Here is a 53,645-nt window from a genome sequence, read left to right on the forward strand (position 1 = left end):
CACAACTGGTTGCTCACCGAGCTGGTCCACCAGCTCGACGGGGCGGCCGCCCAGCCGTGGAGCGGCAGTCCGGGCGCGGCGTCGCCGTCCACGAGCCGGGTCGGCTGAGCCACCTCCCCTGGGGGCCGTGGGCGTCAGCCCCAGCCGAGCTCGTGGAGGCGCCCGTCGTCGAGCCCGAAGTGATGGGCGACCTCGTGGACCACCGTGATGCGCACCTCGTGCTCGAGGTCCTCGACGGTGTCGGCCATGTCGAGCAGCGGCCCGCGGAAGAGCAGGATCCGGTCCGGCAGCATGCCGGCGTGGTTGGCCGGCCGCTCGGTGAGCGCCAGCCCGTCGTAGAGCCCGAGCAGGTCGGGGTCGTCCGCCGGCGCCTCCGGCTCGACGAGGACGACGACGTTGTCCACGAGCCGGGCGAGGTCGTCGGGGAGGCCGTCGAGGGCCCGCTCGACCATGGCGTCGAACGCGGCAGGGTCGAGGTCGATCGGCATGGCGCCAGCCTAGAGCGGCGCCGAAACGGTCCGGCCCGTGCACACGGGCCCTGAAATGACCGGAAGGGTGAGCCTGGTGGCTCACCCTTCCGGTCATGCGTTGGCGACCCCGACGGGACTCGAACCCGCGGCCTCCGCCGTGACAGGGCGGCGCGCTAACCAACTGCGCTACGGGGCCAGGTGTGGTGCTGGTGCTCCTCCGGTCGTGCTGGTGAAGCGGGTGGAACTCTAACCCATGCTCTTCGGCGACACCCAATCGGCGTCGACCCCCAACCGGATCGCACCCCCAACCGGATTCGAACCGGCGCTACCGCCGTGAAAGGGCGGGGTCCTGGGCCGCTAGACGATGGGGGCCAGCTCGTCCGGGACGGACCCGATCGAGCAGCGCCCAGCATAGGGGCAGCGGCCGTGACGCTCCCAACCTGCGTGCTCCGAGAGACAGATCACTGCCCGACCCGTGGACGACTTTTCGCAGACACGCCACGACTTGCCACACGTTTGACTAATCTTGACTCGTGAGCACTGACCGGCAGCTGCGATTCCTCGTGGTCGACGACAACGAGGACATCCGCGACGTCTTTTGCCGCCTGGTCGAGCGGGCCGGTCACGAGGCCGCGACGGCGTACGACGGCCAGGACGCGGTGGAGGTCCTGGAGCGCGAGCGCTTCGACGTCATGCTGCTCGACCTGACCATGCCCAGGATGACCGGTGTCGAGGTGGTGCGCTGGCTGCGCGACCGGCCCGACGTCGCACCCGACCTGCGCATCGTGGTCATCTCCGCCTGGGCCGGTGAGAACCGCGCGGTCCTCCAAGAACTCGGCATCACGACCGTCATGCAGAAGCCGCTGCGCATCCAGCAGCTGACCGACCTGATAGCCGAGACACTGCGCGACCTGGAGTCCTGACCCCGACCCCCCGTCTGCACCTCGGGCACGGACCTCCGCGTCGTCACCCTGCACGCCGCCCGGCGTGTTCCACCCCACCACCCCTGGAGAACACCATGATGAACCGCATCCGCACCGCCATCGAAGCCAAGCGCGCCGCCGAGCAGACCCGGTCCTACTACGTCTGGCGCCCGGGCCCCGGCCGCAAGTGACCTCGGGTCGACGCGCGCAATGATCCACGCGTCGTGACGCAGATGGACAGCGCCGAGTCGGCCGGCGGCCGGCTCGGCGCTGTTCTCTTGTCCCCACGCTCGGGCGTGGTCGCCCTCGGCCCGCACGGGCCGTGGCTGACCACCACCCCCGACCAGGCCCGGCAGGTCCTGACCGACGTGTCCGGATTCGACTTCCCGGGTGACGTGACGCGCAGCGGCGACCTCTCCGCCAGCCGGGGTGAGACGCGCTCGGGACACCTCGTCTTCCCACCGCTACAGCCCGAGGCGGTCGAGCGCGGCCTGGCCGTCTTCACCACCGAGTGGGAAGCGGCGATCTCGACGCACGACCCCACGGTCCAGGGCGAGCCGTACGACGCCATGCTGCTGCTGCGGCGTCCGGTGGCGCGGTCCACGACCTCGGCGGTGCTGCCCTCGCTCGACCGCGCCGACCGCGACCAGGTCGCCGACCTGGTGCTCAGCTGGATCGATGCCCTGGCACCGGTGATCGCGGCGCGCCGCCCTCCCCGTCGGTGGAGTCGGGCGCGTCGCACGGAGCGCGACGCACGCTTGGCGCTGGATGATGCTCTCGCCGCCATCCCCCACCTCGACGGCCCACCCCAGATGACAGCCACGATGCTGGCCGCCGGCATTCAGGTCCCGATCGCCGCAGGTGCCTGGCTGCTGGCCTGGCTCGCCAGCCACCCGAGCGACGGAGTCGACCCGGTGTCGGCAGTCTGGGAGACCTTGCGCCTGACCCCTCCCACGTGGATCACGGCCCGCATCACCACGCGTGAGGTGGACCTCGGGGGTCAGCGGGTGCCGTCGGGCGCCGTCGTGCTGGTCAGTCCCCTTCTCCTCGGCCGCCTGCACGAGCTGGTGCCCGGAGATCCCGACGGCCTGCCTGGGTTCGACCCGCATCGGTGGCAGAGCGGCGTCCAGCGGCCTGGTGCCTGGCTTCCCTTCGGTGCCGGACCGCACGCGTGCCCGGGCCGCCACCTCGGGATGGCCCTCCTCACCCACCTGGCTGCGTGGGGGCTCTCGCGCACCCTTTCGCTGACTGAACGTGTGACCATCGACCAGAGCCGGGGCATCGCCCCGCTACCGTGTCGTTTCACGATCGCCGACGGAAGGGAGCCGGTCAGGTGATCGACCAGCCCGCGCTGCAGGACACCGTGGTGGACGGACCGGTGTCCTCCCAGGCGGCGCGCCTGGCCGCGTCAATCCTCTCCGGCGACACATCTCTCGACGCCGCAAGCGCGCTCATGGCCGAACACTTCCTGTCGCAGCCGCGAGTGGAGATCGTGACCGTCGTCTTCACCAGTTTTGTCCCTGCGGACCAGACTGGATGGATGCAGCTAGGCGGGCGCGCGTGGGTCCGGGAGTGGGCGGCGCCGGGCTCCTCGCGGACGTTGTTGCCGGCACCGGATGCGGGTCCCGAGGCGGCACTGAGCATGCCGTGGGTCTCACGGATCGCCAGGACACAGGTCGTCGCCCTCACAGATCGCGACCTGCTGCCGCCCGAAGCCACCCAGGACCTCGAGGAGCTCGCCCGCGCAGGGGTCCGGAGCTTGATCGCTTCGCCCGTCAGCTTCCAAGGCGACATGTTCGGCAGCCTGTCGCTCGTCAGCGTTGAGGCCGGCGAATGGCCCGACCAACTCATCCAAGACTTTCGCTCACTCAGGTCCGCCTTCGTATCCCGCCTCGTCCTCGAGCAGTCCCGTCGCTCGCTGGCGGAGGCGCTCGAGGCGGGCGCCGAGGCCCAGCTGGCCGCGCAGCAGCTGTTCGGCGCGGTGGGGCACGAGCTGCGTACGCCGCTGTCGGCGATCCTGGGCTACACCGAGGGCCTGCTCGACGACGCCGAGCACGGAACGGCCGACGACGTCGCGACCGGCATGAAGCGCGACGGACCGGTCATCGTCCGCTCCTGCGAGCGGCTGCTGTCCATCGTCGACAACCTGCTGGGCGCGGGGCGCGCCATGTCGGCCGACGACCAGCGCCAGGAGGTCTCGGTGGCCGACGCGGTCGCCGACGTCATGCACTGGCACCGCACCCCCGCACGGACGGCCGGCGTCGACATGCAGGCCCACGTCGACCCGCGCCTGGCCGCGTGGGGACACCCGTCCGCGATCCGGCAGGTCCTCGCCAACCTGCTGGGCAACGCCATCGCCCACCACCGCCCCACCGGCGGCACCGTGCACCTCACCGCGGAGGCGCTGGTCGGCGAGAGCGCGAAGCCGATGCTGCGCATCATCGTGCGCGACGACGGGCCGGGCCTCACGCCCGAACAGCTCGCGCACGTCTTCGAGCCGTTCGTGCGCTTCGCCGCGCCGACCACCCAGGGCAGCGGCCTCGGGCTGTCGCTGTCGCGCACGATCGCGGAGCGCGAGGGCGGCGCGGTCCGGGGCGAGTCCACTCCGGGCACCGGCTCGTCGTTCTGGCTCGAGCTCCCCGCGTTCCGCCCCCGGCAGGACTGAGCCGATTCCCGCCTCGCCAGCGGGCTCATGTATCCTCGTCCCGCTTGGGCAGGTAGCTCAGTTGGTACGAGCGATCGCCTGAAAAGTGATAGGTCGGCGGTTCGACCCCGCCCCTGCCCACAAGCACAGAAGGGCCCCGCTCACGTCCCGACCGGGGCCCTTCTGCATGTCCTCCACCAGCTCTGACCGGCGCGCCCGCGAGGATGGTGCGGTGCTCCCCCGCCTCGAGGTCGTCCGCCGCCTGCGCCCGGTGGACCTGGTCGCCCCCGGTTCGGCGCAGGTCACCACCGCCACGGCCGGCGAGGTCGCGGTGCCGGCGGTCGCGCCGTACGTCGCAGGGACGACGTCCGGCTCCGGCGGCCCGGTGGCGATGCACCTGGGCGACCACCGGTTCGCCGCGTCCCTCGACGACGGGTCGGTGTCGCTCGAGGTCCCCGGCGCCGGGACTCTCCGCAGCCGCCGCTTCCACCGCGCCGAGGAACCGACCGGACTGGGCCTGACGCTGACCGGCACGCACGTGACGGCCTGGAGCCGCGAGGCGGCCGGGTGGGTGGCCCGGGCCCGGCACGACCTGCGGGAGGTCGCGGCGGAGGGCACCGGCGTGCAGGTCGACACCCGCGACGAGACCGCGCTGCACGGGCTCCGGGTCGAGCTCCCGGACGGCGGCGGGGTCGCCGGGGCGTTCGGCCAGCTCGGCCTCCGGGACACCCGGTTCGTCACCGACGAGGACGGCTCCCCGGTGCGCGACGACGGCGCGCTGTGGCTGACCGCGACGTCGGCCGGCCCCGGGTTCTTCGACACCGCGCACACCAGCGTGTGGCGGCTCGACCCCGACACCCTCGAGGTCGGCCACTCCGCCGACCTCTTCTTCCGCAGGCCCGACCGCCCGGGCGTCTTCGGCGACCACGCCACCCACGTGCTCCGCTCGGAGGGTCGCTGGCTGGTGGCGACCAGCACGTGGGGCGACTTCGAGGCGCCGACGACGCGCGCGGGGCGCCGTACGCCGGCGGGGTTGCGGGTGACCCTCGCCGAGTCGGGCAGCGACCTGCTGCACGGTGCGCACGTGCTCGACACGCGCGAGCTCCCGCTGCCCGTCGACGGCCTGGCGTCGATCGCCGCCTGGGACCCGCACCTCGTGCGACGCGACGGCGAGTGGCTGGTCGGCTTCGTCAGCGCCCGCCGGTTTTTCGACTTCCACCCCGCGCTCGCGGCCGGACGCAGCCTCGACGACCTGCGGCTGCTGGGCGCGGCGACGGACCGTACGTCGACCGAGGGCACGACGCTGGTCGACGTCGACGGCCGGCTGGTGGTCCTCGCCAGCGACGGCCGCGACTCGCGGCGAGGGCTGCGCGCCCGCTTCCCGGCGTACGACCTCACGATGACCGAGACGGGGACGCTGGACGCGCCCTACCCGACCAACCTGCCCTGGCCCACCCTCGCGCAGGTGGACGGCAGGTGGCTCATGGTGACCTTCGACGGGCGCGCGGCGGGCGGAAAGCTGCTCGGTTACGGGACCCACGGCGACCTCGTGGTGATGCGGTCCGGGTGAGCTCGCCGGACTACCCTTGAGGTGACGGCGGTCACCACCCCTCGACCGCGCTGACCAGGTCCGCACACCCCGCGGCCGCACCCACCAGAAAAGGACGAAGAGCATGTCTGGACCCCTCGCACCGACTGGATCGGCCGCCTCCGGCGTCGACGTCTTCGAGCTCGGCAACGAGCACGAGCAGGTCGTCTTCTGCAACGACCGCGCGACCGGCCTGCGGGCCATCGTCGCCATCCACTCCACTGCGCTCGGGCCGGCCCTCGGTGGGACGCGGTTCTACCCCTACGCCAGCACCGACGACGCGATCGTCGACGTCCTCAACCTCTCCCGCGGCATGTCCTACAAGAACGCGCTCGCCGGCCTCGACCTCGGCGGCGGCAAGGCCGTGATCATCGGCGACCCGGCCGAGCTGAAGACCGAGGCCCTGCTGCGGGCCTACGGCCGCTTCGTCCAGTCGCTCAACGGCCGTTACTTCACCGCGTGCGACGTCGGCACGTTCAGCGAGGACATGGACCACATCGCCCGCGAGTGCGACTTCGTCACCGGCCGCACCGTCGCCCACGGCGGCGCGGGCGACAGCTCGGTGCTGACGGCGTACGGCACGTTCCAGGGCATGCGCGCGGCCGCCGAGCAGGTCTGGGGCGAGCCCACCCTGGCCGGCCGCACCGTCGGCGTCGCCGGCGTCGGCAAGGTCGGTCGCCACCTCGTGCGCCACCTGATCGAGGACGGCGCCACCGTGGTCGTCACCGACGTGAACGCGCCGTCGGTCGAGGCCATCCGCGAGCAGTTCCCGCAGGTCACCGCGGTCGCCACCACCGAGGAGCTCGTCGCGAGCGACATCGACGTCTACGCCCCGTGCGCCATGGGCGGCGCGATCAGCGACGAGGTGCTCGACGTGCTGCGCGCCAAGATCATCTGCGGCGCCGCCAACAACCAGCTCGCACACTCGGGCATCGAGAAGCAGGTCGAGGAGCGCGGCATCCTCTACGCCCCCGACTACTGCGTGAACTCCGGCGGCGTGATCCAGGTCGCCGACGAGCTCGAGGGCTTCTCCTTCGAGCGCGCCCAGCAGCGCGCGACCGGCATCTTCGAGACCACCCGCCGGGTGTTCGAGCTCGCCAAGGCCGACGGGGTGACCACGGCCGAGGCCGCCGACCGGCTCGCCGAGCGTCGCATGCGCGAGGTCGGCCGCCTGCGCGGCATCCACCTCGGCTGACCGGGCACTTCCTCGCGCACCAGCACGCTGACCGGGCGCTTCCTCGCGGACCTACCGCGAGGAAACGCCCGGTCGCTGTGTTCTGGCGCGACGGACTGCCCGGTCACCTGCGGGCGTGCTTGTAGACCGCACCGCCCGGTCGCCCGGGCGAGGTGATCAGTGCGATCAGTCAGTCTGCGCGACGACGCGGGTCGGCATAGTCCGACCACTCGTCGTCAACTGGATCGACCTCACTCGTGGAGTGAGTATCTTCTCCGTGAAGCTCCTTCGCCAGCGCGCCGAAGTCCGTCTCGTGAGTCCGGTACTTCAGGTCGCGGGCAACCTTCGTCTGCTTCGCCTTCGCTCGGCCGCGCCCCATAGGGTCGACCCCCTCGCACACTTGGCCGGGGCTGTCGGAGAGCTGCCCGACGCGCCCGGTCTGATCGGTTACATATCGTGGGGTCAACGCTACCTGAGCGGTGGCTGTTCCCGCACACCAAGAGCCCGCATTTCGTGCTCGAAGTGCCGAATCTCATCACCAGCCGGGGTGCTGGCCCTCCAGCAGGACGCGGCCACCGTCGACGTCGTCCGCGTGCGCCTCGCCGGCGACCCAGGCGCGGATGCCGTGCCCGGCCAGCACGGCGATGGCGGTGTCGACCGACTCGGGGGCCGTGAGCGACACCATGCCGACGCCGCAGTTGAGGGTGGCCTCGAGGTCGGCCTGGGCCACGTCACCGACACGGCGTACGACGTCGAAGACGGGCTGCGGCGTCCACGTCGAGCGGTCGATGCGGACCGACAGCTCCTCGGGGAGCACCCGCTCGAGGTTGGCGGCGAGACCGCCACCGGTCACGTGGGACATGGCGTGGGTCTCGGTGCGCGCGGCGAGGTCGAGGCAGGCCTTGGCGTAGATGCGGGTGGGCTCGAGGAGCTCCTCGCCCAACGTGCGACCGAAGTCGTCGACCTGCCGGTCGACGGTCCAGCCCGCCTGCTGGAGCAGGACGTGGCGCACGAGCGAGTAGCCGTTGGAGTGCAGGCCACTGGCCTCCATGGCGATCACGACATCGCCGGGACGGACGCGACCCGGGCCGAGGAGCTTGCTGGCCTCGACCACCCCGGTCGTGGCGCCGGCGACGTCGTAGTCGTCGGGGTCGAGCAGCCCGGGGTGCTCGGCGGTCTCGCCCCCGATGAGCGCACACCCGGCGACGACGCACGCCTCCGCGATGCCCTTGACGATGGCGGCGATGCGCTCGGGGACGACCCGGCCGCAGGCGATGTAGTCGGTCATGAAGAGCGGTTCGGCGCCGCACACGACGAGGTCGTCGACCACCATGCCGACGAGGTCGAAGCCGATGGTGTCGTGGACGTCCATCATCTGCGCGATGGCGACCTTGGTGCCGACGCCGTCGGTCGAGGTGGCGAGCAGGGGCCGCTCGTAACGGGTGAGCGCGGAGGCGTCGAAGAGGCCCGCGAAGCCCCCGAGCCCCCCGATCATCTCCGGACGGCGGGCCTTCTCGACCCAGCCCTTCATCAGGTCGATCGCCCGGTCGGCCGCCTCGATCGAGACCCCGGCGGCGGCATACGCCCCGGACGTGGATGCAGTGGGCTGGTCGGTCACACGGAGCTCCTCGGGTGGCGGCGTGCGGGACGGGGTGGGGTCAGGGGTTGTTGAGGACCGGCAGGGCCCGACCCATGGTGGGCGACTGCAGCGTCGCCTCGAGCAGGTGCTTGCCGAGCAGGCTCTCGTCGGGCAGCTCGATCGGGTACTCCCCCGTGAAGCAGGCCTGGCAGAGCCGGTCAGCCGGCTGCCCGGTCGACTCCACCATGCCCTCGAGCGAGATGTATCCGAGGCTGTCGGCGCCCACGCTCGCGGCGATCTCCTCGGGCGTCAGGCCGTTGGCGATCAGCTCGGCGCGGGTGGCGAAGTCGATGCCGTAGAAGCACGGCCACTTCACCGGCGGGCTGGAGATCCGCACGTGCACCTCGAGGGCACCGGCCTCGCGGAGCATCCGCACCTGGGCGCGCTGGGTGTTGCCACGCACGATCGAGTCGTCGACCACGACGACGCGCTTGCCGCGGATCATGTGCTCGAGGGCGTTGAGCTTGAGCCGGATGCCGAGCTGGCGCAGCGTCTGGCTGGGCTGGATGAACGTGCGGCCGACGTAGGCGTTCTTCACGAAGCCCTGGCCGAACGGGATGCCCGACTCGGCGGCGTACCCCGATGCGGCCGGCGTGCCGGACTCCGGGACGGGCATCACCAGGTCGGCGTCGACGGGGAACTCGCGCGCCAGGCGGCGGCCCATCTCGACGCGCGCCTCGTGGACGTTGCGGCCGCTGATGGTGGCGTCGGGGCGGGCGAGGTAGACGTACTCGAAGACGCAGCCCTTGCGCGCGGGCTCGGCGAAGGTGTGCGACCGGAGGCCGTTCTCGTCGATGACGATCATCTCGCCGGGCTCGACCTCGCGCACGACGCTCGCACCGATGGTGGCGAGCGCGGCGTCCTCGCTGGCCACGACCCAGCCGCGGTCGAGGCGGCCGAGGACCAGCGGGCGGATGCCCTGCGGGTCGCGGGCGGCGTAGAGGGTGTGCTCGTTCATCCAGACGAAGCAGAAGGCCCCGCGCAGCTGCGGCAGCACCTCGAGGGCACGCTGCTCGAGCGTGGTGTCGGGGTGGTGGGCGAGCAGTGCGGTGACGAGGCTGGTGTCGTTGGTGGCGCCCTCGACGCCCTTGATCTCGAGCTCGCCGGCGGGGCCGGGCAGCTCGCCGACCATCTCGCGCAGCTCGTGGGTGTTGATCAGGTTGCCGTTGTGGCCGAGCGCGATCGACCCGTCAGCGGTGGGCCGGAAGGTCGGCTGGGCGTTGTGCCAGGTGGACGCGCCGGTGGTGGAGTAGCGCGAGTGGCCGATGGCGAGGTGGCCCTTCAACGAGTCGAGCGTCGACTCGTCGAAGACCTGCGAGACCAGGCCCATGTCCTTGTAGACGAGGATCTGGCGCCCGTTGCTGACCGCGATGCCGGCGGACTCCTGGCCGCGGTGCTGCAGCGCGTAGAGCCCGAAGTAGGTCAGCTTGGCGACGTCCTCACCGGGGGCCCAGACGCCGAAGACGCCGCAGGCATCCTGCGGTCCCTGGTCCTGGGGGTCGAGTGCCGTGGTGAGGCGGCCGTCGCCGCCCGTCCGCCTGCTGCTCTGGTAGGGCACGAACCCGAGTCTACGGGCGCCCGGCCCGATCGTCGCACCCACGCCCGCCCGCCGATACCCCGGCCGATGTCTGAGGACGTCGTGGACGGCTGGCGGGCCGATCGACGACCGTCACGTCCTCAGGTATCGGTCTCAGGCGTCGGGCAGGAGGGTCCGGACCCGGTGGAGGGCGAGCCGGGCGGCTGCCCGGCCGACCGCCGGGAGGGGTACGACGTCCAAGAACGGCAGCGGCCGGGTCCAGGCCGGGTCGGAGGGCAGCGCGCCCTCGGGGCCGGCGTACATCGGGGTCAGCGCCCGCTGGACGGCCTCCTCGAGGTCGAGGGGCGGGCCGCCGGTGCGCGGCGTCCAGGTGTGGCCGGGACGGCAGACCATGTCGTGGCGCAGCGACTCGACGAGCGCGGTGACGGTGTGGAACGGGGCGGTGGTGACCAGCGCTGCCCCCAGCCCGACGAGGCTGGTCGGGGCGACCGGCACCGGCACGCGGGCTCGGGACAGCCCGGCCCCGCCGCCGACGACGCGCAGGAGCTCGGGGTAGGCGACGACGTCGGGGCTGCCGAGGTCGACCGCGCCGCGCGGGCCGTCGTCGCCGAGGGCGTCGGTGACCGCGCGCAGCACGTCGGAGGCGGCGACCGGCTGCACGGAGCTGCGCATCCACGTCGGGACCGGCTGGACGAGGAACAGCGTCGCGATCTGCCGGATGATCTCGAACGACGTCGACCCGGCGCCGATCACGACGCCGGCGCGCAGCGCGACCGCACCGTCGGTCGCACCGAGCAGGATGCGCTCGACCTCCAGACGCGAGGCGATGTGGGCGGACAGCTCCGCCTCCGGCACCTGCGGCACCAGGCCGGAGAGGTAGACGAGGCGTCGTACGCCGCTCTCGGCCACCGCGGCGGCCACGGTCTCGGCGGCGAGCCGGTCGCGGTTGCTGAAGTCGCTGCGGTCGAGGGAGTGCACGAGGTAGACGACCGCGTCGACGTCCGCGACCGCCTCGGCGACGGCCGCGGGGTCGGTGACGTCGCACCGGATCGCGCGGACCCGGTCGTCCCAGCCGAAGCGGTCGGGCCGGGGCGGCGAGGACGAGGCGGCCACGACGTCGTGACCGAGCTCGAGCAGGTGGGGCACCAGGCGCGACCCGATGTAGCCGGTGGCGCCGAGGACGAGGATCCGCATGCCTCAGGCCTCGCCGAGGTGCTTGAGGAGGTTGCGCGAGAAGACGGTGCCCATGTGCTTCACGACGCCGGCCATGACGCGCTCGACCGCGGGCCGGGCGAGGCCGGGCAGCGGCAGGTGGGTCGAGATCTGCAGGTCGATGCTGACCTCGGTGCCGCCGTCGGCGTGGTCGGCCAGGTCGTAGGTGCCGTTGACCGCGGTCATCTCGTCGGGGCGCTCGGGGTCGTGGGTGAACACGATCCGGTCCTCGGGGGTCAGGCCCATGACCTCGGTGAAGGTCGGCGCCACCGAGATGCCCAGCACGGGGATGGTGCCCATCCGCCAGGTCCAGCGGTCGCCGTCGACGGCGATGCTGGTGACGTAGGGGGTGATCTGCGCGATCAGGTCGGCGTCGGTGAGGGCGGCCCACACCTCGCTGCGCGGTGAGCGGAGCACGGCCGAGGAGCGGTCGCGAGCACGGAAGGTCGCCATGCGCGCCACGTTACCGACGAGTTCCACACGCGCGGCTCACCCGGTCAGCGGTGGGTGACGCAGGTCTCGGGGCTCGGAAACGTGCGTGGCGCACCGCTCGTACGACGACACGCCGGGGTCGGGCGGCCGAGCGGTGGTCCAGCCACGTTCCCGCGCTGCGGAAGGTGGGTGGGCCACCGCTCGGGCGGGGCGCAGGTCAGGAGCGCGGCAGCTCGCCGAGGTTGCGGAGCAGGAGCGCCTCGGCCTTGACGACCTTCTCGAACTCGGCGAGGTGGAGGCCCTCGTTGGCGCCGTGGGCGCGGGTGTCGGGGTCCTCGACGCCGGTGACGAGCACGCTGGCCTGCGGGAACGCCTCGAGGAACTCGGCGATGAAGGGGATCGAGCCGCCGACGCCCATGTCGACCGGCGCGGTGCCGTCCCAGGCCTCGGCGAACGCGGCGCGCGCAGCGTCGTACGCCGGACCGCTGGCGTCGATCTGCGTCGCCTCGCCGGTGTCCACGACGGTCGTGGTGAGGGTCGCGCCCCAGGGCGTGTGCTTCTCGAGGTGGGCCTGGAGGCACTGGACGGCGTTGGCCGTGGTGTCGCCCGGGGCGATGCGCATGCTGATGCGGCAGCGCGCGGCGGGGACGAGGGTGTTGGACGCGCCCTCGACCTTGGGGGCGTCGAGCCCGGTGATGCTGATGGACGGCTTGGTCCAGAGGCGCTCGACGACCGACCCGGAGCCGATCCACTCGATGCCCTCGGCGGCGCCGGACTCGGCGCGGAGGCGGGCCTCGGGGTAGTCGACGTCGGCGGCCGGACCGGAGTGCAGGCCCTCGACCGCGACGTCGCCGGCGTCGTCGTTGAGCGAGGCGATGACGCGGCTGAGCGTCATGATCGAGTCGGGCACCAGGCCGCCCCACATGCCGCTGTGGACGGCGTGGGTGAGGGTGCGGACCTCGACGTCCATCCGGACCAGGCCGCGCAGCGACGTGGTGAGGGCGGGCTCGCCGATGTCCCAGTTGCCGGAGTCGGCGATGACGATGACGTCGGCCTCGAGGCGGTCCTTGTAGGTCTCGAGCAGCTCGACGAGGGTGTCGGAGCCGACCTCCTCCTCTCCCTCGATGAACATCACCAGGTTGACCGGCAGGTCGTCGCCGAAGATCCGGACCGCGCCGAGGTGGGCGGCGATGCCGGCCTTGTCGTCGGCGGCACCGCGGCCGTAGAGCCGGTCGCCACGCTCGGTGGGCTCCCACGGCGGGGAGTCCCAGTCGGCGTGGTCGTTCTCGGGCTGGACGTCGTGGTGGGCATAGAGCAGCACGGTCGGCGCACCCTCGGGGCCGGCCTTCCTCGCGATCACGGCCGGCGGGGCACCGTCGTGGGCGCGGACGATCTCGGTCTCGAAGCCCTCGGCGGCGAACAGGTCACGGGTCGCCTCGGCGCTGCGCTCGACCTCGCCGGCGCGGGCCGGGTCGGCGGACACGGACTGGATGCGGACGAGGTCCTCGAGGTCACGGCGGATGCCGGGCATGACCTCGGCGAGACGAGCGGAGATGTCGACAGTCATGTCCCGACCCTAGCCGGGGACGACGGCGTCGCTGGCGGTGGCCGCGGCCCTCCTCGCCTGCCGAGAAGTGCCCGGTCGGCGGCCCGGACGGGCAGGAAGTGCCCGGTCACCGCCGTGAACCGGCAGGAAGTGCCCGGTCACCGCCGTGAACCGGCAGGAAGTGCCCGGTCACCGCCGTGAACCGGCAGGAAGTGCCCTGTCAGCCGCGCATCTCCAACATCAGCTGGCGCTCGGTGCCGGCGAAGCCGAGCCGGCGGTAGACACCGATGGCCTCCCCGTCGTCGTCGGCGACGATGACGAGGGTGCGGGCGCTGAGGTGCTCGAGGGCGTGGCGACCGGCCGCGTGCACGGCTGCCGCGGCGAGGCCCTTGCGCCGGTGGTCGGGGTGCGTCTCGACGCTCTGGAATCGCGCGACGCCGTCCTCGGTGGTGAAGACGGCGGCGGTGCTCACGACCTCGCCGTCGACGAGGACGCCGAAGCGGGCGCCGCGGCCGGCGGCGACGAGGGACTGCTCCTGGACGTTGCGTCCGCGGGCGAACCGCAGGTGCGACTCCGGGTCGTCGTGCTCCTCGATCGCGACGCTCAGCTGCGCGCGGCTCTCCCAGTCGGCCTCGGACTCCAGCGCGCGCACCTCGCCCTCCACCTCACGGGGCGGCCGGAGCTCGGACGCGGTGAGCACGGAGGCCACGTCGACCACCAGCCCGGCCGCCTCGAAGGCGGCCCGCGACTCCGGGGCCAGCTCGGGGGTGTCGATGCCGATGCTCACGTGACCGGCCTCGGGGAACTCGGTGCGGAAGGCGCCCACCACCTCCCGCTCACCGCCGGGGACGGGCGGCTCGGCGAGCAGGATGAAGTTGCCCCAGTAGTACGTCGGGTTGGCCGGCGTACGGACCACGAGGTGGGTGCCGCGGTCCTCCACGGTGCTGCCCGAGGCGGTCAGCAGGGCCAGGTCGGTGCGGAAGCCGAGCGAGGTCACGTCCATGGGGCGCAGGCTAGAGGTTGTCCGCCCCCGTGTCGGGATCGGCCGTCGTCGACGGCGATTCTCCGCGCCCGGGATCGGCGCCCGCGTCCCACTGCCAGTCGCGCACCTCGGGCAGGTCGTCCCCGTGCTCGCGCGTCCACTGGCGGGCCCGGCGGCGGGTGTCGACCATCAGCTGACGGACGGCGGCGGCGCGCGTGCCGAGCCCCGGCACGCGGTCGATGACGTCCATCACGAGGTGGTAGCGGTCGGTGTCGTTCATCATCACCATGTCGAACGGCGTGGTCGTGGTGCCCTCCTCCTTGTAGCCGCGGACGTGGATGTTGTCGTGGTTGGTGCGCCGGTAGGTCAGCCGGTGGATCAGCCACGGATAGCCGTGGAAGGCGAAGACCACCGGCTTGTCGGTGGTGAAGACGGCGTCGAACGCCCGGTCGCCCATCCCGTGGGGGTGCTCGCCCTGGTCCTGCAGGCGCATCAGGTTGACCACGTTGACGAAGCGCACCCGCAGCTCGGGGAGGTGCTCGCGCAGCAGGGACACCGCGGCCAGCGCCTCGAGCGTGGGTACGTCGCCCGCTGCCGCCACGACCACGTCGGGGTCGCCGTCGTCGTTCGAGGCCCACTCCCAGATGCCGAGCCCACGGGCGCAGTGCAGGTCGGCCTGCTCGGCGTCGAGCCAGTCGAAGCTGGGCTGCTTGCCCGACACCACGACGTTCACGTAGTGCTCGCTCTGCAGGCAGTGGGACATCGTGGACAGCAGGGTGTTGGCGTCCGGCGGCAGGTAGACGCGTACGACCTCAGCCTTCTTGTTGACCACGTGGTCGATGAAGCCGGGGTCCTGGTGGGAGAAGCCGTTGTGGTCCTGGCGCCACACGTGCGAGCTGAGCAGGTAGTTCAGGCTCGCGATGCGCGGACGCCACTCGATCTCGCGGGTCGTCTTCAGCCACTTGGCGTGCTGGTTGAGCATCGAGTCGACGAGGTGGATGAACGCCTCGTAGCAGCTGAAGAGTCCGTGCCGGCCGGTGAGCAGGTAGCCCTCGAGCCAGCCCTGGCAGGTGTGCTCCGAGAGGATCTCGACCACGCGTCCGGAGCGCGCCAGGTGCTCGTCGACGTCGGCGAGCTCGCCCGCCCAGACCTTGTCGGTCACCTCGTAGACCGCGTCGAGCCGGTTGGACGCGGTCTCGTCGGGCCCGAAGATGCGGAAGGTGGTGTCGTTGTCGCGCACCACGCCGACGAGCCACTGCCCGAGCACGCGGGTCGGCTCGTGGATGGACGCACCGGGGCGCTCCACCTCCACGGCGCTGTCCCGCCAGTCCGGCAGCCGCAGCGGGCGCTTGAGCAGGCCACCGTTGGCGTGCGGGTTGGCGCCCATCCGCCGGGTGCCGGACGGTGCGTTGGCGCGTACGGCCTCGACGGGCCGGCCGTCGTCGTCGAAGAGCTCGTCGGGGGCGTAGGAGCGCAGCCACTCCTCGAGCTGCGCGCGGTGGTCGTCGTTGTCCCGCGTCCCGGCCAGCGGCACCTGGTGGGCGCGCCACGTCCCCTCGACCGGCTTGCCGTCAACCTCAGCAGGCCCGGTCCAGCCCTTCGGCGTGACGAGCAGGATCATCGGCCACGGCCGGCGCTCGACGTCGCCGTCCTCGCGGGCGGCTCGCCAGGTCTCGCGGATCATGTCGTGGGCCTCGTCGAGCGCCGCGGCCATCTGCCGGTGGACGTCGGTGGGGTCGTCGCCCTCGACGGTGAGCACGTGGTGCCCGTATCCGCGCAGCAGGCTCTCCAGCTCCTCGCGCGGCATCCGGGCGGGGATGGTCGGGTTGGCGATCTTCCACCCGTTGAGGGCCAGGATCGGCAGCACGGCGCCGTCGTGGACCGGGTCGACGAACTTGTTGCCGTGCCAGCTCGCCGCCAGCGGGCCGGTCTCGAACTCCCCGTCGCCGACGACCGCGGTCACCACCAGGTCGGGGTTGTCCATCGCGGCGCCGTAGGCGTGCGAGAGGACGTAGCCGAGCTCGCCGCCCTCGTGGATGGAGCCCGGCGTCTCGGGGGCGACGTGGCTCGGGATGCCGCCGGGGAAGGAGAACTGCCGGAACAGCCGCCCCATCCCGTCGCGGTCGTCACCGATCGCGGGGAACACCTCCGAGTAGGTGCCCTCCAGCCAGGCGTTGGCCACCGCGGCCGGCCCGCCGTGGCCCGGGCCGCAGAGGATGATCGCGTCGACGTCGCGCTCACGGATCAGCCGGTTGAGGTGGGTCCAGACGAGGTTGAGGCCGGGGGTGGTGCCCCAGTGGCCGAGCAGCCGCGGCTTGATGTCCTCGCGCTCGAGCGGTCGCTCGAGGAGCGGGTTGTCGAGCAGGTAGATCTGCCCGACGGAGAGGTAGTTGGCTGCACGGAACCAGAGGTCGAGGTCGTGGACCTGGTCGTCGGTGAGGGTCGCCATGCTCCTTCGTACCGGAAACCGGGCGGCGCGCACACCCCCTGTCACCGACAGTTCGGGTGAACTGTCGGGTGATCTGTCGGGTGAGCCGACCGCCGGCTCAGCCCCCGAGCGGGAGGTAGGGCGAGAGGTCGGTGCGCTCGCCGCTGGCGCGGACGCTGCCGGAGTCGAGCGCCTCGCCCCACGTCGTACGCCCCGTGGCGAGGGCGAGCCACGTCTCGGCGTCGGTCTCGACGACGGCCGGCGGGGTGCCCCGCGTGTGGCGCACCCCGGGCACGACCTGGACGGCGGCGAAGGGCGGCACGCGCACCTCGACCGAGCGGCCGGGGGCGCGCACCTCGAGGGCGGCGAGGTAGTGCTTGACCAGGGCCCGGGTGTCGCCGTCTGCCTCGGCCGTCGCGAGCTGGTCGGGGCTGAGGAGCTTGAGTCGGGCGGGCACGGACCGAGGCTAGACCGAGTCGAGGACCTCGACGCAGGCAGCCCAGGCGTCGCTGCCGGGCTCGACCACCTCGAAGTGCCCGCCGGTGACCTCGACCAGCGTGGCCTCCGCGCCGGCGGCGGTCGCGGCGTCGACGTAGGCCTCGGCCTGCCGGAACGGGACGGTGTCGTCGTCGCGTGCATGCACCGCCCACACGGGCACGTCGAGCGGCACCTGGCCGAGCGGGTCGGCCTGGTCGTACGCCGTCTCGCCGGCGTCGCCCAGGAACGCGAGCGCGGCCCCGTCACCGAGCCGCTCCGCCACCGCCGCCCGGAGGTCGAGCACCCCGGCCTGGCTGACCACGTGGGTCACGCGGGGTCCGTCGGCCCAGCGCTCGAGGCGCGTGCGGCCGCCCGCCCAGGCGGCGAGGTGGCCGCCCGCGGAGTGGCCGAGCGTCACGACCGGCCCGTCGACGTCGGCCGCGACGGCGCCGATCGCCGCGTGGACGTCGTCGAGCGTGGCGGGGAACCCGCCGCCGTTGCCCACCCGGCGGTACTCCACGTTGGCCGCCGTCCAGCCGCGTCCGACCAGGTCCTCGGCGAGCGGGGCGCCGTACTCCGCGCCGTACTGGGCCCGCCAGAAGCCGCCGTGGATGACGACCACCAGCCCCCGGCTGGCGCCGTCGGGCACGTGGAGGTCGACCCACTGGCTGGGGTCGTCGCCGTAGGTGATCCGCTCGGGTTCGCTGGGCACGCCGCCCACCCTGCCGGACGGCTCCTCGGCGCACCCGGCGAGGGCGGCCGACACGCCGGCCACCCCGGCGGCTGCCAGCACCGCACGGCGGCTCGGCCTCACTCGGTGGCGGCGGGGTAGGGCTGGACCAGGCTCATCAGGAGGTAGGTCCGGCCCTCGGGGTCGCGGCCGCGCGTGCGCTCACCCCACGACTCGACCAGCGCCTCGACCTCGCGGAAGAGCTCGATCGCCTCCTCGTCCGTGAGCTTGAGCGCGTGGTCGGCGAAGGAGAAGACGCCGCTCCCCTCCGGGTGAGCAGTGTCGAAGGAGCGCTCGACGAGGTGGTGGCCCCAGGCCTTCTTGTTCTGGCGGAAGACCTCGACGGCCGCCCGTCCGCCGGGCGCCTTCTCGAGCTGGCCCAGGCGCACCGTGTAGCCGGCGGGCGCCGCGCTGCGCCACACCCGGTCGCGCTTGTCGTGAGCCTCCTCCGGTGCCTCCTCGACCAGCCCGTACTTCGCGAGCTGGCGCAGGTGGAAGCTGGCCTGGTTGGCCGGGATCTGGAGCTCGCGGGCGATGTCGGCCGCCCGGACGGGTCCCGAGGCCTCGATCTCGTCGAGGATCCGCCCCCGGACGGGGTGGGCCAGCGCGCGGAGCACGCGCGGGTCGTTCAGCTGCTGGGGCTCGGCCATCACCCCAGCCTAGACCAGTTGCGCACGAACTATTGCGCAACACTACTTGCGCAACATATGTTGCGCATATGCCCGGATACCGACAGCTCTCCCGCAACCGCGACTTCACGGTGCTCTGGATCGGCGACACCGTCAGCGAGCTCGGCAGCTCGCTGTCGATGTTCGCGTTCCCCCTCATCGCCTACGCCCTCAGCGGCTCGGCGCTCACCGCCGCCCTGGTGGAGGCCGCCTACCTCGGCGGCCTGTGCGCGACGCTGCTCCCGGCCGGGGTGCTCGCCGACCGTGTCGACCGCAAGCGGATCATGCTGGTCTCCAGCGCCACCGGCTGTACGGCGTACGCCTCCCTCGCGGTCGCGGGAGCCCTCGGCAGCCTCACTCTCCCCCACCTCCTCGGGGTCGCGCTGGTCGCCGGCGTTGCCGCCGGGGCGTTCAACCCCGCGCAGCTGTCGGCGATCCGCTCGGTCGTCACCACCGACGACCTGCCGACCGCGCTCAGCCAGAACCAGGCCCGCCAGCACGTCGCCTCACTGCTGGGCGGCCCGCTCGGCGGCGCGTTGTACGCCGTCACCCGGTGGCTGCCGTTCGCCGTCGACGCGATCACCTTCGCGGTCGCGTGCGTGACGGTCAGCCGGGTGCGCACCGACCTGTCAGCACCGCACCGTCGGCGCGAGCCGCTGCGCCGGCAGCTGGCAGAGGGCTTCAGGTTCATGTGGCAGCGCCCGTTCTTCCGCACGCTGCTGGTCTGGGCCGCGCTGGCCAACCTCGTCACCAACGCGATCTTCTTCGTCGTCCTCCTGCGCATGGTCGCCGACGGGGTGCCGGCCGCACAGATCGGACTCGTCACGATGGCGGCCGGCCTCGGCGGGATCCTCGGCGCAGCCGTGGCGCCGAGCCTGATCCACCGGATGCCGACCGGGCGCCTGACCGTCCTCATCGGCTGGATGTGCTGCCTGCCGCTCGTGCCGCTGACGGTCTCGTCGAGCGTGTGGACCGCGTGCGCGAGCACGTTCCTCCTGCTGCTGCTCAACCCGGTGGGCAACGCCGGCATCAGCTCGTACCGGATGGCCGTCACGCCCGACCACCTCCAGGGCCGGGTGGGGTCGACGAGCCAGTTCGTGTCGATGTCGGTCATGCCCCTGGCGCCGCTGCTCGGCGGCTACCTCCTCGAGCACCAGGGCGGCACCGCCGCGATCACCGCACTGGTCGTCGCGAGCGCCCTGGTGGCCGTGCTGCTCACCTCGAGCCGGTCGATCCGGTCCGTGCCGCGCCCGTCGGAGTGGGTCAGTGCCGAGAGCGCGGAACCCGCACTCGCCGCCTGACCCCGCCGATGCCCGCGCCCACTGCGGGCTGACCACCGGGAGGGGTATCTAGGGACCTTCTGGTAGGTCGATCGGTCCGGTCGCCCACCAGGACGTCCCTAGATACCGAGCGTCAGGAGCCGAGAGCGGCGGGGAGGGTCGCCTGCCAGGCGGCCTTGGCCTCGGCGACGGGGAGGTCGAAGACGCCCTCGACGGAGAGGGTGTCGCCCCCGGTGCGCCCGAGGGGCGTGATCGGTACGCCGTGGCGCTGGGCGAGGGCGACCAGGGCGTCGGCCTGCTCGTCGGTCACCGTCACCAGCGCGCGGGCGGTGGACTCGGAGAAGAGCGCCACGAACGCGTCGTCGGCGACCGAGGCCAGCGAGACCGACGCCCCGACGCCGGAGCCGAAGGTCGACTCGGCCAGCGCCTGGGCCAGGCCGCCGTCGGAGAGGTCGTGGGCGCTGGTGACGACGCCGTCGCGGGCGGCGTCGTGCAGCAGCGCGGCGAGGGCCTGCTCGGCCGCGAGGTCGAGCCGCGGGGGCAGGCCGCCGAGGTGGCCGTGCACGACGTGGGCCCACTCGGAGCCGGAGAGCTCCTCGCGGGTCTCGCCGAGCAGGAAGACCCGCTCGTCGGCGGCACCGAACCCGGTCGGCGTACGGCGCGTGACGTCGTCGATCACGCCGAGGACCGCGACCACCGGGGTCGGCAGGATCGCCGTCTCGCCGGTCTGGTTGTAGAGGCTGACGTTGCCGCCGGTGACCGGGATGCCGAGCTCGAGGCAGGCGTCCTTGAGGCCGCGGCACGCCTCGGCGAACTGCCACATCACGTCGGGGTCCTCGGGCGAGCCGAAGTTGAGGCAGTCGGAGACCGCCAACGGCCGCGCGCCGCCGGTGGCGACGTTGCGGTAGGACTCGGCGAGGGCGAGCTGCGCGCCCGTGTAGGGGTCGAGCTTGGCGAAGCGGCCGTTGCAGTCGGTGGCCACCGAGACGCCGAGGTTGGTGTCGGCGTCGACGCGCACCATGCCCGAGTCGGCCGGCTGCGCGAGGACGGTGTTGCCCTGGACGTAGCGGTCGTACTGGTCGGTGATCCACGACTTGTCGCACAGGTTGGGCGACGCGACCAGCCGGAGCACGGTGTCGCGCAGCTCCGAGCCGGAGGTCGGCCGCGGGAGCGCCTCGGCGCCGTCGGCCTGGAGCGCGTCCTGCCAGTCGGGGCGGGCGAACGGGCGCTGGTAGGTCGGGCCGTCGTGGGCCACGGACCGCGGGGGTACGTCGACGACGCGCTCGCCGTGCCAGTCGATCTCGAGGCGTCCGGAGTCGGTGACCTCGCCGATGACGACGGCCTCGACGTCCCACTTCCCGCAGATCGCCATGAAGGCGTCGACGTCGCCGGGCTCGACGACGGCCATCATCCGCTCCTGCGACTCGCTCATGAGGATCTCCTCGGGAGCGAGCGTGGAGTCGCGCAGGGGCACGCGGTCGAGCTCGACGTGCATGCCGCCGTCGCCGGCGGAGGCCAGCTCGGAGGTGGCGCAGGACAGGCCCGCGCCGCCGAGGTCCTGGATGCCGGCGATGACGCCGGCGGCGAAGAGCTCGAGCGTGCACTCGATGAGCAGCTTCTCCATGAAGGGGTCGCCGACCTGGACGCTCGGCCGCTTCGCCGGGCCCGTCTCGTCGAACGTCTCCGACGCCAGCACGGAGACGCCGCCGATGCCGTCGCCGCCGGTGCGGGCGCCGTAGAGCACCACCTGGTTGCCGGTGCCGGTCGCGTTCGCGAGGTGGAGGTCCTCGTGGCGGAGCACGCCGACACAGAGGGCGTTGACGAGCGGGTTGCCGGCGTAGGTCTCGTCGAAGACGGCCTCGCCGCCGATGTTGGGCAGGCCGAGGCAGTTGCCGTAGCCGCCGACGCCGGCCACGATCCCGGGCAGCACGCGCGCGGTGTCGGGGGCGTCGAGCGGACCGAAGCGCAGCGGGTCCATCACGGCGACCGGGCGGGCGCCCATCGCGAGGATGTCGCGCACGATGCCGCCGACGCCGGTGGCCGCCCCCTGGTAGGGCTCGACGAACGACGGGTGGTTGTGGCTCTCGACCTTGAAGGTCACGGCGTAGCCCTGGCCGATGTCGAGCACGCCGGCGTTCTCACCGATGCCGGCGAGCATCTTGCCGACCGGCGTCTCCTGGGGGATCTCGCCGAACTGCTTGAGGTGCACCTTGGTGGACTTGTAGGAGCAGTGCTCGCTCCACATCACGCTGTACATCGCGAGCTCGGAGCTCGTCGGGCGACGGCCCAGGATCTCGCGGATCCGGGCGTACTCGTCGGCCTTGAGGCCGAGGTCGGCCCACGGCTGCTCACGCTCGGCGTCGGTGGCCGCCAGGGCCACCGTGTCGAGGGTGCCGGTCGCGCCGGAGGTCGTCAGACCGGCGTTCGCGAGGGCGGGGGACTGCGGGGCGGCGCTCGTGTCGGGCACGGTGCCAATCTACCGGCGCTGCTCCCCCACCGGACGTCCGGGAGTCGCCTCGTGGACCACCCGTACGGACTGGCGCCGCTCGCCGCTGCCGGGGTGCTCGTCGCCGTCGGCGTCCGTTCCGACCTCGTCGACCTCCTCGACCGAGTCCTCGTCGTGCTCGGCGGGCTCGTCGTCGCGGCGGGAGTCCTTGCCCGAGCCCCGTGGCCGGGGCCCCTCGCGGGCCGCCTCCCGCTCGGCCCTGCGGGCCGCCCGCTCGGCGCGCTTCTCCTCGAGCGCGGCGCGCTTGGCCTCGCGCACCGCCTCCTTCTCCCGGGCGGCGCGCGCCGCGGCCTCCTCCGAGGCCGTCCGCTCGAGCCGCGGCGTCGCCATCCGGGCCGGGCCGCCACGTCCGCTCGCCATGCCCCGCGACATCGTGCCCGCACGGGCCGCCATGCCGCCGGCCCCCAGGCCCCCGACCGGGGGCGTGCCTGCCGCCGGGGGCCGAGCGCGACCGCTCCGGCCGAGGAGCCCGCCTGCCGCGCTCGCGGCCAACGACGTCAGCCCGGCCGCGGAGAGGCCGGTCAGGTCGGGGACGGTGACCGCGACCGGGGCGAGCGGCGGCAACCCCGCCTGGCCCCCGACCCCGGCCTGGGCCGCGCCCGGCACCGAGGTGGACTGCGGCGCGACGATGCCGACGCCCGACTCCTCGCCGCCCGGGCCGCCGAGGAACCCGGCGAACCTGCCCCCGGTGAGGGACATCAGCTCGGTGCGCACCGTCACCATCTCGGCGCGGGCGGACCGGAGCCGGGCGCTCTCCTGGTCGAGCGCCACGGTCAGCCGGCGGCGGATGTCGTCGGTCTCGGCCTGGCCGCGGGTGACCTTGCTGCGCTCGTCGTCCTCGGACGGCGTGAAGACCAGGTGCCGTGACTCGCCGACCACCTCGTGGGGCACCGCCGCGACGGTGGTCCAGGCGCGGTCGAGCTCCTTCTGCGACGACGCCATCGCCCCGGCAGCCGCGCGCAGGCAGTCGGCGACCAGGTCGGCGAGGGTGGTGAAGCGGTCGAGGCGGGCGAGCACCTGCTTGCGGTGCTGCTCGTAGCTCTCGGCGGACGCCGCGTCCCAGCCCTCGGTGGCGCGCCGGGCGGCGTCGACGAGCTCGTCGCCGCGGCGCGCGACCTGGGCGCCGACCTCGGTCCACCGCTGGGCGGCGGCCTCGAGCGGCCGGACGTCGGCACGCAGCTCCCACGGGTTGGCCGGCACGACTCACCGACCTCCCGGCCCCGGCAGGATCCCGAAGGGACCCTCGCCCAGCAGGTGCGTGGCGCGGTCGAGCTCGGCGGCGACGACGTCGTCGGCGCGCAGCGCGTCGCGCGCGGCGTCGACCAGCCCCTCGACGCCGAGCTCGAGGGCGCCGGCGAGCGAGGTGAGGACCTCGTCGGCGTCGGCCAGCGCGTCGGCGTACGACGCCGCGAGGTCGACGGTCCCGGCGGCGTCGCCGAGGGCCGCGCACGCCCCGGCGAGCTCGTCGAGGGCGTCGGCCCAGTCGTGCCGCATCGCGTCGAGGATGCGCTCGGAGGAGCCCGCCAGCTCCACCAGCCTGGCCGGCTCGACCTGCATCAGGGATCGCTTGCCGCTTGCGCTCACCTCAGCGGGATACCCGCGCCGGCGCGAGCCAAACACGCGGCCCGCCGGCCTGTGGGCGAACAAGTCGGCCCGGCCGGTTTCGCGCCCGCGCGTTCGGGGAAGGTCAGCGACACGACCTGCACCGAGCCCTCTCCCAGGAGCCGCGATGAACGCCGTCATGACCGTCGACCTCTCCGAGCTCGACGCCTGGTCCGCGCAGGTGCAGCGCGCGAGTGACGACCTGTCCGGCATCGCCCGCAACGGTGGCCATGCGCTCGTCCGGACCGACTTCGGCCCCATCCTCGAGACGATGATGGGCGCCTACCACGCCCTCCTCCCCTCGGTGCACCGGTCGCTCGAGGACAACGGCACCGGGATGCGCGACCACGCGGAGGCGCTGCGGGCCACGGCCCGCGACTTCACGCTGACCGAGGACGGCGTCGTACGTCGTCACAGGCCGCCGGCGTCGACGGCCGTGACGGCTCGAGCGGGTTCTGGGACGTCGCCGACACCACCGTCCGGCGTGCCGGCCCCACCCAGAGCAGCCTCCCGCAGGTCAGCTTCGGCTTCCCCTACGACACGGTCTGCGACCTGGTGCGCATGCTCACCGGCTTCGACATCCGCGCCGAGCTCGCCGACAAGATCGGCGGTGACGTGGTCAGCGCCTCCAGCCAGGGCTCGTCGTTCGGCGCGCTCGGGCAGTCGATGCGCGGAGTCGCGGCCAACCTCGAGAGCGGCAGCCGCACCATCTCGCAGACCTGGCAGGGCGGCGCGTCCGACGCCGCGGTGAAGCAGATCGGCACGTGGGTCGGCTCCCTCGACGCGCAGGCCGGCCAGCTCGTCCAGATGGGCCAGACCGTCGTGCAGGTCTGCCGCGACGCCTGGCAGACCGCGCTCGCGGTGGTGCAGTGCGTGAAGGCGGCGGTGCAGACCGTCTCCGCCGCGCTCGCCACCATGAGCATCCCCGGTGTCGGCTGGGCCCGCGTCGTGCAGGCCGTCTTCCAGGCCTTCCAGGCGGTGATGAAGGCCTACCAGGCGCTGATGAAGCTCATCGACATCCTCAAGCAGGTCGAGTCGCTCATCTCCACGGTCAAGGGCTTCTTCGACGGCGACAAGGCGCCGGTCTCCACACCCGGGGTCGCCGTCTCGACCGGTACGCCGAGCAGCGTGACGCGCGATCCCGGCACGATCACCACCCCGACGGTCGGCCAGCGGCCCGCGCCGGCCGCCGCTGCCCCGGCATAGCCTCCCCCCATGAGCGCCCACCGCAGCCAGGCCGAGATCCTGGCAGCGATCAACGCAGCACGCGAGGACCTGACCTCGAGCCTGGCCGACCTCCGGGCGAGCGTCGAGGACCTCGAGAAGAAGCCGTTGCTCACCGACGAGGAGAGGCAGGCGCTCGAGGAGCAGGCCGAGTCGGGCGAGCTCGGCGAGGACATGCAGACGCTCGTGGAGAAGATCCGCGGCGGCGAGGACACGTGGGAACAGGTGTTCTCGGGACAGTCGCCCAACGGTGCGCTGCTCCAAGGACACCTCGCGCGGATGGTCGACGAGCACCAGGACGACATCGCGCTCGCCTTCGAGGAGCTCCTCGAGGAGGAAGAGGCGAAGGGCAACTTCGTCCTCGACGACGTCCCCACCCGCGACTGACCCCCGTGAAGAACTACACCGCGGTAGTTCTGCCGAACGTCTGTTACGCGTGTGACTCATGTGGTTCTCTGGTCGGGCTCGCCCGCCGTCGTACGCCTTCCCCGCCCGCTGGAGTCACCATGCGTCGCCTCGTCCTCGCTGCCCTCGCGCTCGTCCTTGCCGTGCCCGCCGGCTCCTCTCCTGCGACCGCGGACGAGACCGCGCCCCAGGCGCGCAAGCTCGCCTCGCAGCGCCAGATCGCCCTCGCGACCCCGGGCGACTTCACCGGCTACGGCTTCGACCAGTGCGTCGCCCCGACCCAGTCGGCGATGGACGCCTGGTGGAAGAAGTCGCCGTTCACGGCGGTCGGCATCTACATCTCCGGCGACTCCCGCGCCTGCCGTACGCAGCCGAACCTCAGCCCCACGTGGGTGGCGACCCAGGTGGCGCGCGGCTGGCGGCTGCTGCCCATCGCGCTCGGTCCGCAGGCGTCGTGCCAGCCGCGCTTCCCGCGCTACAAGGACGACTTCAAGATCTCCCCGAGCCCGGCCGGCGGCTACGCCACGGCTGCCGCCCAGGGTGCGGCGGAGGCCGACAAGAACGCCGCCGACGCGACGACGTACGGCATCGGAGCGGGCAGCACGATCTGGTACGACCTCGAGGGCTTCAACTTGCAGGACACCCACTGCCGCGAGTCCGCGCTGGTCTTCACGTCGGCGTGGGTGACCCGGATCAAGGCGCTCGGCTACACCGCCGGCTTCTACTCCAGCGCCAGCTCGGGCATCAAGATGCTCGACGACGCGCGCCGGTTGCGGCCCGGTCAGTTCGCCCTCCCGGACCGCATCTGGATCGCCCGCTGGGACGGCGCGGCCAACACGTCCACGACCTACATCCCCGAGGACGGCTGGCGTCCGGGCGGCCGGATGAAGCAGTACCTCGGCGGCCACAACGAGACCTGGGGCGGGGTGACGATCAACATCGACAGCAACTTCATCGACCTCGGCGCCGGCTCGCAGCCACGGCCCGAGGGCCGGTGCCCCGGCACCCGCCTGGGCTACTGGAAGTACCCGAAGCTCTCTCCCACCTCCGCCCGCGCGACGCGGGTCAAGGTGCTGCAGTGCCTGCTCACCGAGCAGGGCACCTACTCCGGGCCCGTCAACGGCTCCTACGACGCCGCGACCATCGCGGGGGCACGCGCCTGGCAGTCCGCGCGCAGGTTCACGCCGAGCAACACCTTCAGCAAGCGGCACTGGACCGCGCTGCTCGCCGCCGGGTCCCGTACGACGCTCAAGCGCGGGTCGGTCGGCGAGTCGGTCCACCGGCTGCAGCGGGCGCTCAACGCGGCCGGCGCGGGCCGCTTCCGGGCGACCGGCGTGTTCGACGCCAAGACGGAGTCGGCCGTGCGGACCTACCAGAAGCGGCTGCGGATCGGCGTCTCCGGCGTCGCCACCCGGCAGACCTGGAACAAGCTGCAGCAGGGCCGCTGACGCTCGAGGTCGATCAGACGGGCGGGCCGACGACGAGCGCCACGCCCGTCAGGCCGGCGACAGCGACCAGGCCGACGAGCGCCCCCTGGGCCGGACGGCGGACCAGCCACGCGGTGAGCTTCTCGAGCAGGCCGTGCGGCGCGTCGGACCGCAGGCGCCAGGCGTCGCCCAGCAGCCCCGCGCGCTCGGCGTACCGCTCGAAGGGCACGGTCGCGAACGGCGGCACCGCCGCGCCCAGGCCCAGCGCCAGGCGGCTGACCGGCCACTTCTGGTCGACGAAGAGCAGCACGGTCACCAGGCAGTAGGCGATGAACACGACGCCGTGGACCATGCCGAACACACTCACCGCCACCTCCCCCACACCGGTTGTTGAGGAGGCGAGGGACGAGCCGTCTCGAAACACGGTGACGTACTTGAGGAACATCCCGGTCAGCAGCAGCGCCCAGGTGACGGCCTCCGCGCGGGCGACGAGGCGGTAGAGACGGGTCGGGTTCATGCAAAGGCCTTCTCGACGAGCGAGGTGAAGAAGCCGAGCCCGTCGGTGCCGGGGCCGGTGAGGTCCTCGACCGCGTGCTCGGGGTGGGGCATCAGGCCGACGACGTTGCCGCGCTCGTTGGAGATGCCGGCGATGTCACGGAGCGAGCCGTTGGGGTTGTGGTCGAGGTAGCGCGCGACGACGCGGCCCTCGCCCTCGAGCCGGTCGAGGGTGGGCTGGTCGGCGACGAACCCGCCCTCGCCGTTCTTGAGCACGATCGTGACCTCCGCGCCCGCGGCGTAGGCCGAGGTCCACGGGGTGTCGACGCGCTCGATGCGCAGCCGCTGGTCACGGCAGACGAACTTGCGGTGGTCGTTGCGGATCAGCGCGCCCGGCAGCAGGTGGGACTCGCAGAGGATCTGGAAGCCGTTGCAGATGCCGAGCACCGGCATGCCCTTGCCGGCGGCGTCGACGACCGACGTCATGACCGGAGCGAACCGCGAGATGGCGCCGCAGCGGAGGTAGTCGCCGTAGGAGAACCCGCCCGGCAGCACGACCGCGTCGACGCCCCTGAGGTCGTCGTCACCGTGCCAGAGCGCGACCGCCTCGTTGCCGCCGATGGTGACCGCGCGGCGCGCGTCGACGTCGTCGAGCGAGCCGGGGAAGGTGACGACGCCGACCCTCATGCGCGGCCGGCCTCGTGCGCGACCTCGGCGACCGAGTGCTCCTCGACGTGGACCTCGAAGTCCTCGATCACCGGGTTGGACAGCAGCGTCTCGGCGACCTTCTCGATCTCGGCCAGCACCTCGTCGGTGATCTCGCCGTCGACCTGCAGCTCGAACCGCTTGCCCTGACGGACGTCGGTGACGAGGTCGAACCCGAGCCGGGGCAGTGCACCGAGCACCGCCTTGCCCTGGGGGTCGAGGATCTCGGGCTTGGGCATGACGTCGACGACGACTCGGGCCACGGGGATGCTCCTGGGTGACAGGGTGGGGCGGGCAGTCCCGATTCTAGTGAGCCGCCGCACGAGCGCGCCCGGCGGGCATGACGGTGGACGGAGCGGGTACGCGAGGGGTGGCGGGACGACACGCGCGACGGGAGCTCGGATGGCACGGATCGGCATCTCCGGCTGGCGGTACGCCGGCTGGCGCAACCACTTCTACCCCTCCGGGCTGCCGCAGCGCCTCGAGCTGGCCTACGTCGGCGAGCGCCTGACCACCGTCGAGGTCAACGGCTCCTTCTACTCCCTGCAGCGGCCGTCGAGCTGGCGGTCGTGGGCCGAGCAGGTCCCGGACGACTTCGTCTTCGCCGTCAAGGGGCCGCGCTTCGTCACGCACATGAAGAAGCTCAACGACGTCGAGGCGCCGCTCGGCACCTTCCTCGCCTCCGGCGTGCTGTCGCTGGGCGAACGGCTCGGGCCGCTGCTGTGGCAGCTGCCGCCCAACCTGGGCTTCCACCCCGACCGCCTCGCCGCGTTCTTCGACCTGCTGCCGCGCACCACCTCGGCCGCGTCGTCGTACGCCGCTGCCCACCACGACGCGGCCAAGCTCAAGGAGCCCGCCGACACCTCGACGCCGGTCGACCGGCCGCTGCACCACGTGCTCGAGGTCCGGCACCCCTCCTTCCGCACGCCGGAGTTCTGCGAGCTCCTGCGAGCCCACGACATCGGGATGGTCGTCGCCGACTCGGCCGGCACGTGGCCGATGTTCGACGAGGTGACGAGCGGCGTCGCCTACGTCCGGCTGCACGGTGACACCGAGCTCTACGCCAGCGGCTACTCCGACGCGACCCTCGACCACTGGGCCGCCAAGGTGCGCGCCTGGGAGGCCGACGGCCTCGACGTCTACGTCTACTTCGACAACGACGCCAAGGTGCACGCCCCCTTCGACGCCATCGCGCTCCAGGAGCGGCTGGGGGTCAGCCCGGCCTGAGCCTGGGGAACCAGGTGCAGGCCGATCGGCGTGTTCGGCCTGCACCTGGTTCCCCACTCACTCCTCACTCACTCCAAGGACCGGTAGTGCTCGAGCATCATGGCGTCCAGGGCCGCGGAGTCCTCGTCGGGCAGGGGCGGTGCGGGCACGAAGGCGCCGACCCGCCAGGGCCGCTGGCCCTCCGGCAGCCACCGGGCACGCCCTCTCGCGGAGACCATGCGGTCGCGCCACACGCGCTCGGAGTCGCCCGCCACGAGCACGAACCCCTCGAGCCCCACACCTCGGAGTGCATCCGCCCGGGCCTCGTCACGCCGCTGGCGTTCACGGCTGCGGTGCAGCGCGCCGTTGTACTCGCCGTAGGTGCCCGAGACCGCGTCCAGCAGGTCGACCACCGCGAGCACCCTGCCGGACAGGTCGAGCACCTCGCGGTTCATCAGCGGCCGGGGCAGGCCGAGATCGCCCTCCCACACCTGGAGCATCTCCGACTCCTTCGGCGAGCGGCACTCCCCGCACGCTCGCTCCAGCGCGTACGTCGCTGCGCCAGGCTGCCGCCTCCTCGAGGCTGCCTCACGGAGCGCGTGGAGGTCGACGACGCCCGCTGCCAGCGCCATGTCGACCATCACTCCGGCGGCTCGTCGGTCGCCGGCCCGCCGCAGCTCGTGCAGCAGCGCGACCTCGCTAGGGGCGCACGGGATGCCGGACCTCAAGACGGGAACGGGAAGCCGGTGACGCGTGCGCTCGACCAGCACGCCGGCGCCACGGATGCGGGACGTGTGCGCCAGCAGCACCGGCACCGGCCTGCGAGCACCGGGCGCAAGGCCGTCGAAGAAGGCAGCTCCGGCCAGCCGGAGGGCCGCCCAGCCGGTGACCATGCCGTGCTCGGGGAGCCGGACGGCAGCCTCGAGGATGCGCTGCTCGACGGTCTGCGGCGCGTCCGCGGGCACGACCAGTCCGTGGCTGGTCGTGCGCCACGACGGGCCGGCAGCGGTGCCACGACGTGGTCCGGCGCGACCTTCCGGATCCACGCGGACCGGACGCACCAGACCGCTCGGCGAAGGGCAACAGGGATGGAAGTCGGACACGAACGACACCTGCCCGCGGCGGGACGTCGTACGCCCTCCGTGTCACGCCTGTGGACAACCCGCCGTTGGGGAACCAGGTGCAGGCCGATCGCCGAGATCCGCCTGCGGTTGGTTCCCCAGCCGGACGGCGTACGTCACTCCCGCCGGCGCGCCGACACGATGACGAGGGCGAGCCCGAAGCCCGCGAGGATCGGGCCGATGACGGCCCAGATGCTCTGGTCGGTCATCGGGCTGCCCTCGAGGTAGCCGAGGCCCTGGAAGGTCCACACGGCACCCATGAGCACCATGATCACCCCGAGGACGATCCCGAGCGGGCGCATCAGGCGAGCTCGCGCTTGAGGATCTTGCCGGTCGCGGTCATCGGCAGCGCGTCGACGAACTCGACGATGCGGGGGTACTTGTAGGCCGCCATCTGCTCCTTGCCCCAGGCCACGAGCTCGTCCTCGGTGACCGTGGCGCCGTCCTTGCGGATGACGACCGCCTTGATCTCCTCGCCGTGGCTCTCGTCGGGCACACCGATGACGGCGGCGAGCGAGACGCCGGGGTGGGTGAGGAGGACCTCCTCGATCTCGCGCGGGTAGACGTTGTAGCCGCCGCGGATGATCATGTCCTTGGACCGGTCGACGATGTAGTACCAGCCGTCGGCGTCCTTGCGGCCGAGGTCGCCGGAGCGGAACCAGCCGTCCACGATCGCGTCGGCGGTCGCGTCGGGGCGGCCGTAGTAGCCCTTCATGATGTTGGGGCCCTTGATGGCGATCTCGCCGACGACCTTCTCGGGGTCCTCGCCGTCCTCGACGTCCTCGCGCACCCCGGGCTCGGGGTTGATCAGCTTCATCTCGACGCCCGGGATCGGCTTGCCGATGGAGCCGACGCGCACGGGCTCGCCCCACACGGAGAAGCTCGCGACGGGCGAGGTCTCCGAGAGCCCGTAGCCCTCGAGGATCGTGACGCCGAACCGGTGCTCGAACTCCTTGTGCACCTCGACCGGCAGCGCGGAGCCGCCCGCGACCGCGACCCGCACGTGGTCGGCGACCTTCTTCACGTCCACGCCCGAGTCGTCGAGCGCGCCGAGCAGGCCCCAGTACATCGTCGGGACGCCGGCGAAGAACGTCACGCCCTCCTGCTCCATCAGGGTCAGCGCCGGGCCGGCCTCGAAGCGCGGCAGCATCACGACGGTGCCGCCGAAGGCGAAGCCGGCGTTCATGATCACCGTCTGGCCGAACGAGTGGAAGAGCGGCAGCACGCACAGCAGCGTGTCGGGGTTGTCGGAGTCGGCACCGAAGAGCGCGTCGCTGGACAACGCGTTGCTGATCATGTTGCGGTGCATCAGCTCGGCACCCTTGGGCTGGCCGGTGGTGCCCGAGGTGTAGAGGATGACGGCGGTGTCGTCCGCGCCGACCTCACGCGTCTCGAAGACGGGCGACTGGCCCTTGAGCGCCTGGCCCAGGGTCTCGGTGCCGGCGATCGGCGACTCCGCCGCCGGGTCGGCGGTGATGACGAAGAAGTGCTCGCACGCCTCGGCCTGCTCGAAACCGGCGTGGCCCTCAGCACCGATCGGCAGCTCGGGGGTGCCCTGGAAGCAGAAGTACGCCTTCGCGTCCGAGTCGTCGAGGTGGTAGGCCACCTCGCGTCCCTTGAGCAGCACGTTGAGCGGCACGACGGTCGCCCCGGCCTTGAGGATGCCGTAGTAGACGATCGGGAAGTAGGGCAGGTTCGGGCAGCTCAGCGCGACCTTGTCGCCCGGCTGGATGCCGCGCGAGACCAGCAGGTTGGCGACCTGGTTGGCCGCGGCGTTCACCTGGGCGTACGACAGGCGGGTGCCGCCGAGCACGACGGCCGTGCGGTCCGGGTGGGCCTCGGCGGAGCCTTCGAGGAGCGAGGAGAGGTTGGGCATGGCGCCAACCTACTCACCAGTCGTGAGGCACGTCACCCGTCGGCGCGCTGCGCGATCCGGTGGCCGGCGGTCTTGAGGTCCGCGGCGATCGCGCGGCCGGCCAGCAGCCCCGAGCTCCGCGCCGCGACGGCGTACATCCCCGCGCCCGACACCTCGCCCTCGGCGACCACGCGACAGCCCTCGCGGGTGCCGGTGAAGCGGAGCCGCAGAGACGCCTCGACCCCGCGCCAGGTGCCGCGCTCGGCCCACGCCCGGAAGGGCGTGAACTCGACGACCTCGAGGCTGGGGCGTACGCCGACCACGGTCAGCTCCGTCCAGGTCTGCCCGAGATGGGGCTCCTCGTCCTCGGGCACGTCGACCGACAGCAGGCTCGACTGCCACTCCGGGCGCCGACGCGGGTCGACGAGGTAGGCGAACGCCTGCTCCGCCGGGTGCGGCAGCTCGACGGTCGCGGTGAAGCGCCGCGTCGTCAGAACGTCTCCCCGGTCAGCAGCTCGTAGGCCTCGACGTAGCGTGCGCGGGTGCGCTCCACGACGGCGTCGGGCAGCGGCGGCGGCGCCTCGCCGGAGGTGCGGTCCCAGCCGGACTCCCCGGTGAGCCAGTCGCGCACGATCTGCTTGTCGTACGACGACTGGGCGCGGCCGGGCTGCCACTCGGCGGCGGGCCAGAAGCGAGAGCTGTCGGGGGTGAGGACCTCGTCGGCGAGGATCGTGGCGCCGCCCTCCGACGCCGGTCGCCGGCCGAACTCGAGCTTGGTGTCGGCCAGGATGATGCCGCGCTCGCGGGCGATGCCGTGCGCCTTGTCGTAGACCTCCATGGTGAGCATCCGCAGCTCGGCGGCCGCGTCGTCGCCAACGGCCTCGACGACCGCCTCGTAGTCGACGTTCTCGTCGTGGTCGCCGAGGTCGGCCTTGGTGGCGGGCGTGAAGATCGGCTCGGGCAGCCGGCTGCCGTCCTGCAGCCCGGCGGGCAGCGCGATGCCGCAGACCTCGCCGGTGCGGTGGTAGTCGAGGAGGCCGGAGCCGGTGAGGTAGCCGCGGGCCACGCACTCGACCGGGAACATCTCGAGGCGCTCGCACACGACCGCGCGGCCGGCGACGGACGCGGGCACGTCGGTGGAGACCACATGGTTGCCGACGAGCCCGGCGAGCTGGTCGAACCACCACAGCGACATCCGGGTGAGGATCTCGCCCTTGTCGGGGATCGTCGTGTCGAGGACGAAGTCGTAGGCGGAGATGCGGTCGCTGGCGACCATCAGCAACCTGCCCTCGTGCTCGCCGGAGTCGATCCGGTAGAGGTCGCGGACCTTGCCGGAGTGGAGGTGGGTGGTGCCCTCGATGACAGGTGCTGCGGGGATGTTCAGCTCGGTCACGCGCCGAGCCTAGTGGCCGAGCGCTGCATGAGCAGCGCAAGTCCGGCACCCGCGACGCCCGCGACGACCGCCGGGACGACCACGACAGGCAGCGGGGGCAGGCCCGGCGCGGCGCTCGGGTCCACGACCACTCCGAGGACGACCCCCGCGGCCGCACCGCCGACCACGCCGGACCCGACCCAGCCGAGACCGAGCCATCCCGGGTCGCGACGCTCAGCAGCCATGTCCCCCATGGCGGGACCCTAGCGGTGCAGCCACCAGCTCATCCGGCGCGTCATCCACGGCAGGAAGACATACGTCATGAGCGGCGTCATCACCGACGTCACCAGCACCACCCGGGGCACGAGCGGCCAGCCGCCGATGGTGCGCGAGGCCACGAAGTTGGCCAGCAGGCTGAGCGGCAGGAAGACCATGAAGATCACGACCATCTGCTTCCAGCGCGGCGGCGGCACCGGGGCCGCGCTCAGGGCCTCCACCGTGGCCGACTCGTCGAACCATCCCTCGATGCCCGTACGCCGCTCCCGTCGCGACTCCTCCACGTCGCCCGCGGCCGCCTCGAGCCACCAGGCCCGCTGCGGGGAGGCCTCCCAGGCGGCGAGCGACTCGGCGTCGGAGAAGCGGTAGAGCATGTGCCAGTCGGTCGAGTCGGCGCTCGGCCGCACCCAGCCCGACCCGAGGAACCCGTCGAACTTCTCCGCCATCGACGTGCCCGCCTGCATCCAGGCCAGCATCTGCGTGGAGTGCGACGGGTCGACGTGACGGGTGACGGACACGGTCACGGGGGCGCTCATGGGTTTCAGTCTCGGGCGCGGGCGGCCCCGGGGTGAAGCCGACGTCGACGAGATCCCGGCCACGTCGGCCCCGGGAGCGACGAGCGGATGCCACGTTCACCCGGTGACCTCGAAGGAGGACGCGCCGCTGGCTGCGGCGTCGCGTGCGGCCAGGTCGCGCACCCGCGCCGAGGGCGGCCCGTGCCGGCACCACTCCACGAGCGCGTCGACCGCGGCGTCCTCGCCCTCGGCGTGGACGAGCACGCTGCCGTCGACCTCGTTGCGCACCCAGCCGACGACGCCGAGCTGCTGCGCCCGCTCCTGGGTGTGCCACCGGAACGCCACGCCCTGCACCTGCCCGGTCACCCGGGCCTGGACCGCCTTCATGGCCCCATCCTGCCTCCTCCCGCCGGGCGGTCCTCGCCGCTGGGACCGGGTGAGAGGCTGACGCGGATGACCCAGGACGAGCAGGCCCAGGACGAGCGGGCGCAGGACACGACGGGCGAGGCGGCGTACGAGCCGGACCCGCGGCGCTGGCGCGTGCTGGCGGTCTCGCTGGTCGTCGGCTTCATGTCGCTGTTGGACGTCACGATCGTCAACGTCGCCGTGCCGTCCATCCGCGCCGGGCTCGAGACCTCGGCCGCGACGATCCAGTGGGTGGTGTCGGGCTACGCGCTGGCCTTCGGCATGACGCTCGTCGCCGGCGGCCGGCTCGGCGACGCCCACGGCCGGCGCCGGATGATGACCATCGGGCTCGTCGGCTTCATCGTCTCCAGCGCCGCCGTCGGGCTCGCCCCCAACGCGGCCGCGATCGTCGTCGCCCGGCTGGTGCAGGGCGCCAGCGCGGGCCTGCTGACGCCACAGAACTCCGGCCTCATCCAGCAGCTCTTCCGAGGGCCCGAGCGAGGCCGGGCGTTCGGGATGTTCGGCTTCACCGTCGCGGTCGCCTCCGCCGCGGGACCGCTCATCGGCGGCGCCCTCATCGCGCTGCTCGGCGAGGAGAACGGCTGGCGGTCGCTCTTCCTCATCAACGTGCCGATCGGCCTCGTCGCACTCGTGCTGATCCGCCGACTGGTGCCCGACAACGACGTGGGTGCCGAGGCCGACAAGGACCCGCGCGTCGACCTGTTCGGTGCACTGCTGCTCGGTCTCGCGGTGCTGTCGGTCCTCTACCCCCTGATCAGTCTCGAGGGCGGTGCCGGACTGCCGCTGGTGGGGCTGCTCGCCTTCCCCGCACTGGCGTGGGCGTTCGTGCGGTGGGAGGCGCGGACCGTACGGCTGGACCGGCCGCCGCTGCTCGACCTGTCGCTGCTGCGCGGCCTGCCGGGATACGCCAACGGCCTGCTGGTCGGCACGCTCTACTTCACCGGGTTCACCGGGATCTTCCTCGTGCTGTCGGTGCACCTGCAGGAGGGCGAGGGCTTCTCACCGCTAGGGGCGGCACTGCTGATGACGCCCTTCGCGGTCGGCGCGGCCACCACCTCCCCGTTGGCGGGCAGGCTGGTCGGGCGCATCGGGCGCCGCGTGACGCTGGTCGCGCTCGCCGTGATGATGACGGGCACCGCGCTCGCCGCCGTGCTGGTGACCCAGCCGACCGACCGGCTGTGGTGGACGCTCGCGCCGGCGATGCTGCTCGCCGGGATCGGCGGCGGCGGCGTCATCTCCCCCAACTTCACCCTGACCCTCGCCGAGGTCCCGCCGCAGATGGGCGGAGCGGCCGGGGGCGCGCTGCAGACCGGCCAGCGGATCGGCTCCGCGCTCGGTGCAGCACTGCTGATGACCGTCTACCTGGCGGTCGACTCCGTCGCCTCCGCACCGGTCGCGGCCCGGGCGTCCCTGCTCGCGGCGCTCGCCGTGCTCGCGCTCGCCCTCGCCGCCGCCGTACGCTCCTGGCGGCTCGGCGACTGACGAGCACCATGAAGGCAGTTCGGGCCCCGCGGGACCGGCGCTGAGCGTGCAATGCGGCGGACGAACCGCGAACTGCCTGCGTGGTGTCAGAGGATCGCGCCCGGCGAGTACGCCGCCGCGCCGGGGTGGGCGGCCGCGAGCGCCTCGACCCGGGCGACGACCGCACGGGCCTGGGCCACGGCTGCGCCGGTGAACTCGATGGGGTCGGCGACGAGGGCGTCGATCTGCTCGCGGGTCAGGCCGAGCCGCTCGTCGGCGGCGAGCTTGGCGAAGACGTCGTTGTCGGCCTGGCCGGCACGCATCGCGAGGGCGGTGCCGACGGCGGCCTCCTTGATCGCCTCGTGGGCCGCCTCGCGCCCGACGCCGTTGCGGACGGCGGCCATCAGCACCTTGGTCGTGGTGAGGAACGGCAGGTAGCGGTCGAGCTCGCGCTGGATGACGGCCGGGAAGGCACCGAACTCGTCGAGCACGGTGAGGAAGGTCTGGAAGAGGCCGTCGGTGGCGAAGAACGCGTCCGGCAGCGCGACCCGGCGCACGACCGAGCAGGAGACGTCGCCCTCGTTCCACTGGTCGCCGGCGAGCTCGCTGACCATCGACAGGTGGCCGCGGAGGATGACGGCGAGGCCGTTGACGCGCTCGCACGAGCGGGTGTTCATCTTGTGGGGCATCGCGGACGAGCCGACCTGGCCCTCCTTGAAGCCCTCGGTCACCAGCTCGTGGCCGGCCATCAGCCGCACCGTCGTGGCGAGGTTGCAGGGACCGCTGACCAGCTGCACCAGGGCGGCGACGACGTCGAAGTCGAGGGAGCGCGGGTAGACCTGGCCGACGCTGGTCAGCACCTGCTCGAAGCCGAGGTGGGCGGCGACCCGCTCCTCGAGCTGCTCCAGCCGGTCGGCGTCCCCGTCGAGGAGGTCGAGCATGTCCTGGGAGGTGCCCATCGGGCCCTTGATGCCGCGCAGCGGGTAGCGGGCGAGCAGCTCCTCGATGCGCTGGACGGCGATGAGCATCTCGTCGGCGATCGTCGCGAAGCGCTTGCCGAGGGTGGTGGCCTGGGCGGCGACGTTGTGCGAACGCCCCGCCATCACGGTGGCCTCGTGCTCGGCGGCGAGCCGGCCGAGCCGCACCAGCGCGGCGACGGCGCGGTCGCGCACGACCTCGAGCGAGCGGCGTACCTGCAGCTGCTCGACGTTCTCGGTGAGGTCACGCGAGGTCATCCCCTTGTGGATGTGCTCGTGCCCGGCCAGGGCCGAGAACTCCTCGATGCGCGCCTTCACGTCGTGGCGGGTGACCCGCTCGCGCGCGGCGATGGAGTCGAGGTCGACCTTGGCGACGACCGCCTCGTAGGCGTCGACGACCCCGTCGGGCACCGCGATGCCGAGGTCGCGCTGGGCCTTGAGGACCGCGATCCAGAGCTGCCGCTCGAGGACGATCTTGTGCTCGGGCGACCAGATCTCGGCGAGATCGGCGCCGGCGTAGCGGGTGGCCAGGACGTTGGGGACGCTCACGGGCACCCATCCTCCCACTCGGCGTCGCCCGCAGGTGACCAGCCGTCCCAGACGGACCACCAGCGGTCGTCGCGCTCGAGGAGGTCCGCGACCTCGGCCGCCGCGTCCAGCGTCGCGAGCAGCTCGTCCGCGGTGATCCGGGCGGCGGACATGCTCGGCGCAAGGTGCTCCACGTCCTTCCACCGCCAGTCGCCGTCGGGCGCGATCACGATGTCGAGCTGGAGGTCGTTGACCTCGACGCCGTCGGCGGTGCGATGGACCGGGGTCTCGAAGTTGACGTACCAGTGCAGGAACGCGCCGTCGGCGTCGAAGAACTTCCACACCGAGTACCAGTCGTGGGACCGGCGGAGCTTCAGCACGGTCGTGCTGGTCCAGGCATCGAGGTGGCCCCACGGGTGCGGCACCGGGTGGGCGGGGAAGGCCATCGGGGTGCCGTCGACCTTGACGGTCGCGAGCACCACGCCGTCGTCACCGACCACGCGCTCGTCCCACGACGCCCACTCGGCACCGTGCAGCACCTCGCGGACCCGGACGTCGGAGCCGACTGCGAACGACTCAGTCACGGGAGGCGGCACCCTCGACGACCCCGAGGGGCTCGGCGGCGATGTCGCGACGCCACTGGGCGCCGGGGAAGCTGATGGAGGAGATGCCCTCGTACGCCTTGGCGCGGGCGTCGGCGACGTCGGACCCGGTCGCCCGGACCGCGAGCACCCGACCGCCCGCGGTCACCAGTCCCGCGTCGGTCCGCGCGGTGCCGGCGTGGATGACGTCGACGTCGTCCTCGACGGCGAGCGTCTCGGTGCCGACGATGACGTCGCCGGCGCTGGAGCCCTCGGGGTATCCCGCGCTGGCCATCACCACCGAGACCGAGGCGCCCTCGGCAAAGGTCGGCGCCGGCACAGCCGCCAGGTCGCCGTCGGCGGCGGCGCGCAGCAGGGTGCCGAGCGGGGAGGTGAGGAGTGCGAGCACCGGCTGCACGTCGGGGTCGCCGAAACGGCAGTTGAACTCGATGACCTTCGGACCGGCCGCGGTCAGCGCGAGCCCGACGTAGAGGCACCCGACGAAGGACGCGCCGCGCTGCTGCATCTCGGCCAGCGTCGGTGCGACGACGTCGGCCATCACGGCGTCGACGATGCCCTCGGGCAGCCAGGTCAGCGGGGCGTAGGACCCCATGCCGCCGGTGTTGGGGCCGCGGCCGCCGTCGAAGATGCGCTTGAAGTCCTGGGCGGGCAGCAGTGGTCGCCCGACGGTTCCGTCGCAGACGACGAAGAGGGAGAACTCCGGCCCGTCGAGGAACTCCTCGACCACGACCCGGCCGCACCCCGCGGCATGGGCGAGCGCCTCGTCGCGGTCGGTGGTGACGACGACGCCCTTGCCCGCGGCGAGCGCGTCGTCCTTGACGACGTAGGGCGCCCCGAAGGCGTCGAGCGCCGCGGCGACCTCGTCGGGCGTCGTGCAGGTGCGGGAACCGGCGGTCGGCACTCCGGCGGCGGCCATGACCTCCTTGGAGAAGGCCTTCGACCCCTCGAGCCTCGCGGCGTCGCGGGACGGGCCGAAGACCGCGATCCCGGCGGCGCGCACGGCGTCGGCGACACCGGCGACGAGCGGCGCCTCGGGGCCGACGACGACCAGCTCGGCGCCGATCGACACCGCGAGGGCGGCGACAGCCGCCCCGTCCATCGGGTCGACGGGGTGCAGTGTGGCGACCTCACCGATGCCGGGGTTGCCGGGGGCGGCGTGCACCTCGGTCACCGCCGGGTCGGCGGCGAGGGAGAGGGCGAGGGCGTGCTCGCGGCCGCCGGTGCCGACGACGAGGGTCCTCACCCGTGCACGACCACGGTCTGCTCGCGGCCGGGGCCGACGCCGACGCCCCAGATCTTCGCGCCCGACATCTCCTCGAGGGCCTGGACGTAGGCCTGCGCGTTCTTCGGCAGCTCGTCGAAGGAGCGGCAGCCGGAGATGTCGCTCTTCCAGCCGTCGAAGAACTCGTAGACGGGCTTGGCGTGGTGGAACTCGGTCTGGGTCATCGGCATCTCCTCGACCCGCTTGCCGTCGATCTCGTAGGCCACGCAGACCGGGATCTGCTCCCACGCGCCGAGGATGTCGAGCTTGGTGAGGAAGAACTCCGTGAGGCCGTTGACCCGGCTGGCGTAGCGCGCCACGACGGCGTCGTACCAGCCGCAGCGGCGCGTGCGACCGGTGGAGACGCCGATCTCGCCGCCGAGGGTCTGCAGCTGGATGCCGTCCTCGTCGAAGAGCTCGGTCGGGAACGGGCCGGAGCCGACGCGGGTCGTGTAGGCCTTGATCACGCCGATCACCCGGTCGATGCGGGTGGGGCCGATGCCGGCGCCGACGCACACGCCGCCGGCGACGGGGTTGGAGGACGTGACGAACGGGTAGGTGCCGTGGTCGACGTCGAGCATCGTGGCCTGGGCGCCCTCGAAGAGGACCGTCTGGCCGGCGTCGAGCGCCTGGTTGAGCAGCAGCGAGGTGTCGCACACCATCGGCTGGAGCCGGTCGGCGTAGGACAGCAGCTCCTCGACGACCGCGTCGACCTCGATGGCGCGCCGGTTGTAGACCTTGGTCAGCAGGTGGTTGCGCACGTCGAGCGCGGCGTCGATCTTCTCGCGCAGGATCTTCTCGTCGAAGAGGTCGGCGATGCGTACGCCGACGCGGTTGATCTTGTCGGCGTAGGCCGGGCCGATGCCCCGGCCGGTGGTGCCGATCTGGTTCTTGCCGAGGAAGCGCTCGGTGACCTTGTCGATCGTGGCGTGGTAGCTCGCGATCACGTGGGCGTTGGCGCTGACCTTGAGGTCGGCCACCTCCACCCCGCGCGCGAGGAGCCCGTCGAGCTCACGGAAGAGCGCCTCGGGCGAGACCACCACCCCGTTGGCGATCACCGAGGTCGCCCCCGGCGTGAGGATGCCGCTGGGCAGCAGGTGGGTGGCGTACTTCTCACCGTCGATCACGATGGTGTGGCCGGCGTTGTGGCCCCCGCTGGTGCGGACCACGAAGTCGATCGGGTCCGTGGTGGCCAGCAGGTCGGTGGCCTTGCCCTTGCCCTCGTCACCCCACTGGGCACCGAGCACGACGATCGCGGGCATCTCAGCCCTCCCTCTGGTCATTCGGCGGTCAGAGCACGTGGAAACGACACAACCCCGGCACAAGGCGCCGGGGCTCTTGCGACGCCACGCTACCGCACACCCGTCGGCTAGGGTCCGGACGTGCGCTCCCTGCTGGTCATCACCAACGCCGACGCCGGCACCTCCGACGAGGAGCGGCTCGCCGAGGCCCTCGCCGTCCTCCGCGAGGAGGCATCGGTGGAGGTCGCCAAGACGTCCAACCCCGGCGAGCTCGACGGTGTCCTCCACCGCGCCGGCGGTCGTACGGTCGTGGTGGCCGGCGGCGACGGCAGCATGCACGCCGTCGTGACCGCGCTGCACAAGCGCCGCGAGCTCGACCAGACGACCCTCGCGCTGCTCCCGATGGGCACCGGCAACGACTTCGCCCGCGGCAACGACATCCCCCTCGAGATCGCCGACGCGGCCGCGCTCGTCCTGACCGGCGAGCCCCGTGAGGTCGACCTCATCCTCGACGAGACCGGCAACGTCGTCGTCAACAACGTGCACGTCGGCGTGGGCGCGCAGGCCAGCCGCAAGGGCGCGAAGTGGAAGACCCGGCTGGGGTCCGTCGGAGTCGGCAAGGTCAACCTCGGCAAGCTCGGCTACCCCATCGGCGCCGTGCTGTCGGCCTTCCACCCGCCCAGCTGGCGCCTGCGCATCGAGCTCGACGGCAGGGTCGTCAACGACGTCGACCGGCCGGTCCTCATGGTGGCCATCGGCAACGGCGGCAACGTCGGCGGCGGCACCGAGCTCAACCCCGACGCCGACACCGAGGACGGGCTGCTCGACGTGATGATCAGCCGGGCGGTGAAGCCGAGCGCCAAGTTCGGCTACGTCCTGCGGTTGCGCAAGGGCGAGCACGAGCAGCGCGACGACGTGGTCTCCCTGCGCGGGACGTCGGTCAAGGTGAGCGGCGACGAGTTCTGGCTGTCGGCCGACGGCGAGATCTCCGGCCCCGAGCGCAGCCGCAGCTGGCGCCTCGAGCGGGCGGCGTACTCGATGATCCTGCCGCGCTGACCCTGCCGCTGCCTAGAGCCAGCCGCGCCGGACCGCCTCGACGCCGGCCTGGAAGCGGGTGTCGACGCCGAGCTCGGTCATCAGCGCGGCGACGCGTCGCCGGACGGTCCGCAGGCCGATGCCCAGCTTGCGCGCGATGACCTCGTCGGTGGCCCCGGCCATCAGCTGCTCCAGCAGGAACTGACGGCCGTCGGGGCTCATCCGGCCGGCCTCGATCTCGGGCATGGGCGCGGCCCGGTCCCACAGCGACTCGAACCACATCGTCAGCGCCGCGACGATCGAGCGCTGACGCACGTGCACCCTCGGCTCGTCGGCGAAGCCGATCGGCTCCGGCAGCACGGCGTGGGAGTCGCCGAGGACGAACATGCGGGTGGGCACCTCGGAGATGATCCGTACCTGCTCGCCGAGACCGGCACGCACCCGCAGGGCCTCCGGGGCCTCGGTCAAGGCCCGCGCGGGATAGATGGCCCGCGAGCGGCGACCGGTCGCCATCGCCTCGGCCAGCACCTCGCTCACCTTCGACTCGCGCGGCATGGCCCAGGCGTCGGGACGCAGCCAGAGCATGTCGCCGCGGCTGGTGCGGATCATCAGCTGCAGGAGCTCCAGGGGGTTGCCGCCGGAGCTCAGCTCGCCGTCGAGCGGGTGGACCTCGGTGACGTGGGCCGGGTCGGGCCGGGTCACCGCGGCGACCAGGTGGGGCACCGCGCTGGAGAGCTCGGCCAGCTTGGTGGCCGACGCGGCCGCGGTGCGTGCCTCCCGGAGCACGAGGTCCGAGACGGCCTCGGCCAGCGACGGTACGACGATCCGGTCCTCGGCGAGCACGACGAGCCCACGCTCGAGGAGCGGGGCGAGCGCGCGCATCAGCTGGTCGGGCCGCTCCTGGACCAGCTGCGCCACGCCCACGAGCGTGTGGCCGGAGACCGGGGCCAGCCGGAAGTAGAGCTGCTCGGTCCGGCGGTCGAGCCCCAGGGCTGCGAGGACGGAGGACGGGTCGCCGGGCATGCTGGCAGTTTAGTGCCACCGGCACTCAGGATCCGCGTGGCAGGGAGCGGCCAGTCGATACTGTCGTCGCCGGTCGCCGCGGGGGTGTGCGGCTGGTCCCGCTCTTCGGAGCAGGCGTCGGAGCCGCCACGGGGGTCGGCTCCGGCGCCCCACGGCGCCCGTCGCCGGACCCGTCCCGGCCCCCGATAGCCTTGCCGGCATGGCACGAGGTGGACGACAGCGCCAGGGCGATCCGGTCGACTGGGTGACGCGGGCGGCGGACGACGCCGTACGCCACGCGGGCGAGGGCAACCTCGTGACCGTCGCGTCGGGCGCCTCCCCCAGCGGACCGATCCATCTCGGCAACCTGCGCGAGTTCATCACTCCCCACTTCGTCGCCGAGGAGCTGCGCCGCCGCGGCGTGCCCGTGCGCCACCTCCACTCCTGGGACGACTTCGACCGGTTCCGCAAGGTGCCGGCGGGCGTCCCGGCCGAGTGGGCCGACCACATCGGCCGCCCGCTGAGCGCCGTGCCCGACCCGTGGGAGTGCCACGCCAGCTGGGCCGAGCACTTCAAGGCACCGCTCCAGGAGTCGCTGCGCGAGCTCGGCGTCGAGATGGAGGAGATCTCCCAGACGCAGATGTACACCTCCGGCGCCTACCGGGAGCAGGTCCTCGAGGCCGTCTCCCGCCGCGACGCCATCGAGGCGGTGCTGGCGCAGCACCGCACCAAGAAGGTCGCGCCCGCCGACGACGCCTCCGAGCAGGAGGCCGCCGACCTCGCGGACTCGGTCGCCAACGAGGACGACGAGGAGGGCGACCCGGCCGCGGCGTCGTCCGCCGACGCCGTTGCGCGCTTTCCCTACCGCCCCTACTGCCGCCAGTGCGGGCGCGACACCGTCACCACGACGGCGTACGACGACGCGACCACGACGCTGTCCTACACCTGCGCCTCCTGCGGCTACGAGGGCACGACCGACCTGTCCACCGACAACGACGGCAAGCTCGTGTGGAAGGTCGACTGGCCGATGCGGTGGGCCTACGAGAAGGTCAACTTCGAGCCGGCCGGCCGCGACCACATGACGCCCGGCTCGTCCTACACCGTCGGCACCGAGATCGTGTCGTCCATCTTCGACTGGCGCGCGCCCGCCCGGGTGATCTACGCCTTCGTCGGGTTCGCCGGCGTGCAGAAGATGTCGTCGTCGGCCGGCGGCGTCCCCACCGCGGCCGACGCGCTGCGCATCCTCGAGTCCCCGATGCTGCGCTGGCTCTACGTCCGCCGTGCGCCGACCCAGGCCTTCGACATCGACTTCGGCGCCTCCGTCGTGCGGCTCTACGACGAGTGGGACGCACTCGGCCGCAAGGCCGCCGACCCGGCCAAGGCCGACGTCGCGACGCTGGCCTGGCACCGTGCCAGCGAGACGGCGGCCGCCGGGCGGCTGCCCACGCCGGCCGTGGCGGTCCCCTTCCGCACCCTGTCGTCGGTCGCCGACGTGACCGCCGGGTCGGCCGACCTCATCTCGCGCATCGTCGAGTCCTCGGGCTTCCCGCACGACTCGGTCGCCGACCTCGAGCCGCGGCTGTCCAAGGCGATGCAGTGGACGGTCGAGCACGTGCCCGCCGACGAGCGCACCACCGTCCGCGAGACGCCGGACACCGACCGGCTCGCCTCCCTCAGCGACGACGAGGAGCTGTGGCTGCGGATCTTCCTGGACCGGCTCCCGACCGAGCCCGACCTGGAGTCGGTCACCGCCGTGGTCTACGGGACGCCCAAGGTCGCCCGCGGCCTCGGCTTCGACGACGCCCCCACCGACGAGGTCAAGGCCGACCAGAAGGACTTCTTCCGGCTGCTCTACAACCTCCTGGTCGACGCCGACCGCGGTCCGCGCCTGCCCACGCTGGTGCTGGCGCTCGGCCCGACGAAGGTGCGCCAGCTGCTCGGCGCCTGAGCGCGATCCGAAAATTCGGGTAAATCTCTTTACCTTTCCTCCGCCCGGGCCCGGCGGTGGTGACATGGAAGACCTCCCTGACCCCCCTGGAGGAAGACCATGTTCACCAACGCACTCGGCTCCGTCCGACGCAGCATCCCGACCATCGCCATCGCCGGCGTCCTGGTCGCCATCTCGGCCACGAGCGGCGCCACCGCCGCCCTCGTCATCACCGGCAACGACATCAAGAACGGCACGGTGACCACCAAGGACATCAAGAACGACAACCTGACGTCCAAGGACATCAAGAGCGGCTCGTTGAAGACCAGCGACTTCAAGGGGTCGACCGTGGACGACCTGACGGGCGCGACGGGGCCGGCCGGACCCGCGGGGGCCCCGGGCGTCTCCGGTTACCAGATCGTCACCGCCTCCGCCGTCCTGGCTCCCGAAACGGGTGGCGAAGTGACCGCCACGTGCCCCACAGGCAAGAAGGTGCTCGGAGCGGCCGCAGAGCTCGTCAACTCCTACATGGGCACCGCTGCGACGATCGACATCAGCGCGACCCGCGCCACCGCGTACGGCCTCAACATCAACCCCGACGCGCCTGACACGCTCAAGATCGACGTCGTCTGCGCCGTCGTCAGCTGACGCGCAAGCACCGGCAGGCGGGTCGACGACCTGCCTGCCGGCGTACGACGTGGGCGTCAGCGGCGGAAGCCGACGGGCTCGCCGAGGTAGTGCTCGAGGTCAGCGCGGACGGCGTCGCTGATCGTCCACGCCGACTGGGCGCGGTGGTCCCAGAGCACGTTGACGCACTCCCAGACCGCGGCCGGGCCCCCGCCCACCTCGACGCGCAGCTCGGCGGCGACGGTGAAGGAGGAGCCGCCGACCCGCGACACCCACAGCGAGGCGAGGAAGGGCTGGTAGGGCACGAACCGCATCTCGGCGTGGTACTCGATCGTCTGCGAGGCGACGAGCTCGGACACGCCTGCGTCGGTGCCGTGGAGCAGTCCGGTCGCGCCCTCGGGGAGCCCCGGGAGGCGTGCGAACCGCAGGAACTCGTAGCGCGCCTCGTCGAGCACCCGGACCGCCTCGACGTTGTCCACGTGACCGGCGAGGTTGATGTCGCGGTAGCGCGCCTGGATCTCGGTCGTGAACGTCTGGCCCATGGGGGAAGTCTGTCGGACGCCCACCTAGGGTTGGTCCATGACCTCCGGTTCCTTCGGCGGCGACCTGATGGCCGGTCCCCCGCCCACCCACCTGCCCGCCGACCCCGCCGACACCGAGCTCGCCGGTGGCGACGCCCCCGCCGCCGTCGTACGACGTCACCCGGACTCCCCGGCCGCCTGGGCAGCGATGGCGCGCCAGGCCCAGGAGGCGGGCGCCGACGACGTGACCGTCTACGCCTACGCCCGCGTCGGCTACCACCGCTCGCTCGACCGGCTGCGCCGCAACGGGTGGAAGGGCCACGGCCCCGTGCCGTGGGAGCACGAGCCCAACCGAGGCTTCCTGCGCTCGCTCGCCCTCCTCGCGCTCGCCGCCCGGGCGATCGGCGAGACCGACGAGTGGGAGCGCTGCGCGACCTTCCTGCGCGACTCCAGCCCGGCCGCGGCCGACGAGCTCCTCTGACCGCTCGTCGCCCCAGACCGACCGCTGGTCGAGCCACCCCCACGGAGGGGTGACGACCGTCACCGCGCGAGTAAGGTCGCGCGGGTGAATTCCGGGAACACACCTCCTCAGACGCGCCCTGACGACCCGGGCGTACCCCCCACCCACAAGGGCAAGATGGCGCTGGCCGCCGTCCTGCTCGCCATCCCGATCGTCGTGCTCCTCTGGGTGCCGCACTACGCGAAGGTCGAGCCGAGGCTCTTCGGCTTCCCCTTCTTCTTCTGGTACCAGTTCCTCTGGGTCTTCCTCTGCTCGGGGCTGACCTGGGCGGCCTACAAGCTCACGCTCTCGGCGCGGGGGCTCACCACCCACAAGGTGGGTGAGGACCGATGACGCCGCACGTCACCGTCAGCCAGGTCTCAGCCGCCGCCGACACCGACGGCATCAACGGCGTCGCCCTCACCGTCCTGATCGCCCTCTTCGGACTGGTCACCATCGCCGGCTTCATGGCCAGCAGGTTCATGCGCGCCGACTCCATGGAGTCGCTCGACGAGTGGGGCCTGGGCGGTCGCAAGTTCGGCACCTGGATCACGTGGTTCCTGCTCGGCGGCGACCTCTACACGGCGTACACCTTCGTGGCCGTGCCGGCGGCGATGTTCGCCACCGGCGCCGTGGCCGGTTTCTTCGCCGTCCCCTACACGATCATCCTCTACCCGATCATCTTCATCTTCATGGCGCGGCTGTGGTCGGTCAGCCACCGCCACGGCTACGTCACGACCGCCGACTTCGTCCGCGGGAGGTACGACGACCGCGGGCTGTCGCTCGCCGTGGCGATCACCGGGTTCGTGGCGACGATGCCCTACATCGCGCTGCAGCTCGTCGGCATCCAGGCGGTGCTCGAGGTCGCCGGACTGGGTGGCGGCGACAACATCATCGCCAAGGACGCGCCGCTCTTCATCGCCTTCGCGCTGCTCGCGGCCTACACCTACTCCAGCGGCCTCCGGGCGCCCGCGGTCATCGCGTTCGTGAAGGACATCCTGATCTACCTCGTCATCATCGTCGCGGTCATCTACCTGCCCGGCCAGGTCGGCGGCTGGGAGGCGATCTTCGGCGCCGCCGAGGACAAGATGGACGCCAACAACGCAGCCGCGATCGAGGCCGGGCTCCCGCCGACGTCGTCGTTCGTCCCCGGCTCCGGGGCCTTCTGGGCCTACGCCACGCTCGCGCTCGGCTCGGCGATGGCGCTGTTCATGTATCCCCACTCGGTCACCGCGTCGCTGTCGTCGAACGCACGCAACACCGTCCGTCGCAACGCCGCGATCCTGCCGGCGTACTCGTTCGTGCTCGGCCTGCTGGCCCTGCTCGGCTGGGTCGCGATCGCCGCCGGCACGCAGCCGATCGGCCTCGACGGCGAGGCCAACGCGCAGCTGGTGATCCCCCAGCTGTTCGAGGACATGTTCCCGTCGTGGTTCGCCGGTGTCGCGTTCGCCGCGATCGCGATCGGTGCGCTGGTGCCGGCGGCGATCATGTCGATCGCGGCTGCGAACACCTTCAGCCGCAACATCTACAAGGAGTGGCTCAAGAAGGACGCCACCCCGGCGCAGGAGGCGAAGGTCTCCAAGCTGATGTCGCTGCTGGTGAAGGCGTTCGCGCTGGTCTTCGTGCTCACGCTCGACAAGCAGAACGCCATCAACTTCCAGCTCCTCGGCGGCATCTGGATCCTCCAGACCTTCCCCGCCGTGGTGTTCAGCCTGTTCACCCGCTGGTTCCACCGCTACGGCCTGCTCGTGGGCTGGGCGGTCGGCATGCTCTACGGCACCATCGAGGCCTACCAGGTCGTCAACCCGGTCACCGGCAAGCACTTCGGTGGCTCGCTCGCCCTCATCCCGGGCATGGAGCGGATGGGCTACATCGCGGTGACGGCGTTCGCGATCAACGTGGTGCTGGCCATCGCGATCAGCGCGCTCCTCAACGCCATGAAGGTGTCAAACGGCGCGGACGAGACCATCGCGTTCGACTACTTCGCCGACGCGGACGACCCGCGCGTGCAGAAGGACCTCGCCGAGCACCACCTGCACGACGATCCCTACGGCGACCCGGACGACATCCCGGGCAACGCGCCGGCGCGCTGACGTCGTACGCCGCTCAGCTCTCATCCCGAGCACGCCCCCCGGCCCCGGTAACTGGTCGAAAACAGCACTCCCGCCCCCACTGATGGGGGCGGGAGTGCTCATATGGGGCAGTTACCCGGGCACAGGCCGCCGTCGGGGCGCGCCAGCAGACGTCCACAGGCCGGCACCACGAGGCCTTCTCCACAGGCGAGGCGCCACGCAGTCGCTCACGGCTCCCGTGGCTCCGAGGCTCTCCCCATGGATCTCCAGGGTTACGGACCGGCTCGCGCGCAGCACGGGCTCATCACCCATCAGCAGGCACTGGCCGCCGGGCTCGACGCACGCGACGTGGCTCACCTGGTGGCCAGCGGCGAGTGGGCACGACTGCGCAAGGGCGTGTACGCCGACGGCGAGGCGTACGCCGCGGCCGAGCCCTTCCGCGAGGCACCGCTGCTGCGGATGAGGGCAGTTGTCCTCTCCGTCGGCGCCGAGCCCGTCTTCACGCACGACTCGGCCGCCATCGTCCACCGCCTCGGCGTGCCCGATGCGCGCACAAGCCCGCCACACATCGCCAGGGTCAACCGCAGAGCGACCCGGACGAGCGGCGGGATCATCCTCCACGGGGCGCCCCTCGGTCGCGACCAGGTGGTGCGCGTCGACGGCTTGCTCGTCACCGAACCGGCTCGAACGGCACTCGACATGGCCCGGCTGCACGGGCTGTGGCCAGGGATGGCAGCCTGCGACGCCGCCCTGCGGCGCGGCGTGGGACGCGCCGACCTCGAGCGGGCTGCCGAGCTGATGCAGGGCTGGCCCCACAAGCGGCTCGTCGACCGCGCCATCCACCTCGCCGACCCCGGCGCCGAGAGCTACCTGGAGTCGCTGGCGCGCGGCTTGGTGATCGAGATGTGCATCGGGACGCCGCAGACCCAGTTCGGTCTCACCGACGGCAACCGGGAGGCGTGGTGCGACCTTCGCGTCGGTCGTCACCTCTTCGAGGCGGACGGCCTGCTGAAGTACGACGAGGATCCGGAGCGCGCCCTGCTGGAGGAGAAGAAGCGTCAGGACTTCCTCTCGGGCTTCAAGCTCGGCGCCTCGCGCATCACCGTGCACGACTGCTTCGCCGGCCGACGTGCCGCTCTGCGACGGTTGGGCCGGGAGTACGACGACACGTGCCGCCGCTTCGGGACCTCGATCGACGACCTGGCGCCCTACCTGCTGCCGCGGTCGGCCCGGGTCCCGGGCGCCTGACGGCGATCTGCCTCCGCCGACGCCTCCTGTGCCTGCCTGCCCCTAACCATGCCCCTGCCCCTGCCCCCAAGACAGGTAACGGGTCGAAAGCAGCACTCCCGCCCCCACTGGTGGGGGCGGGAGTGCACTTTTCGACCCGTTACCGGGAGATCAGGACGGGACAAGGCAGTCGGGACCAGGGGATCGGGACCGGGCGGCCGGACCACCGCCGCAGGGTCAGCGGCCGAGGGCGGTCCCGGCGGAGCGGAGGTTCTCGCAGGCCTCGACGATGCGGGCGGCCATGCCGGCCTCGGCGGCCTTGCCCCAGGCGCGGGGGTCGTACTGCTTCTTGTTGCCGACCTCGCCGTCGACCTTCAGCACGCCGTCGTAGTGGGCGAACATGTGGGCCGCGACGGGGCGGCTGAAGGCGTACTGGGTGTCGGTGTCGACGTTCATCTTCACCACGCCGAAGTCGACGGCGTCGCTGATCTCCTGCGCGGTCGAGCCGGAGCCGCCGTGGAAGACGAGGTCGAAGGGGCGGGCGTCGGAGCCGAGGCCGAGCTCGGAGGCGGCCGCCTCCTGCGCGGACTTCAGGATCTCCGGGCGCAGCTTGACGTTGCCGGGCTTGTAGACGCCGTGCACGTTGCCGAAGGTCAGGGCGGTCATGTAGCGGCCGCGCTCACCGGCGCCGAGCGCCTTGATGGTGGCGATGGCGTCCTCGGGCGTCGTGTAGAGCTGGTCGTTGATCTCGTTGGCGACACCGTCCTCCTCGCCGCCGACGACGCCCACCTCGATCTCGAGGATGATGTTGGCCGCGGCGCACTTGGCGAGCAGCTCCTCGGCGATCTGGAGGTTCTCGTCCAGCGGCACGGCCGAGCCGTCCCACATGTGCGACTGGAACAGCGGCGCCTCGCCGCGCGCGACCCGCTCGGCGGAGATGTCGAGCAGCGGGCGGACGAAGCCGTCGAGCTTGTCCTTGGGGCAGTGGTCGGTGTGGAGCGCGATGTTGACCGGGTAGTTCTTCGCGACCTCGGCGGCGTAGGCGGCGAACGCGACGGAGCCGGTCACCATGTCCTTCACCGACGGGCCGGAGAGGTACTCCGCGCCACCGGTCGAGACCTGGATGATGCCGTCGGAGCCGGCGTCGGCGAAGCCCTTGAGCGCGGCGTTGAGGGTCTGGGAGGACGACACGTTGATGGCCGGGTAGGCGAAGGACTTCTCCTTCGCGGCGTCCAGCATCTGGGCGTACACCTCGGGCGTGGCGATGGGCATCTGAGATCTCCTCTGAAGCGGTCAGGCAGGCGCTCCCACCCTAGTGGCTACCCGCGAGTCCGACCCGGGCCGACCGGTCGTCTCATCACCTGATCGATCGGGTGCCAGCAGGGGTGACAACCGACGCCGCCGCCCCTCCGTCTCCACGGGTGGAACACTCACCCGCAGGGGGAACGCAGCATGAGCACCAACATCGACTGGCAGCACGAGCTCGACGACTCGTTCGGCACCGGGCACGACCTGCCACCCGGGCACTACGTTGCCGCAGGACGCACGGCCGTACGCCGCCGGCGCGCGACCGCGGTCGTCCTCGCCGCCGCCGTCGTCATCGGCGGCGGCACCGCCTGGGCGGTGGGGCCGGGGGGCTCGGCGCGTTCTGACGCACCGATCGCGAAGGAACGAGCCGACAGCACGCAGCGCGAGGCCGCCTCGTCGGACGACGCCGCGGAGCGGCGGGAGAGGCGCGAGCGCAGGCTCGAGCGGATGCGGCGGCAGGCCGAGAAGCCGGCCTTCCTCGGCGAGCCCGCGACCCTCGACGCCGACGGCCTGGTGCTCGCGCCCGGGGCCGGTCCCGTGCTGGAACGGGTCGAGAACCCGATGGGCTACACCGCCGCGCAGGGGCAGTCGCTCGGCATCCGGGTGATGTTCGAGGGGCGGGAGAAGTACTCGCTCCTCACGCGCTACCCCGACGGGGGCGCCTCGATGGGCACGAACGACGCCACCGGGGACTTCGCCGGCTGGCTCGAGGGCCGGGTGGCGAGCCAGCGCTACCTCGACGTCTCCAACGGTGTCACAGGCGCTCCGCCCACCACGCCGGAGACCGATCCGTCGCGCTGGCTGCGCCTCCAGCCCGACGGCGACGTCGTGGCCGGCAAGGGCGCGGTCCTGCTCGAGGTCAGGTCGAGCGCGGACCTGGGCGACTTCGGGCTGGGTGCCGAACAGACGGCAGCGGTGCGCGTGCTGGTGGACGAGGCGGCGCGGTTCGCCGCCTACCGCGTCGTCGACGGCAGTCTCGAGGTCGTCGCGGCGCCCCGTTCCTTCGAGTCGATGGGCGCGTTCGTCGACTGGGCCCAGGAGCAGTACGCCTCGGGCGAGGGCATGCGGTGAGGGGCACCGACCGCGACGCGGCGTTCAGCGAGTTCGTCGCCGCTCGGCAGACGCACCTGCGGCGCATCGCGTACGCGCTGTGCGGCGACTGGCACAAGGCCGACGACCTCCTGCAGACCGCGCTCACCAAGCTCTACGTCGCCTGGCCGCGCATCCAGAAGCAGGGCAACGAGGTGGCCTACTGCCGGCAGATCATGGTCCGCGCCAACATCGACGAGTCGCGCCGCCCGTGGCACCGCGAGCGTCCGACCGACGACCTGCCCGACCGGGGCGCCCCCGAGCCGACGCCGGTCGAGGAGCGTTCGGCGCTCTTCGACGCGCTGCAGGGCCTGCCCGAGCAGCAGCGCAAGGTGGTCGTGCTGCGCCACTGGCTCGGGCTCTCGGTGCGGGAGACGGCGAGCGAGCTCGGCATCAACGAAGGAACCGTCAAGAGCCACAGCAGCCGCGGCCTCTCAGCGCTCGAAGCCGTGCTCGCGCCGCACCGCTGACACACCCCCGGGGCGGGTCTGTCCACCCTCCAGGGGCTGGCGTTCCCCCCTCGTCAGGCCTAGGTTGACATAGATCTCGACCAGACCTGGGGAGGAGCCGGGTCCGGGGTGCCGTGGGGACATCCCGGGCTCGGTCGGGGTCGTCCGGGGAGCCTCAGCCGCGCCAGGCGTCGGCGCCAGCGAGGTCGGCGTACGTCCGCACCCAGCTGTGCATCGCGATCGCCGCGGCCGAGCTGGCGTTGATCGAACGCGTCGAGCCGAACTGGGCGATGGAGAAGGTGCCGTCGCACACCTCGCGCGCCGACTCCGAGAGCCCCGGCCCCTCCTGGCCGAAGAGGAAGCACACCCGCCGCGGCAGCTCCATCGTCTCGAGGTGGAGCGAGCCGGGCAGGTTGTCGATGCCCAGCAGCCGCACCGGGCCGCCCCGCTCGGCGGGGATCGCATGGAGGTACGTCGCCAGCGCGGCGGCGTCCGGGTGGTGCCGGACGTGCTGGTAGCGGTCGGTCACCATCGCGCCGCGGCGGTTCCACCGGCGGTTGCCGACGATGTGCACCTCGGCGGCGAGGAAGGCGTTGGCGGTGCGCACGATCGTGCCGATGTTGAAGTCGTGCTGCCAGTTCTCGATGGCGACGTGGAAACCGTGCCGGCGGGTGTCGAGGTCGGCGACGATCGCCTCCATCGTCCAGTAGCGGTAGCGGTCCACCACGTTGCGGCGATCACCGTCGCGGAGCAGCTCGGGATCCCACTGCGCGCCCTCGGGCCACGGACCCTCCCACGGGCCCACGCCCACCTCCGGCGGACCGTGCGGCATCGGGTCGTAGGGCGCCCGCTCCTGCTGCTCGTGCATGCGGGGAATGCTAGGGCGTGTCTCCCTATTGGCGAAGCCAGATCGTGATGGCGCGCAGGACGACTCCGCCGCGGTAGACGACGGCT

55 protein-coding genes and 3 tRNA genes (1 of these 58 running past the window's edge) are annotated in these 53,645 nt (G+C 72.3%); 22 read left to right on the top strand and 36 right to left on the bottom strand.

Annotated features, from left to right (window positions below; genetic code table 11):
• On the top strand, nucleotides 1-108 hold the 3' end of the coding sequence (locus tag Q1B24_RS16430; protein WP_299931076.1) for an ATP-binding protein. 825 nt of this gene lie to the left of the window's left edge; the window shows 108 of its 933 coding nt (coding positions 826-933); the start codon falls outside the window, past its left edge; it ends in the stop codon at nucleotides 106-108.
• A gap of 26 nt (nucleotides 109-134) precedes the next feature.
• On the opposite strand, the gene Q1B24_RS16435 is transcribed toward Q1B24_RS16430, so the two are convergent.
• From Q1B24_RS16435 to Q1B24_RS16445, 3 genes are all read right to left on the bottom strand, one after another.
• Nucleotides 135-488 carry a metallopeptidase family protein gene (locus Q1B24_RS16435; protein WP_299931078.1) on the bottom strand — a complete coding sequence of 118 codons (354 nt, stop codon included), beginning with the start codon at nucleotides 486-488 and terminating at the stop codon, nucleotides 135-137.
• Between the two features lie 101 nt (nucleotides 489-589).
• Nucleotides 590-666 (bottom strand) — tRNA-Asp (locus tag Q1B24_RS16440).
• 103 nt (nucleotides 667-769) lie between these two features.
• Nucleotides 770-842: transfer RNA gene (locus Q1B24_RS16445), tRNA-Glu, on the bottom strand.
• A 161-nt stretch (nucleotides 843-1,003) separates the two neighbouring features.
• On the opposite strand from Q1B24_RS16445, the gene Q1B24_RS16450 reads away from it, so the two are divergent.
• The 6 genes from Q1B24_RS16450 to Q1B24_RS16475 all read left to right on the top strand — a co-directional run bounded on the left by Q1B24_RS16450 (nucleotide 1,004) and on the right by Q1B24_RS16475 (nucleotide 6,820).
• Complete coding sequence (locus Q1B24_RS16450; protein ID WP_299931080.1) at nucleotides 1,004-1,393, top strand: response regulator; 390 nt, start codon at nucleotides 1,004-1,006, stop codon at nucleotides 1,391-1,393.
• A 233-nt stretch (nucleotides 1,394-1,626) separates the two neighbouring features.
• Complete coding sequence (locus Q1B24_RS16455) at nucleotides 1,627-2,730, top strand: cytochrome P450 (protein WP_299931148.1); 1,104 nt, start codon at nucleotides 1,627-1,629, stop codon at nucleotides 2,728-2,730.
• Nucleotides 2,727-4,058, top strand: a complete 1,332-nt coding sequence (locus Q1B24_RS16460) for a HAMP domain-containing sensor histidine kinase (RefSeq protein ID WP_299931082.1) — start codon at nucleotides 2,727-2,729, stop codon at nucleotides 4,056-4,058. The genes Q1B24_RS16455 and Q1B24_RS16460 overlap by 4 nt, the downstream gene beginning before the upstream one ends.
• Nucleotides 4,059-4,104: 46 nt before the next feature.
• Nucleotides 4,105-4,178 (top strand) — tRNA-Phe (locus Q1B24_RS16465).
• A gap of 91 nt (nucleotides 4,179-4,269) precedes the next feature.
• Nucleotides 4,270-5,607, top strand: a complete 1,338-nt coding sequence (locus Q1B24_RS16470) for a hypothetical protein (RefSeq protein ID WP_299931084.1) — start codon at nucleotides 4,270-4,272, stop codon at nucleotides 5,605-5,607.
• A gap of 103 nt (nucleotides 5,608-5,710) precedes the next feature.
• Complete coding sequence (locus Q1B24_RS16475; protein ID WP_299931086.1) at nucleotides 5,711-6,820, top strand: Glu/Leu/Phe/Val dehydrogenase dimerization domain-containing protein; 1,110 nt, start codon at nucleotides 5,711-5,713, stop codon at nucleotides 6,818-6,820.
• A gap of 169 nt (nucleotides 6,821-6,989) precedes the next feature.
• Here Q1B24_RS16475 and Q1B24_RS16480 read toward each other — a convergent pair whose 3' ends face one another.
• The 11 genes from Q1B24_RS16480 to Q1B24_RS16530 all read right to left on the bottom strand — a co-directional run bounded on the left by Q1B24_RS16480 (nucleotide 6,990) and on the right by Q1B24_RS16530 (nucleotide 18,432).
• Nucleotides 6,990-7,178, bottom strand: a complete 189-nt coding sequence (locus tag Q1B24_RS16480; RefSeq protein WP_172256510.1) for a DUF3073 domain-containing protein — start codon at nucleotides 7,176-7,178, stop codon at nucleotides 6,990-6,992.
• A 156-nt stretch (nucleotides 7,179-7,334) separates the two neighbouring features.
• Complete coding sequence (purM, locus tag Q1B24_RS16485; protein ID WP_299931094.1) at nucleotides 7,335-8,417, bottom strand: phosphoribosylformylglycinamidine cyclo-ligase; 1,083 nt, start codon at nucleotides 8,415-8,417, stop codon at nucleotides 7,335-7,337.
• 40 nt (nucleotides 8,418-8,457) lie between these two features.
• Nucleotides 8,458-9,996, bottom strand: coding sequence for an amidophosphoribosyltransferase (gene purF / locus Q1B24_RS16490; RefSeq protein WP_299931095.1), 1,539 nt, complete (start codon nucleotides 9,994-9,996; stop codon nucleotides 8,458-8,460).
• A gap of 132 nt (nucleotides 9,997-10,128) precedes the next feature.
• Nucleotides 10,129-11,169, bottom strand: a complete 1,041-nt coding sequence (locus tag Q1B24_RS16495; protein ID WP_299931096.1) for an NAD(P)H-binding protein — start codon at nucleotides 11,167-11,169, stop codon at nucleotides 10,129-10,131.
• A gap of 3 nt (nucleotides 11,170-11,172) precedes the next feature.
• Nucleotides 11,173-11,640, bottom strand: coding sequence for an SRPBCC domain-containing protein (locus Q1B24_RS16500; RefSeq protein WP_299931097.1), 468 nt, complete (start codon nucleotides 11,638-11,640; stop codon nucleotides 11,173-11,175).
• Between the two features lie 196 nt (nucleotides 11,641-11,836).
• Nucleotides 11,837-13,186: a dipeptidase gene (locus Q1B24_RS16505; RefSeq protein ID WP_299931098.1), complete on the bottom strand. Its 1,350-nt coding sequence runs from the start codon at nucleotides 13,184-13,186 to the stop codon at nucleotides 11,837-11,839.
• Nucleotides 13,187-13,385: 199 nt separating this feature from the next.
• Nucleotides 13,386-14,168, bottom strand: coding sequence for a GNAT family N-acetyltransferase (locus tag Q1B24_RS16510; RefSeq protein WP_299931099.1), 783 nt, complete (start codon nucleotides 14,166-14,168; stop codon nucleotides 13,386-13,388).
• Nucleotides 14,169-14,178: 10 nt separating this feature from the next.
• Nucleotides 14,179-16,596 (bottom strand): phosphoketolase family protein, encoded by a 2,418-nt coding sequence (locus tag Q1B24_RS16515; protein WP_299931101.1) that lies wholly within the window; start codon nucleotides 16,594-16,596, stop codon nucleotides 14,179-14,181.
• A gap of 97 nt (nucleotides 16,597-16,693) precedes the next feature.
• Nucleotides 16,694-17,032, bottom strand: a complete 339-nt coding sequence (locus Q1B24_RS16520; RefSeq protein WP_299931103.1) for a sterol carrier family protein — start codon at nucleotides 17,030-17,032, stop codon at nucleotides 16,694-16,696.
• A 9-nt stretch (nucleotides 17,033-17,041) separates the two neighbouring features.
• Entirely contained in the window at nucleotides 17,042-17,845 is an 804-nt protein-coding gene (locus Q1B24_RS16525; protein WP_299931105.1) for an alpha/beta hydrolase, read from the bottom strand.
• Between the two features lie 17 nt (nucleotides 17,846-17,862).
• Nucleotides 17,863-18,432: a helix-turn-helix domain-containing protein gene (locus Q1B24_RS16530; protein WP_299931107.1), complete on the bottom strand. Its 570-nt coding sequence runs from the start codon at nucleotides 18,430-18,432 to the stop codon at nucleotides 17,863-17,865.
• Between the two features lie 68 nt (nucleotides 18,433-18,500).
• Between Q1B24_RS16530 and Q1B24_RS16535 the strand changes: the two genes are divergently transcribed.
• Nucleotides 18,501-19,751: an MFS transporter gene (locus tag Q1B24_RS16535; RefSeq protein WP_299931109.1), complete on the top strand. Its 1,251-nt coding sequence runs from the start codon at nucleotides 18,501-18,503 to the stop codon at nucleotides 19,749-19,751.
• Nucleotides 19,752-19,863: 112 nt separating this feature from the next.
• Here Q1B24_RS16535 and purL read toward each other — a convergent pair whose 3' ends face one another.
• From purL to Q1B24_RS16550, 3 genes are read right to left on the bottom strand one after another with little or no spacing between them, the layout of a single operon-like run.
• Nucleotides 19,864-22,146: a phosphoribosylformylglycinamidine synthase subunit PurL gene (purL, locus tag Q1B24_RS16540; protein ID WP_299931149.1), complete on the bottom strand. Its 2,283-nt coding sequence runs from the start codon at nucleotides 22,144-22,146 to the stop codon at nucleotides 19,864-19,866.
• Nucleotides 22,147-22,206: 60 nt separating this feature from the next.
• A complete protein-coding gene (locus Q1B24_RS16545; protein WP_299931111.1) occupies nucleotides 22,207-23,436 on the bottom strand; it encodes a hypothetical protein in 1,230 nt (409 codons plus the stop codon).
• A 3-nt stretch (nucleotides 23,437-23,439) separates the two neighbouring features.
• Nucleotides 23,440-23,820 carry a hypothetical protein gene (locus tag Q1B24_RS16550; RefSeq protein ID WP_299931113.1) on the bottom strand — a complete coding sequence of 127 codons (381 nt, stop codon included), beginning with the start codon at nucleotides 23,818-23,820 and terminating at the stop codon, nucleotides 23,440-23,442.
• Nucleotides 23,821-24,393: 573 nt separating this feature from the next.
• Between Q1B24_RS16550 and Q1B24_RS16555 the strand changes: the two genes are divergently transcribed.
• From Q1B24_RS16555 to Q1B24_RS16565, 3 genes are all read left to right on the top strand, one after another.
• Complete coding sequence (locus tag Q1B24_RS16555; protein WP_299931115.1) at nucleotides 24,394-25,044, top strand: hypothetical protein; 651 nt, start codon at nucleotides 24,394-24,396, stop codon at nucleotides 25,042-25,044.
• Between the two features lie 9 nt (nucleotides 25,045-25,053).
• The gene (locus tag Q1B24_RS16560) at nucleotides 25,054-25,449 is read left to right on the top strand and encodes a hypothetical protein (RefSeq protein ID WP_299931116.1); all 396 of its coding nucleotides are present in this window, start codon (nucleotides 25,054-25,056) and stop codon (nucleotides 25,447-25,449) included.
• Between the two features lie 119 nt (nucleotides 25,450-25,568).
• A complete protein-coding gene (locus Q1B24_RS16565) occupies nucleotides 25,569-26,915 on the top strand; it encodes a glycoside hydrolase domain-containing protein (protein ID WP_299931117.1) in 1,347 nt (448 codons plus the stop codon).
• 13 nt (nucleotides 26,916-26,928) lie between these two features.
• Here Q1B24_RS16565 and Q1B24_RS16570 read toward each other — a convergent pair whose 3' ends face one another.
• Genes Q1B24_RS16570 through purS form a run of 3 tightly spaced genes read right to left on the bottom strand, consistent with a single transcriptional unit; the run spans nucleotide 26,929 to nucleotide 28,357 of the window.
• Nucleotides 26,929-27,411 carry a DUF3817 domain-containing protein gene (locus Q1B24_RS16570; protein WP_299931118.1) on the bottom strand — a complete coding sequence of 161 codons (483 nt, stop codon included), beginning with the start codon at nucleotides 27,409-27,411 and terminating at the stop codon, nucleotides 26,929-26,931.
• Complete coding sequence (gene purQ / locus Q1B24_RS16575) at nucleotides 27,408-28,076, bottom strand: phosphoribosylformylglycinamidine synthase subunit PurQ (RefSeq protein WP_299931119.1); 669 nt, start codon at nucleotides 28,074-28,076, stop codon at nucleotides 27,408-27,410. Before purQ ends, Q1B24_RS16570 begins: the two co-directional genes overlap by 4 nt.
• Complete coding sequence (gene purS / locus Q1B24_RS16580; RefSeq protein WP_299931120.1) at nucleotides 28,073-28,357, bottom strand: phosphoribosylformylglycinamidine synthase subunit PurS; 285 nt, start codon at nucleotides 28,355-28,357, stop codon at nucleotides 28,073-28,075. The genes purQ and purS overlap by 4 nt, the downstream gene beginning before the upstream one ends.
• A 139-nt stretch (nucleotides 28,358-28,496) precedes the next feature.
• Between purS and Q1B24_RS16585 the strand changes: the two genes are divergently transcribed.
• A complete protein-coding gene (locus Q1B24_RS16585; RefSeq protein ID WP_299931121.1) occupies nucleotides 28,497-29,321 on the top strand; it encodes a DUF72 domain-containing protein in 825 nt (274 codons plus the stop codon).
• A gap of 68 nt (nucleotides 29,322-29,389) precedes the next feature.
• Here the strand turns inward: Q1B24_RS16585 and Q1B24_RS16590 are convergent, their stop codons facing one another.
• From Q1B24_RS16590 to Q1B24_RS16625, 8 genes are all read right to left on the bottom strand, one after another.
• Nucleotides 29,390-30,346, bottom strand: a complete 957-nt coding sequence (locus Q1B24_RS16590; RefSeq protein WP_299931122.1) for a hypothetical protein — start codon at nucleotides 30,344-30,346, stop codon at nucleotides 29,390-29,392.
• Nucleotides 30,347-30,537: 191 nt separating this feature from the next.
• Nucleotides 30,538-30,723 carry a hypothetical protein gene (locus Q1B24_RS16595; protein WP_299931123.1) on the bottom strand — a complete coding sequence of 62 codons (186 nt, stop codon included), beginning with the start codon at nucleotides 30,721-30,723 and terminating at the stop codon, nucleotides 30,538-30,540.
• On the bottom strand, nucleotides 30,723-32,297 hold the full coding sequence (locus Q1B24_RS16600; protein ID WP_299931124.1) for a long-chain fatty acid--CoA ligase: 1,575 nt from the start codon (nucleotides 32,295-32,297) through the stop codon (nucleotides 30,723-30,725). The genes Q1B24_RS16595 and Q1B24_RS16600 overlap by 1 nt, the downstream gene beginning before the upstream one ends.
• 32 nt (nucleotides 32,298-32,329) lie before the next feature.
• Nucleotides 32,330-32,878, bottom strand: coding sequence for an SRPBCC family protein (locus Q1B24_RS16605; RefSeq protein ID WP_299931150.1), 549 nt, complete (start codon nucleotides 32,876-32,878; stop codon nucleotides 32,330-32,332).
• The gene (locus Q1B24_RS16610; RefSeq protein ID WP_299931125.1) at nucleotides 32,767-33,669 is read right to left on the bottom strand and encodes a phosphoribosylaminoimidazolesuccinocarboxamide synthase; all 903 of its coding nucleotides are present in this window, start codon (nucleotides 33,667-33,669) and stop codon (nucleotides 32,767-32,769) included. The genes Q1B24_RS16605 and Q1B24_RS16610 overlap by 112 nt, the downstream gene beginning before the upstream one ends.
• A complete protein-coding gene (locus tag Q1B24_RS16615) occupies nucleotides 33,666-33,902 on the bottom strand; it encodes a hypothetical protein (RefSeq protein WP_299931126.1) in 237 nt (78 codons plus the stop codon). Before Q1B24_RS16615 ends, Q1B24_RS16610 begins: the two co-directional genes overlap by 4 nt.
• Nucleotides 33,903-33,911: 9 nt before the next feature.
• A complete protein-coding gene (locus Q1B24_RS16620; RefSeq protein WP_299931127.1) occupies nucleotides 33,912-34,460 on the bottom strand; it encodes an antibiotic biosynthesis monooxygenase in 549 nt (182 codons plus the stop codon).
• Between the two features lie 96 nt (nucleotides 34,461-34,556).
• Nucleotides 34,557-34,826 (bottom strand): acylphosphatase, encoded by a 270-nt coding sequence (locus Q1B24_RS16625; RefSeq protein ID WP_299931128.1) that lies wholly within the window; start codon nucleotides 34,824-34,826, stop codon nucleotides 34,557-34,559.
• 66 nt (nucleotides 34,827-34,892) lie between these two features.
• On the opposite strand from Q1B24_RS16625, the gene Q1B24_RS16630 reads away from it, so the two are divergent.
• Nucleotides 34,893-36,347, top strand: coding sequence for an MFS transporter (locus Q1B24_RS16630; RefSeq protein ID WP_299931129.1), 1,455 nt, complete (start codon nucleotides 34,893-34,895; stop codon nucleotides 36,345-36,347).
• Nucleotides 36,348-36,433: 86 nt separating this feature from the next.
• On the opposite strand, the gene purB is transcribed toward Q1B24_RS16630, so the two are convergent.
• From purB to Q1B24_RS16650, 4 genes are read right to left on the bottom strand one after another with little or no spacing between them, the layout of a single operon-like run.
• Nucleotides 36,434-37,852: an adenylosuccinate lyase gene (purB, locus tag Q1B24_RS16635; RefSeq protein ID WP_299931130.1), complete on the bottom strand. Its 1,419-nt coding sequence runs from the start codon at nucleotides 37,850-37,852 to the stop codon at nucleotides 36,434-36,436.
• Nucleotides 37,849-38,415, bottom strand: coding sequence for a DUF402 domain-containing protein (locus Q1B24_RS16640; protein WP_299931131.1), 567 nt, complete (start codon nucleotides 38,413-38,415; stop codon nucleotides 37,849-37,851). The genes purB and Q1B24_RS16640 overlap by 4 nt, the downstream gene beginning before the upstream one ends.
• Complete coding sequence (gene purD / locus Q1B24_RS16645) at nucleotides 38,408-39,676, bottom strand: phosphoribosylamine--glycine ligase (protein ID WP_299931132.1); 1,269 nt, start codon at nucleotides 39,674-39,676, stop codon at nucleotides 38,408-38,410. The genes Q1B24_RS16640 and purD overlap by 8 nt, the downstream gene beginning before the upstream one ends.
• The gene (locus Q1B24_RS16650) at nucleotides 39,673-40,956 is read right to left on the bottom strand and encodes an adenylosuccinate synthase (protein WP_299931133.1); all 1,284 of its coding nucleotides are present in this window, start codon (nucleotides 40,954-40,956) and stop codon (nucleotides 39,673-39,675) included. Before Q1B24_RS16650 ends, purD begins: the two co-directional genes overlap by 4 nt.
• A gap of 120 nt (nucleotides 40,957-41,076) precedes the next feature.
• Between Q1B24_RS16650 and Q1B24_RS16655 the strand changes: the two genes are divergently transcribed.
• Nucleotides 41,077-41,991, top strand: a complete 915-nt coding sequence (locus tag Q1B24_RS16655; RefSeq protein ID WP_299931134.1) for a YegS/Rv2252/BmrU family lipid kinase — start codon at nucleotides 41,077-41,079, stop codon at nucleotides 41,989-41,991.
• 12 nt (nucleotides 41,992-42,003) lie between these two features.
• Here Q1B24_RS16655 and Q1B24_RS16660 read toward each other — a convergent pair whose 3' ends face one another.
• On the bottom strand, nucleotides 42,004-42,993 hold the full coding sequence (locus Q1B24_RS16660) for a DNA-binding response regulator (protein ID WP_299931135.1): 990 nt from the start codon (nucleotides 42,991-42,993) through the stop codon (nucleotides 42,004-42,006).
• A 199-nt stretch (nucleotides 42,994-43,192) separates the two neighbouring features.
• On the opposite strand from Q1B24_RS16660, the gene lysS reads away from it, so the two are divergent.
• Together lysS and Q1B24_RS16670 are read left to right on the top strand one after the other, a co-directional pair.
• Nucleotides 43,193-44,920 carry a lysine--tRNA ligase gene (lysS, locus tag Q1B24_RS16665; protein ID WP_299931136.1) on the top strand — a complete coding sequence of 576 codons (1,728 nt, stop codon included), beginning with the start codon at nucleotides 43,193-43,195 and terminating at the stop codon, nucleotides 44,918-44,920.
• 99 nt (nucleotides 44,921-45,019) lie between these two features.
• Nucleotides 45,020-45,547: a hypothetical protein gene (locus tag Q1B24_RS16670; protein WP_299931137.1), complete on the top strand. Its 528-nt coding sequence runs from the start codon at nucleotides 45,020-45,022 to the stop codon at nucleotides 45,545-45,547.
• A 56-nt stretch (nucleotides 45,548-45,603) separates the two neighbouring features.
• Here the strand turns inward: Q1B24_RS16670 and Q1B24_RS16675 are convergent, their stop codons facing one another.
• Nucleotides 45,604-46,068: a thioesterase family protein gene (locus Q1B24_RS16675; RefSeq protein WP_299931138.1), complete on the bottom strand. Its 465-nt coding sequence runs from the start codon at nucleotides 46,066-46,068 to the stop codon at nucleotides 45,604-45,606.
• Nucleotides 46,069-46,105: 37 nt separating this feature from the next.
• Between Q1B24_RS16675 and Q1B24_RS16680 the strand changes: the two genes are divergently transcribed.
• From Q1B24_RS16680 to Q1B24_RS16695, 4 genes are all read left to right on the top strand, one after another.
• On the top strand, nucleotides 46,106-46,528 hold the full coding sequence (locus tag Q1B24_RS16680) for a DUF3151 domain-containing protein (RefSeq protein ID WP_299931139.1): 423 nt from the start codon (nucleotides 46,106-46,108) through the stop codon (nucleotides 46,526-46,528).
• Between the two features lie 84 nt (nucleotides 46,529-46,612).
• Nucleotides 46,613-46,900: a DUF3311 domain-containing protein gene (locus Q1B24_RS16685; RefSeq protein WP_299931140.1), complete on the top strand. Its 288-nt coding sequence runs from the start codon at nucleotides 46,613-46,615 to the stop codon at nucleotides 46,898-46,900.
• Nucleotides 46,897-48,639 (top strand): monocarboxylate uptake permease MctP, encoded by a 1,743-nt coding sequence (gene mctP / locus Q1B24_RS16690; protein ID WP_299931141.1) that lies wholly within the window; start codon nucleotides 46,897-46,899, stop codon nucleotides 48,637-48,639. Before Q1B24_RS16685 ends, mctP begins: the two co-directional genes overlap by 4 nt.
• Nucleotides 48,640-48,876: 237 nt before the next feature.
• Nucleotides 48,877-49,866 carry a type IV toxin-antitoxin system AbiEi family antitoxin domain-containing protein gene (locus Q1B24_RS16695; protein WP_299931142.1) on the top strand — a complete coding sequence of 330 codons (990 nt, stop codon included), beginning with the start codon at nucleotides 48,877-48,879 and terminating at the stop codon, nucleotides 49,864-49,866.
• Nucleotides 49,867-50,082: 216 nt separating this feature from the next.
• Here the strand turns inward: Q1B24_RS16695 and fbaA are convergent, their stop codons facing one another.
• Nucleotides 50,083-51,117, bottom strand: a complete 1,035-nt coding sequence (gene fbaA / locus Q1B24_RS16700; protein ID WP_299931143.1) for a class II fructose-bisphosphate aldolase — start codon at nucleotides 51,115-51,117, stop codon at nucleotides 50,083-50,085.
• 180 nt (nucleotides 51,118-51,297) lie between these two features.
• Here fbaA and Q1B24_RS16705 point away from each other — a divergent pair, with 180 nt between their 5' ends.
• Nucleotides 51,298-52,224, top strand: coding sequence for a hypothetical protein (locus Q1B24_RS16705; RefSeq protein ID WP_299931144.1), 927 nt, complete (start codon nucleotides 51,298-51,300; stop codon nucleotides 52,222-52,224).
• Entirely contained in the window at nucleotides 52,221-52,712 is a 492-nt protein-coding gene (locus tag Q1B24_RS16710; RefSeq protein WP_299931145.1) for a SigE family RNA polymerase sigma factor, read from the top strand. Before Q1B24_RS16705 ends, Q1B24_RS16710 begins: the two co-directional genes overlap by 4 nt.
• A 154-nt stretch (nucleotides 52,713-52,866) precedes the next feature.
• Here Q1B24_RS16710 and Q1B24_RS16715 read toward each other — a convergent pair whose 3' ends face one another.
• Entirely contained in the window at nucleotides 52,867-53,559 is a 693-nt protein-coding gene (locus tag Q1B24_RS16715; RefSeq protein WP_299931146.1) for a TrmH family RNA methyltransferase, read from the bottom strand.
• Between the last annotated feature and the right edge of the window lie 86 nt (nucleotides 53,560-53,645).

It is taken from the genome of uncultured Nocardioides sp. (genome assembly GCF_947488025.1).
In the GTDB taxonomy this organism is placed as follows: domain Bacteria; phylum Actinomycetota; class Actinomycetes; order Propionibacteriales; family Nocardioidaceae; genus Nocardioides.

Bases quoted from the DNA above. Each gene is read 5' to 3' on its own strand.
- Q1B24_RS16435 (WP_299931078.1), bottom strand. From the start codon at position 488: ATGCCGATCGACCTCGACCCTGCCGCGTTCGACGCCATGGTCGAGCGG.
- Q1B24_RS16455 (WP_299931148.1), top strand. From the start codon at position 1,627: ATGGACAGCGCCGAGTCGGCCGGCGGCCGGCTCGGCGCTGTTCTCTTG.
- Q1B24_RS16475 (WP_299931086.1), top strand. From the start codon at position 5,711: ATGTCTGGACCCCTCGCACCGACTGGATCGGCCGCCTCCGGCGTCGAC.
- Q1B24_RS16480 (WP_172256510.1), bottom strand. From the start codon at position 7,178: ATGGGGCGCGGCCGAGCGAAGGCGAAGCAGACGAAGGTTGCCCGCGAC.
- Q1B24_RS16495 (WP_299931096.1), bottom strand. From the start codon at position 11,169: ATGCGGATCCTCGTCCTCGGCGCCACCGGCTACATCGGGTCGCGCCTG.
- Q1B24_RS16500 (WP_299931097.1), bottom strand. From the start codon at position 11,640: ATGGCGACCTTCCGTGCTCGCGACCGCTCCTCGGCCGTGCTCCGCTCA.
- Q1B24_RS16505 (WP_299931098.1), bottom strand. From the start codon at position 13,186: ATGACTGTCGACATCTCCGCTCGTCTCGCCGAGGTCATGCCCGGCATC.
- Q1B24_RS16510 (WP_299931099.1), bottom strand. From the start codon at position 14,168: ATGGACGTGACCTCGCTCGGCTTCCGCACCGACCTGGCCCTGCTGACC.
- Q1B24_RS16515 (WP_299931101.1), bottom strand. From the start codon at position 16,596: ATGGCGACCCTCACCGACGACCAGGTCCACGACCTCGACCTCTGGTTC.
- Q1B24_RS16530 (WP_299931107.1), bottom strand. From the start codon at position 18,432: ATGGCCGAGCCCCAGCAGCTGAACGACCCGCGCGTGCTCCGCGCGCTG.
- Q1B24_RS16535 (WP_299931109.1), top strand. From the start codon at position 18,501: ATGCCCGGATACCGACAGCTCTCCCGCAACCGCGACTTCACGGTGCTC.
- Q1B24_RS16560 (WP_299931116.1), top strand. From the start codon at position 25,054: ATGAGCGCCCACCGCAGCCAGGCCGAGATCCTGGCAGCGATCAACGCA.
- Q1B24_RS16565 (WP_299931117.1), top strand. From the start codon at position 25,569: ATGCGTCGCCTCGTCCTCGCTGCCCTCGCGCTCGTCCTTGCCGTGCCC.
- Q1B24_RS16570 (WP_299931118.1), bottom strand. From the start codon at position 27,411: ATGAACCCGACCCGTCTCTACCGCCTCGTCGCCCGCGCGGAGGCCGTC.
- purQ (WP_299931119.1), bottom strand. From the start codon at position 28,076: ATGAGGGTCGGCGTCGTCACCTTCCCCGGCTCGCTCGACGACGTCGAC.
- Q1B24_RS16585 (WP_299931121.1), top strand. From the start codon at position 28,497: ATGGCACGGATCGGCATCTCCGGCTGGCGGTACGCCGGCTGGCGCAAC.
- Q1B24_RS16595 (WP_299931123.1), bottom strand. From the start codon at position 30,723: ATGCGCCCGCTCGGGATCGTCCTCGGGGTGATCATGGTGCTCATGGGT.
- Q1B24_RS16600 (WP_299931124.1), bottom strand. From the start codon at position 32,297: ATGCCCAACCTCTCCTCGCTCCTCGAAGGCTCCGCCGAGGCCCACCCG.
- Q1B24_RS16615 (WP_299931126.1), bottom strand. From the start codon at position 33,902: ATGGGGGACATGGCTGCTGAGCGTCGCGACCCGGGATGGCTCGGTCTC.
- Q1B24_RS16620 (WP_299931127.1), bottom strand. From the start codon at position 34,460: ATGAGCGCCCCCGTGACCGTGTCCGTCACCCGTCACGTCGACCCGTCG.
- Q1B24_RS16625 (WP_299931128.1), bottom strand. From the start codon at position 34,826: ATGAAGGCGGTCCAGGCCCGGGTGACCGGGCAGGTGCAGGGCGTGGCG.
- Q1B24_RS16630 (WP_299931129.1), top strand. From the start codon at position 34,893: ATGACCCAGGACGAGCAGGCCCAGGACGAGCGGGCGCAGGACACGACG.
- Q1B24_RS16650 (WP_299931133.1), bottom strand. From the start codon at position 40,956: ATGCCCGCGATCGTCGTGCTCGGTGCCCAGTGGGGTGACGAGGGCAAG.
- Q1B24_RS16660 (WP_299931135.1), bottom strand. From the start codon at position 42,993: ATGCCCGGCGACCCGTCCTCCGTCCTCGCAGCCCTGGGGCTCGACCGC.
- lysS (WP_299931136.1), top strand. From the start codon at position 43,193: ATGGCACGAGGTGGACGACAGCGCCAGGGCGATCCGGTCGACTGGGTG.
- Q1B24_RS16670 (WP_299931137.1), top strand. From the start codon at position 45,020: ATGTTCACCAACGCACTCGGCTCCGTCCGACGCAGCATCCCGACCATC.
- Q1B24_RS16675 (WP_299931138.1), bottom strand. From the start codon at position 46,068: ATGGGCCAGACGTTCACGACCGAGATCCAGGCGCGCTACCGCGACATC.
- Q1B24_RS16680 (WP_299931139.1), top strand. From the start codon at position 46,106: ATGACCTCCGGTTCCTTCGGCGGCGACCTGATGGCCGGTCCCCCGCCC.
- mctP (WP_299931141.1), top strand. From the start codon at position 46,897: ATGACGCCGCACGTCACCGTCAGCCAGGTCTCAGCCGCCGCCGACACC.
- Q1B24_RS16695 (WP_299931142.1), top strand. From the start codon at position 48,877: ATGGATCTCCAGGGTTACGGACCGGCTCGCGCGCAGCACGGGCTCATC.
- fbaA (WP_299931143.1), bottom strand. From the start codon at position 51,117: ATGCCCATCGCCACGCCCGAGGTGTACGCCCAGATGCTGGACGCCGCG.
- Q1B24_RS16705 (WP_299931144.1), top strand. From the start codon at position 51,298: ATGAGCACCAACATCGACTGGCAGCACGAGCTCGACGACTCGTTCGGC.
- Q1B24_RS16715 (WP_299931146.1), bottom strand. From the start codon at position 53,559: ATGCACGAGCAGCAGGAGCGGGCGCCCTACGACCCGATGCCGCACGGT.